This is a genomic window from Azospirillum sp. UENF 112521, from assembly GCF_058780665.1.
Window position 1 is genome coordinate 1 of sequence record NZ_JBSNCI010000007.1, and the last position, 56,654, is coordinate 56,654.

General features: G+C 68.1%; 51 protein-coding genes. 33 read left to right on the plus strand and 18 right to left on the minus strand.

Translation table 11 applies throughout. The features are described 5' to 3' along the window. Window positions 1-101: 101 nt before the first annotated feature. Window positions 102-851: an electron transfer flavoprotein subunit beta/FixA family protein gene (locus tag ACWPN8_RS28745; protein WP_492243222.1), complete on the plus strand. Its 750-nt coding sequence runs from the start codon at window positions 102-104 to the stop codon at window positions 849-851. Between the two features lie 16 nt (window positions 852-867). Beyond that, entirely contained in the window at window positions 868-1,818 is a 951-nt protein-coding gene (locus ACWPN8_RS28750; protein ID WP_492243223.1) for an electron transfer flavoprotein subunit alpha/FixB family protein, read from the plus strand. Window positions 1,819-1,894: 76 nt separating this feature from the next. On the opposite strand, the gene pcaF is transcribed toward ACWPN8_RS28750, so the two are convergent. Both pcaF and gcvA read right to left on the minus strand, forming a co-directional pair. Further along, a complete protein-coding gene (gene pcaF / locus ACWPN8_RS28755; protein ID WP_492243224.1) occupies window positions 1,895-3,100 on the minus strand; it encodes a 3-oxoadipyl-CoA thiolase in 1,206 nt (401 codons plus the stop codon). A 206-nt stretch (window positions 3,101-3,306) separates the two neighbouring features. Continuing rightward, window positions 3,307-4,194: a transcriptional regulator GcvA gene (gcvA, locus tag ACWPN8_RS28760; RefSeq protein WP_492243225.1), complete on the minus strand. Its 888-nt coding sequence runs from the start codon at window positions 4,192-4,194 to the stop codon at window positions 3,307-3,309. A gap of 109 nt (window positions 4,195-4,303) precedes the next feature. Between gcvA and ACWPN8_RS28765 the strand changes: the two genes are divergently transcribed. The 7 genes from ACWPN8_RS28765 (at window position 4,304) to ACWPN8_RS28795 (ending at window position 13,801) form a co-directional block, all read left to right on the plus strand. Beyond that, the gene (locus ACWPN8_RS28765) at window positions 4,304-5,467 is read left to right on the plus strand and encodes an acyl-CoA dehydrogenase family protein (protein ID WP_109448286.1); all 1,164 of its coding nucleotides are present in this window, start codon (window positions 4,304-4,306) and stop codon (window positions 5,465-5,467) included. Beyond that, window positions 5,464-7,626 carry an acetate--CoA ligase family protein gene (locus tag ACWPN8_RS28770; protein ID WP_492243226.1) on the plus strand — a complete coding sequence of 721 codons (2,163 nt, stop codon included), beginning with the start codon at window positions 5,464-5,466 and terminating at the stop codon, window positions 7,624-7,626. Before ACWPN8_RS28765 ends, ACWPN8_RS28770 begins: the two co-directional genes overlap by 4 nt. Next, window positions 7,623-8,006, plus strand: coding sequence for a hypothetical protein (locus tag ACWPN8_RS28775; protein ID WP_492243227.1), 384 nt, complete (start codon window positions 7,623-7,625; stop codon window positions 8,004-8,006). The genes ACWPN8_RS28770 and ACWPN8_RS28775 overlap by 4 nt, the downstream gene beginning before the upstream one ends. Then, entirely contained in the window at window positions 8,006-8,854 is an 849-nt protein-coding gene (locus tag ACWPN8_RS28780) for an alpha/beta fold hydrolase (protein WP_492243228.1), read from the plus strand. Before ACWPN8_RS28775 ends, ACWPN8_RS28780 begins: the two co-directional genes overlap by 1 nt. 119 nt (window positions 8,855-8,973) lie before the next feature. Next, entirely contained in the window at window positions 8,974-10,230 is a 1,257-nt protein-coding gene (locus ACWPN8_RS28785) for an ABC transporter substrate-binding protein (protein WP_109448278.1), read from the plus strand. Further along, window positions 10,227-12,347, plus strand: a complete 2,121-nt coding sequence (locus tag ACWPN8_RS28790) for a 3-hydroxyacyl-CoA dehydrogenase NAD-binding domain-containing protein (protein WP_492243229.1) — start codon at window positions 10,227-10,229, stop codon at window positions 12,345-12,347. Before ACWPN8_RS28785 ends, ACWPN8_RS28790 begins: the two co-directional genes overlap by 4 nt. Before the next feature lie 8 nt (window positions 12,348-12,355). Next, window positions 12,356-13,801, plus strand: coding sequence for an NAD-dependent succinate-semialdehyde dehydrogenase (locus ACWPN8_RS28795; protein ID WP_492243230.1), 1,446 nt, complete (start codon window positions 12,356-12,358; stop codon window positions 13,799-13,801). A gap of 31 nt (window positions 13,802-13,832) precedes the next feature. Here ACWPN8_RS28795 and ACWPN8_RS28800 read toward each other — a convergent pair whose 3' ends face one another. Next, a complete protein-coding gene (locus tag ACWPN8_RS28800) occupies window positions 13,833-15,371 on the minus strand; it encodes a class I adenylate-forming enzyme family protein (RefSeq protein WP_492243231.1) in 1,539 nt (512 codons plus the stop codon). Then, entirely contained in the window at window positions 15,368-16,534 is a 1,167-nt protein-coding gene (locus ACWPN8_RS28805) for an acyl-CoA dehydrogenase family protein (protein WP_492243232.1), read from the minus strand. The genes ACWPN8_RS28800 and ACWPN8_RS28805 overlap by 4 nt, the downstream gene beginning before the upstream one ends. Window positions 16,535-16,742: 208 nt before the next feature. Here ACWPN8_RS28805 and ACWPN8_RS28810 point away from each other — a divergent pair, with 208 nt between their 5' ends. The 5 genes from ACWPN8_RS28810 to ACWPN8_RS28830 all read left to right on the plus strand — a co-directional run bounded on the left by ACWPN8_RS28810 (window position 16,743) and on the right by ACWPN8_RS28830 (window position 21,780). After that, on the plus strand, window positions 16,743-17,585 hold the full coding sequence (locus tag ACWPN8_RS28810; protein ID WP_492243233.1) for a phytanoyl-CoA dioxygenase family protein: 843 nt from the start codon (window positions 16,743-16,745) through the stop codon (window positions 17,583-17,585). 5 nt (window positions 17,586-17,590) lie between these two features. Next, a complete protein-coding gene (locus ACWPN8_RS28815) occupies window positions 17,591-18,721 on the plus strand; it encodes an alcohol dehydrogenase catalytic domain-containing protein (RefSeq protein WP_492243234.1) in 1,131 nt (376 codons plus the stop codon). Further along, complete coding sequence (locus ACWPN8_RS28820; RefSeq protein WP_492243235.1) at window positions 18,714-19,517, plus strand: enoyl-CoA hydratase-related protein; 804 nt, start codon at window positions 18,714-18,716, stop codon at window positions 19,515-19,517. Before ACWPN8_RS28815 ends, ACWPN8_RS28820 begins: the two co-directional genes overlap by 8 nt. Before the next feature lie 132 nt (window positions 19,518-19,649). Then, on the plus strand, window positions 19,650-20,930 hold the full coding sequence (locus ACWPN8_RS28825) for an ABC transporter substrate-binding protein (RefSeq protein WP_492243236.1): 1,281 nt from the start codon (window positions 19,650-19,652) through the stop codon (window positions 20,928-20,930). Between the two features lie 133 nt (window positions 20,931-21,063). Continuing rightward, the gene (locus tag ACWPN8_RS28830) at window positions 21,064-21,780 is read left to right on the plus strand and encodes a GntR family transcriptional regulator (RefSeq protein ID WP_492243237.1); all 717 of its coding nucleotides are present in this window, start codon (window positions 21,064-21,066) and stop codon (window positions 21,778-21,780) included. Between the two features lie 46 nt (window positions 21,781-21,826). On the opposite strand, the gene ACWPN8_RS28835 is transcribed toward ACWPN8_RS28830, so the two are convergent. The 4 genes from ACWPN8_RS28835 to ACWPN8_RS28850 form a co-directional block, all read right to left on the minus strand. Then, window positions 21,827-22,762 (minus strand): metal ABC transporter substrate-binding protein, encoded by a 936-nt coding sequence (locus ACWPN8_RS28835; RefSeq protein ID WP_492243238.1) that lies wholly within the window; start codon window positions 22,760-22,762, stop codon window positions 21,827-21,829. A 31-nt stretch (window positions 22,763-22,793) separates the two neighbouring features. Beyond that, window positions 22,794-23,678, minus strand: a complete 885-nt coding sequence (locus tag ACWPN8_RS28840) for a metal ABC transporter permease (RefSeq protein WP_492243239.1) — start codon at window positions 23,676-23,678, stop codon at window positions 22,794-22,796. Next, a complete protein-coding gene (locus ACWPN8_RS28845) occupies window positions 23,675-24,445 on the minus strand; it encodes a metal ABC transporter ATP-binding protein (protein WP_492243240.1) in 771 nt (256 codons plus the stop codon). The genes ACWPN8_RS28840 and ACWPN8_RS28845 overlap by 4 nt, the downstream gene beginning before the upstream one ends. Before the next feature lie 125 nt (window positions 24,446-24,570). After that, the gene (locus ACWPN8_RS28850; protein ID WP_492243241.1) at window positions 24,571-25,248 is read right to left on the minus strand and encodes a DUF1826 domain-containing protein; all 678 of its coding nucleotides are present in this window, start codon (window positions 25,246-25,248) and stop codon (window positions 24,571-24,573) included. A gap of 450 nt (window positions 25,249-25,698) precedes the next feature. On the opposite strand from ACWPN8_RS28850, the gene ACWPN8_RS28855 reads away from it, so the two are divergent. The 4 genes from ACWPN8_RS28855 to ACWPN8_RS28870 all read left to right on the plus strand — a co-directional run bounded on the left by ACWPN8_RS28855 (window position 25,699) and on the right by ACWPN8_RS28870 (window position 27,725). Beyond that, window positions 25,699-26,130 carry a response regulator gene (locus ACWPN8_RS28855; RefSeq protein WP_492243242.1) on the plus strand — a complete coding sequence of 144 codons (432 nt, stop codon included), beginning with the start codon at window positions 25,699-25,701 and terminating at the stop codon, window positions 26,128-26,130. Window positions 26,131-26,135: 5 nt separating this feature from the next. Beyond that, entirely contained in the window at window positions 26,136-26,513 is a 378-nt protein-coding gene (locus ACWPN8_RS28860; protein ID WP_492243494.1) for a response regulator, read from the plus strand. Window positions 26,514-26,614: 101 nt separating this feature from the next. After that, window positions 26,615-27,148 carry a response regulator gene (locus ACWPN8_RS28865; RefSeq protein ID WP_492243243.1) on the plus strand — a complete coding sequence of 178 codons (534 nt, stop codon included), beginning with the start codon at window positions 26,615-26,617 and terminating at the stop codon, window positions 27,146-27,148. 67 nt (window positions 27,149-27,215) lie between these two features. Beyond that, the gene (locus tag ACWPN8_RS28870; RefSeq protein ID WP_492243244.1) at window positions 27,216-27,725 is read left to right on the plus strand and encodes a response regulator; all 510 of its coding nucleotides are present in this window, start codon (window positions 27,216-27,218) and stop codon (window positions 27,723-27,725) included. Window positions 27,726-27,779: 54 nt separating this feature from the next. Here ACWPN8_RS28870 and ACWPN8_RS28875 read toward each other — a convergent pair whose 3' ends face one another. Together ACWPN8_RS28875 and ACWPN8_RS28880 are read right to left on the minus strand one after the other, a co-directional pair. Beyond that, window positions 27,780-28,916, minus strand: a complete 1,137-nt coding sequence (locus tag ACWPN8_RS28875; protein ID WP_492243245.1) for a mandelate racemase/muconate lactonizing enzyme family protein — start codon at window positions 28,914-28,916, stop codon at window positions 27,780-27,782. After that, window positions 28,913-30,247, minus strand: coding sequence for an MFS transporter (locus ACWPN8_RS28880; RefSeq protein ID WP_492243246.1), 1,335 nt, complete (start codon window positions 30,245-30,247; stop codon window positions 28,913-28,915). The genes ACWPN8_RS28875 and ACWPN8_RS28880 overlap by 4 nt, the downstream gene beginning before the upstream one ends. 147 nt (window positions 30,248-30,394) lie before the next feature. On the opposite strand from ACWPN8_RS28880, the gene ACWPN8_RS28885 reads away from it, so the two are divergent. The 10 genes from ACWPN8_RS28885 to ACWPN8_RS28930 all read left to right on the plus strand — a co-directional run bounded on the left by ACWPN8_RS28885 (window position 30,395) and on the right by ACWPN8_RS28930 (window position 42,791). After that, on the plus strand, window positions 30,395-31,291 hold the full coding sequence (locus ACWPN8_RS28885) for a LysR family transcriptional regulator (RefSeq protein WP_492243247.1): 897 nt from the start codon (window positions 30,395-30,397) through the stop codon (window positions 31,289-31,291). Between the two features lie 621 nt (window positions 31,292-31,912). Then, window positions 31,913-32,677, plus strand: coding sequence for an enoyl-CoA hydratase/isomerase family protein (locus ACWPN8_RS28890; RefSeq protein WP_492243248.1), 765 nt, complete (start codon window positions 31,913-31,915; stop codon window positions 32,675-32,677). Continuing rightward, on the plus strand, window positions 32,670-33,440 hold the full coding sequence (locus ACWPN8_RS28895) for a creatininase family protein (RefSeq protein ID WP_492243249.1): 771 nt from the start codon (window positions 32,670-32,672) through the stop codon (window positions 33,438-33,440). Before ACWPN8_RS28890 ends, ACWPN8_RS28895 begins: the two co-directional genes overlap by 8 nt. Window positions 33,441-33,599: 159 nt before the next feature. After that, complete coding sequence (locus ACWPN8_RS28900) at window positions 33,600-34,739, plus strand: LLM class flavin-dependent oxidoreductase (RefSeq protein ID WP_109448821.1); 1,140 nt, start codon at window positions 33,600-33,602, stop codon at window positions 34,737-34,739. Between the two features lie 32 nt (window positions 34,740-34,771). Next, window positions 34,772-35,560 carry an enoyl-CoA hydratase/isomerase family protein gene (locus ACWPN8_RS28905; protein ID WP_492243250.1) on the plus strand — a complete coding sequence of 263 codons (789 nt, stop codon included), beginning with the start codon at window positions 34,772-34,774 and terminating at the stop codon, window positions 35,558-35,560. Between the two features lies 1 nt (window position 35,561). Continuing rightward, entirely contained in the window at window positions 35,562-37,487 is a 1,926-nt protein-coding gene (locus ACWPN8_RS28910) for an AMP-dependent synthetase/ligase (RefSeq protein ID WP_492243251.1), read from the plus strand. 21 nt (window positions 37,488-37,508) lie between these two features. Then, window positions 37,509-38,636, plus strand: a complete 1,128-nt coding sequence (gene ribB / locus ACWPN8_RS28915; protein ID WP_492243252.1) for a 3,4-dihydroxy-2-butanone-4-phosphate synthase — start codon at window positions 37,509-37,511, stop codon at window positions 38,634-38,636. 81 nt (window positions 38,637-38,717) lie between these two features. After that, complete coding sequence (locus ACWPN8_RS28920; RefSeq protein ID WP_492243253.1) at window positions 38,718-39,248, plus strand: flavin reductase family protein; 531 nt, start codon at window positions 38,718-38,720, stop codon at window positions 39,246-39,248. Between the two features lie 247 nt (window positions 39,249-39,495). After that, window positions 39,496-41,280, plus strand: coding sequence for a DUF1302 domain-containing protein (locus ACWPN8_RS28925; protein WP_492243254.1), 1,785 nt, complete (start codon window positions 39,496-39,498; stop codon window positions 41,278-41,280). 146 nt (window positions 41,281-41,426) lie between these two features. Next, entirely contained in the window at window positions 41,427-42,791 is a 1,365-nt protein-coding gene (locus ACWPN8_RS28930; RefSeq protein ID WP_492243255.1) for a spinster family MFS transporter, read from the plus strand. Between the two features lie 130 nt (window positions 42,792-42,921). Here the strand turns inward: ACWPN8_RS28930 and ACWPN8_RS28935 are convergent, their stop codons facing one another. Beyond that, entirely contained in the window at window positions 42,922-43,755 is an 834-nt protein-coding gene (locus tag ACWPN8_RS28935) for a helix-turn-helix domain-containing protein (protein WP_492243256.1), read from the minus strand. Window positions 43,756-44,039: 284 nt separating this feature from the next. Between ACWPN8_RS28935 and ACWPN8_RS28940 the strand changes: the two genes are divergently transcribed. Both ACWPN8_RS28940 and ACWPN8_RS28945 read left to right on the plus strand, forming a co-directional pair. After that, entirely contained in the window at window positions 44,040-44,540 is a 501-nt protein-coding gene (locus tag ACWPN8_RS28940) for an Lrp/AsnC family transcriptional regulator (protein ID WP_247873114.1), read from the plus strand. A gap of 108 nt (window positions 44,541-44,648) precedes the next feature. Continuing rightward, on the plus strand, window positions 44,649-45,773 hold the full coding sequence (locus tag ACWPN8_RS28945) for an ankyrin repeat domain-containing protein (RefSeq protein ID WP_492243257.1): 1,125 nt from the start codon (window positions 44,649-44,651) through the stop codon (window positions 45,771-45,773). A 9-nt stretch (window positions 45,774-45,782) separates the two neighbouring features. On the opposite strand, the gene ACWPN8_RS28950 is transcribed toward ACWPN8_RS28945, so the two are convergent. Then, a complete protein-coding gene (locus tag ACWPN8_RS28950) occupies window positions 45,783-46,127 on the minus strand; it encodes a cupin domain-containing protein (protein ID WP_492243258.1) in 345 nt (114 codons plus the stop codon). Window positions 46,128-46,361: 234 nt separating this feature from the next. Between ACWPN8_RS28950 and ACWPN8_RS28955 the strand changes: the two genes are divergently transcribed. Both ACWPN8_RS28955 and ACWPN8_RS28960 read left to right on the plus strand, forming a co-directional pair. After that, on the plus strand, window positions 46,362-46,841 hold the full coding sequence (locus ACWPN8_RS28955) for an Xre family toxin-antitoxin system antitoxin (protein WP_109448839.1): 480 nt from the start codon (window positions 46,362-46,364) through the stop codon (window positions 46,839-46,841). Further along, window positions 46,838-47,344 carry an RES family NAD+ phosphorylase gene (locus ACWPN8_RS28960; protein WP_492243259.1) on the plus strand — a complete coding sequence of 169 codons (507 nt, stop codon included), beginning with the start codon at window positions 46,838-46,840 and terminating at the stop codon, window positions 47,342-47,344. Before ACWPN8_RS28955 ends, ACWPN8_RS28960 begins: the two co-directional genes overlap by 4 nt. 11 nt (window positions 47,345-47,355) lie before the next feature. On the opposite strand, the gene ACWPN8_RS28965 is transcribed toward ACWPN8_RS28960, so the two are convergent. Genes ACWPN8_RS28965 through ACWPN8_RS28980 form a run of 4 tightly spaced genes read right to left on the minus strand, consistent with a single transcriptional unit; the run spans window position 47,356 to window position 53,118 of the window. Next, a complete protein-coding gene (locus ACWPN8_RS28965) occupies window positions 47,356-48,762 on the minus strand; it encodes an FAD/NAD(P)-dependent oxidoreductase (RefSeq protein WP_492243260.1) in 1,407 nt (468 codons plus the stop codon). Further along, entirely contained in the window at window positions 48,759-49,067 is a 309-nt protein-coding gene (locus tag ACWPN8_RS28970) for a (2Fe-2S)-binding protein (RefSeq protein WP_109448845.1), read from the minus strand. Before ACWPN8_RS28970 ends, ACWPN8_RS28965 begins: the two co-directional genes overlap by 4 nt. Beyond that, on the minus strand, window positions 49,064-51,052 hold the full coding sequence (locus ACWPN8_RS28975) for a hydantoinase B/oxoprolinase family protein (protein ID WP_492243261.1): 1,989 nt from the start codon (window positions 51,050-51,052) through the stop codon (window positions 49,064-49,066). Before ACWPN8_RS28975 ends, ACWPN8_RS28970 begins: the two co-directional genes overlap by 4 nt. 5 nt (window positions 51,053-51,057) lie before the next feature. After that, window positions 51,058-53,118 (minus strand): hydantoinase/oxoprolinase family protein, encoded by a 2,061-nt coding sequence (locus ACWPN8_RS28980; RefSeq protein ID WP_492243262.1) that lies wholly within the window; start codon window positions 53,116-53,118, stop codon window positions 51,058-51,060. A 248-nt stretch (window positions 53,119-53,366) separates the two neighbouring features. On the opposite strand from ACWPN8_RS28980, the gene ACWPN8_RS28985 reads away from it, so the two are divergent. After that, window positions 53,367-54,500, plus strand: coding sequence for an NAD(P)/FAD-dependent oxidoreductase (locus ACWPN8_RS28985; protein WP_492243263.1), 1,134 nt, complete (start codon window positions 53,367-53,369; stop codon window positions 54,498-54,500). Between the two features lie 22 nt (window positions 54,501-54,522). On the opposite strand, the gene ACWPN8_RS28990 is transcribed toward ACWPN8_RS28985, so the two are convergent. Next, complete coding sequence (locus ACWPN8_RS28990; protein ID WP_109452994.1) at window positions 54,523-55,512, minus strand: DMT family transporter; 990 nt, start codon at window positions 55,510-55,512, stop codon at window positions 54,523-54,525. 36 nt (window positions 55,513-55,548) lie between these two features. After that, window positions 55,549-56,472 (minus strand): GNAT family N-acetyltransferase, encoded by a 924-nt coding sequence (locus ACWPN8_RS28995; protein ID WP_492243264.1) that lies wholly within the window; start codon window positions 56,470-56,472, stop codon window positions 55,549-55,551. Between the last annotated feature and the right edge of the window lie 182 nt (window positions 56,473-56,654).

Sequence of the window (56,654 nt, forward strand, 5' to 3'; positions counted from 1 at the left end):
CTGCTGGCCCGCCTGCCCGGAACGGGGAATCGCTGATGTCCCTCCATCGGGAGATCGACCGCTTCCTCGCCGACATCAGAGCCGCATAAAGGATACGACCCATGAAAGTCCTCGTCCCCGTTAAGCGAGTGGTCGACTACAATGTGAAGATCCGCGTCAAGGCGGATGGCAGCGGCGTCGAGACCGCCAACGTGAAGATGAGCATGAACCCCTTCGACGAGATCGCCGTCGAAGAGGCGGTTCGTCTCAAGGAAGCCGGCAAGGCGACCGAGATCGTGGTGGTGTCCATCGGCCCGGCCCAGGCCCAGGAGACGCTGCGCACGGCGCTGGCCATGGGTGCCGACCGCGCCATCCTAGTGCAGACCGACGTGACGACCGAACCGCTGGCCGTCGCCAAGGTCCTCAAGGCGCTGGTCGGGAAGGAGGCCCCCGGCCTCGTCATCCTCGGCAAGCAGGCCATCGACGACGACTGCAACCAGACCGGCCAGATGCTGGCCGCCCTGCTCGGCTGGGGCCAGGGCACCTTCGCCTCCAAGATCGCCGCCGGTGACGGCACGGTCGCCGTGACCCGTGAGATCGACGGCGGGCTGGAGACGGTGGAGCTCAAGCTGCCGGCGGTGGTCACTGCCGACCTGCGACTGAACGAGCCGCGCTATGCCTCGCTGCCCAACATCATGAAGGCGAAGAAGAAGCCGCTGGAGACCGTCACGCCGGACAGCCTGGGCGTCGACGTCACGCCGCGCCTGAAGACGGTGAAGGTGACGGAGCCGCCGAAGCGTCAGGCCGGCATCAAGGTGCCGGACGTCGCCACGCTGGTCGACAAGCTCAAGACCGAAGCCCGCGTGATCTGAGGGGAATGAACTGACCATGGCCAACATTCTCGTCATCGCCGACCACGACGGCGCCTCGCTGAAGCCCGCCACGCTGAACGCCGTCACCGCTGCGTCCAAGATCGCCAGCGGAATTGGGGGCGATGTCCACATCCTGGTCGCCGGCAAGGGCGCGCAGGCCGCCGCCGATGCCGCCGCCAAGGTGGCCGGCGTCGCCAAGGTGCTGCTGGCCGACGATGCCGCCTACGAGCATCAGTTGCCGGAGGACGTCGCCCCGCTGGTGGTGTCCACCGTCAAGGCCGGCGGCTACGGCCATGTGCTGGCCGGCGCCACCTCGGTCGGCAAGAACCTCCTGCCGCGCGTCGCCGCACTGCTGGACGTCGCCGCCATCTCCGACATCACCGCCGTGGTCTCCGCCGATACGTTCGAGCGGCCGATCTACGCCGGCAACGCGATCGCCACCGTGCAGTCGGCCGATGCGGTCAAGGTGATCACCGTCCGCACCACCGCCTTCGAGACCGCAGCATCCGAAGGCGGTTCAGCCGCCGTCGAGCAGGTCGCGGGTGCCGGTGCCGCCGGGCTGTCGAGCTTCGTCTCGGCCGAGCTGACCAAGTCGGAGCGTCCGGAACTCACATCCGCCCGCGTGGTGGTGTCGGGCGGGCGCGGCATGCAGTCGGGCGAGAACTTCCCGCTGCTGGAGGCGCTGGCCGACAAGCTGGGCGCCGCCGTGGGTGCCAGCCGCGCCGCGGTGGACGCGGGGTTCGTGCCGAACGACTATCAGGTCGGGCAAACCGGCAAGATCGTGGCGCCGGAGCTGTACATCGCCGTCGGCATCTCGGGTGCGATCCAGCACCTCGCCGGCATGAAGGACAGCAAGGTCATCGTCGCGATCAACAAGGATGAGGAAGCGCCCATCTTCCAGGTCGCCGATTACGGCCTCGTCGCGGACCTGTTCAAGGCCGTGCCGGAGCTGCAGCAGGCGCTCTGACCGCGCAGCGACCGGGCAAAGCGAAAGGGCGGCCTCCATCGCGGGGCCGCCCTTTCGCTTGGTGAGACCTGCCCCCTTACACCCGTTCCAGCAGCAGCGCGATGCCCTGGCCGACGCCGATGCACATGGTGCACAGGGCGTATCGGCCGCCGCGCAGCTCCAGTTCGATCAGCGCGGTGGTGGCCAGCCGCGCACCGGACATCCCCAGCGGATGGCCGAGCGCGATGGCCCCGCCGTTGGGGTTGACCCGCGGATCGTCATCCGCCAGTCCAAGCTCCCGCAGACAGGCAAGGCCCTGTGCGGCGAAGGCTTCGTTCAACTCGATCACGTCGATGCGGTCGAGCGGCACGCCGGTGCGGTCGAGCAGGCGGCGAACCGCCGGGACCGGTCCGATCCCCATCACGCGCGGCTCGACGCCGGCCACCGCAGCACCGACGATGCGGGCGCGCGGCGTCAGGCCATGACGCCTGGCCGCCGCCTCTCCGGCGACGATCAGCGCCGCCGCGCCGTCGTTGATGCCGGACGCGTTGCCGGCGGTCACGGTGCCGCCGGTACGCACCACCGGCTTCAGCGCCGCAAGCTGGTCGAGCGTGGTGTCGGGCCGTGGATGCTCGTCGGCCGTCACCTCGGTGATCGCCCCCTTGCGGCCGGCGACCGGCACGGCGACGATCTCCCGGGCGAAGCGTCCGCTGCGCTGGGCGGCGCCGGCCCGCTGCTGCGAGCGCAGGGCGAAGGCATCCTGGTCCTCGCGGGCGATGCCATAGCGCTCCGCCACCGTCTCGGCGGTTTCCGGCATGGTGTCCACGCCGTGAGAGGCCTTCAGGCGGGGGTTGACGAAGCGCCAGCCCATCGTGGTGTCCTCCAGCCGCATCGAGCGGGAGAAGGCACCGTCGGCCTTGCCCATCACGAAGGGCGCGCGCGACATGCTCTCCGCCCCGCCGGCCAGCAACAGGTATTGTTCGCCCGCGCGCACGCCGCGCGCCGCCAGCGCGATGGCGTCGAGCCCCGATCCGCACAGGCGGTTCACCGTGGTGCCGGGAACCGTTTCGGGCAGACCGGCCAGCAGGACCGCCATGCGTGCGATGTTGCGGTTGTCCTCTCCCGCCTGGTTGGCGCAGCCCAGGATCACGTCGTCGATTGCCGACGGATCGAGGGACGGGTTGCGGTCGAGCAAGGCCCGCAGGGGAATGGCGGCGAGATCGTCGGCGCGCACCGGCGCCAGCGCGCCGGCGTAACGCCCGATGGGCGTGCGCACGGCGTCGCACAGGAATGCTTCGGTCATGGAGTGGGCCTTCCGCTACCCGCCGCCGATGGAGCGGGACGGGCAATTTGTTGGGCAGGAGGATGGTGGCCGGGCGCGGCAGCGATGGATGCGGCCGGCCGCGTCCCCGGCTATCGGAAGTCCGACTATCGGAAGTCCGTCGGATTGCGGCAACTGACATAAACTTGCCGGTGCATAACCTGCGGTAATGGATGCGGCGGCACGTTTCAGCAGGCCGCCACCTGCTCCAGCAGCCAGTTGCGCACCTTCGCGATGCGGGCACGGTCCTGGTGGTTGGGCGGCACCACGAAATAATAGCCGAGGTCGCGGCGCAGGGGCCGCTCGATCGGACAGACCAGGCTGCCGCTGCGCAGTTCGGTTTCCAGCATGGCGGGTTGGCCCATGGCGATGCCCAGCCCGTCCAGGGCGGCCTGATAGGTCAGCAGCGAACTGGGGAACATCAGCGGCTCCTGCGTCTCCGCCATGGTCACGCCGGTCGCCTCCAGCCAGTCCGGCCAGTCGCGCCGCCGGTAGTGGGAATGCAGCAGCGGGTAGCGCAGCAGATCGGCCGGCGCCTTCACCGGCGGGCCGCCGGCCAGCAGGGCGGGGCTGCACACCGGCAGGATTTCGTCGGCGAACAGGAAGACCGAGTCCATGCCCTGCCAGTCGCCGGTGCCAAGTTGGATCGCCGCGTCGACGTTGTCGCGGGCGAAGTCGACCGGCGCCACCGCCGTCCGGGTGCGCAGCCGCAGGTCGGGGTGGTTGGTCTGCAACTGCGGGAGGCGCCGCATCAGCCATTTCGCCATGAAGGTCGCATAGACCTGCAGCTTCAGGGGAGCGGCGGCACGGGCGGACACCAGTTCGGAGGTCGCCTCGGCGATGCAGCGGAAGGCCGGCGCGATCTGCGCCGCGTAGCGCTTGCCCTCGCTGGTCAGGGTCAGGCCGCGGGTCTCGCGGTGAAACAGCCGGACCCCCAGGTAATCCTCCAGCAGGGCAACCTGCCGGCTGACCGCCGGCTGGGTGACGCTCAACTCCTCCGCCGCCTTGGTGAAGCTGCCGTGCCGGGCCGCGCATTCAAAGACGTGGAGCGGATTGAGCGGGGGAACCTGGCGCAACTCACGGTCCATTACATAAGGTTATGTGTGCCCAACAACTAGGAATTTGCCGCTTGTCCGTCAATGAGATTGATTGTCCGTAACGCAAATCGATAGCCCCGTCGGAGCCATGGACTTTCAACTCAACCAGGAACAGCGCGCTTTCGCCGACAGCGTGCGCCGCTTTGCCCGTGCCGAGCTGGCCGCCGACGCGCTGAAGCGCGCCCATTCCCCGGCCTTTCCCTGGGACGTGGCCGCGAAACTGTCGGAGATGGGCCTGCTGGGCATCACCATCCGCGAGGAGGATGGCGGCGTCGGCGGCACGCTGATGGACGCGGTGATCGCCATCCAGGAGTTGGCGCTGGTCTGCCCCAAGAGCGCCGACGTCGTCCAGGCGGGCAATTTCGGGCCGATCCGCACCTTCGCCGAATATGCCAGCCCCGAGCAGAAGGAGCGCTGGCTGGGCGACCTGCTCGGCGGACGCAAGCTGCTGGCCCTGGGCATGAGCGAACCGGACGCCGGGTCGGCCGTCACCGACCTGAAGACCAGCGCCCGCGAGGATGGCGACCATTACGTCATCAACGGGTCGAAGGTCTTTTCCACCCACAGCCCGGAAGCGACGCTGTTCCTGATCTATGTCCGCTTCGCCCCTGGCGTCGGCGGCATCGGTTCGGTGCTGATCGAGCGTGGCACCCCCGGCTTCACCGTCGGCCAGCCCTCCGCCTTCATGAGCGGGGAGGAATGGTGCCAGCTCTATTTCGAGGACTGCCGCATTCCCAAGGCGAATGTCCTGCTGGGGCCGGGCGGCTTCAAGAAGCAGATCGCCGGCTTCAACGTGGAGCGCATCGGCAACGCCTCGCGGGCGCTGGCGCTCGGGCGCCATGCCTTCAACCTGGCCAAGGCGCATGCGGAGACGCGCATCCAGTTCGGCCGCCCCTTGTGCGAATTCCAGGGTCTGCAATGGAAATTCGCCGACATGGCGCTGAAGCTGGAAAGCGCGCAGCTGCTGCTCTACCGCGCCGCCACCAATGCCGACAACGGCCTGCCGTCGGCCTATGAGACCTCCATCGCCAAGCTGTCCTGCAACCTCGCCGGCTTCGAGGTCGCCAACGAGGCCCTGCAGATCATGGGCGGCACCGGCTACAGCCAGGAAGCGCTTGTCGAGTATTGCGTGAAGCGGACGCGCGGCTGGATGATCGCCGGCGGCTCCATCGAAATCCTCAAGAACCGCATCGCCGAAGAGCTGTTCGAGCGCCGCTTCGACCAGCGCCCGCCGCGGGAGAGCCGGTCGTGAGCGGCACCGCCCTCAAAGGCTGTACCGGCGCCGCCCTGGCCGAAGCCCTGCTGCGGCCGCGGTCGGTGGCGCTTGTCGGGGTGTCGGACGACATCGCCAAGACCGCCGCCCGTCCGCTGCGCTTCCTGCGCCGCGCCGGCTATGGCGGCGCGGTCTACAGCGTCAACCCGACCCGCGCCACCGTGCAGGGCGAGCCGGCCTTCGCATCGCTGTCGGCGCTGCCGGAACGGCCGGACCATGCCTTCATCCTGACCGGCACCGATGCGGCCATCGCCGCACTGGAGGAGTGCGGGCGGCTGGGCGTCCCGGTCGCGACCATCCTGGCCGGCGGTTTCTCCGAAGCGGGGGAGGCCGGCGTCGAGCGCGAAAAGCGGCTGGCCGAGATCGGCCGGTCCTATGGCGTGCGCGTGCTCGGCCCGTCCAGCATCGGCGTGGTCAATGTGCAGGAGCGGCTGGTGCTGACCGCCAACGCCGCCTTCGCCGAACCCGACCTGCCGGACGGCGGGGTGTTCGTCGCCTCGCACAGCGGAAGCCTGATCGGTGCGATGCTGTCGCGCGGCAAGGCGCGCGGCGTCGGTTTCGCCGGGCTGGTGTCGGTCGGCGGCGAAGTGGATTTGTCGGTCGGCGAAATCTGCGAGGCGACGCTCGACGACCCGAAGATCGGTGGCTATCTGCTGTTCCTGGAATCGATGCGCAACGCCGACGCGCTCCGCCGCTTCGCTTTGGCGGCGGCCGAGCGCGGCAAGCCGGTGGCGGCCTACAAGCTGGGCCGTTCGGCGGAGGCGGCGGAGCTGGCGGTCTCCCACACCGGCGCGTTGGCCGGGGAGGACGATGTCGCCGACACCTTCCTGCGCGATTGCGGGATCGCCCGGGTGGAGTCCTTCGACGGGCTGCTGGAGATCATGCCGCTGCTCAACCGGATGCCGGTGGCGACCGTGCGGCAGCCCGCCGTCGGCGTCGTCACCACCACCGGCGGCGGTGCGGCCATGGCCATCGACCAGCTGGCCGTCCGCGGCGTGCGGGTCGCCGCCCCCAGCCCGGACACCGTGCGCCGGCTCGCCGAGGTCGGGATCGTGGCAGGGGAGGGGCGCCTGGTCGATCTGACGCTGGCGGGCACCCGCTACGACGTGATGAAAGCGGCACTGGGGGTGATGCAGACCGCGCCGGAATTCGATCTGGTGCTGGCGACGGTCGGGTCCTCCGCCCGCTTCCAGCCCGATCTGGCGGTGGCGCCGGTGATCGACAGCGCGCGCGAGCATGACAAGCCGCTGGCCGCCTTCATCGTGCCGGAAGCACCGGAGGCGCTGCTGCGCCTGAGCGCCGCCGGGGTCCCCTGCTTCCGCGCACCGGAATCCGGCGCCGACGTGATCGCCGCCGCCTTCAACCGCCGGCTTCCCCGCCCCGAACTGGCGACCCCGCCACTGCCGGTTCCCCCGGATGCCGGGCGGACCATCGACGAGGCCGAGGCCTACCGCCTGTTCGCCCGCGTCGGCGTTCCCCATGCGCCGGTCGCGGTGCTGACGGTCGGCGAACCGGTGCCGGAGCTTCCCTTCGCCTATCCGGTGGTCGCCAAGGTCCTGCACCCGGACATCGCCCACAAGACCGATGTCGGCGGCGTGGCGCTGAACATCGCCGATGCCGGCGCGCTGTCGGCCGCCATGGCGGCGATCCGCGACCGGGTCGAAGCCGCGCGGCCGGGGGTGGGCGTGCGCCGGATCCTGGTCCAGCCGATGACCCGCGGCGTGGGCGAGGTGCTGGTCGGTCTGCGCCGCGACCCCCAGGTCGGGCCGGTGGTGATGCTGGCCGCCGGTGGCGTGCTGACCGAGATCTACCGCGACCGTGCCCTGCGGCTGGCCCCGGTGGACCGGGCCACCGCGCTGGAGATGATCGGCGAGGTGAAGGCGCTCCAGGCCCTGGCCGGCTATCGCGGCCGGGCGGCGGGCGACCTCGGCGCCGTCGCCGATGCGCTGGTCGCCGTCTCGCGCCTCGCCCTGCTCGACGACGTGACCGTGCTGGAGGCGGAGATCAACCCGCTGATGGTGATGGCAGACGGGCAGGGGGCGGTGGCGGTCGACGCGCTGGTCCGGCTTACAACGGCGGACACACCCGCCCAATCCCAAGAAGACGACACCGAAACCCGTTCCGGGAGGAACCGATGATGCCCAGGCCGGATGTGCTCTCGCTGCCGGAGCTTGTGAACGCCAATGAACGGCTCGTCCATCGCGGCCGTTTCCTGACCGCGGTGATGCGGCTGGACATCGGCGCCGAGGCCTATCTGATCTCCATCGACCGCGGGCGGATCGCCGAGGTCCGCAAGGGGCCGTTCGTCATGCCGTCCTGGACCTTCGGCCTGTCCTGCCGGGCCGATGCGCTGGCGCGCTTCTGGCAGCCGCTGCCCCCGCCGGGCTTCCACGACCTGTTCGCCCTGCTGCGGCGCGGCGACCTGACCCTGTCCGGCAACCTGCAACCCTTCATGGCCAACCTGCTCTACATCAAGGACGTGATGGCCAGCCTGCGCAGCCCGAAGGAAACCGCCTGATGCGTGCGACGATCGAATCCATCACCGGGCGTTACATGCGGCTGGACTATAAGGGCCGCGAACACCGGATCTATTTCGAGGAGGCGGGGCAGGGCATTCCGCTGGTCTGCCTGCATACCGCCGGGTCGGACGGCCGCCAGTTCCGCGGCATCCTGAACGACCCGCGCATCACCCGCGATTACCGGGTCATCGCCTTCGACCTGCCCTGGCACGGCAAATCCTCGCCGCCCGCCGGCTGGCAGGACGGCGACTACCAGCTGACCAGCGCCGACTACACCGACATCATCCTGACCGTGTGCCGGGCGCTGGAGCTGGACCGTCCGGTGGCGATGGGCTGTTCCATCGGCGGGCGCATCGCACTGCATCTGGCGATGGAGCATGCCGAGGAATTCCGCGCCATCGTCGGGCTGCAATCCTCGGCCCACGTCCATCCCTATTACGACACGACCTGGCTGCATCATCCGGACGTGCATGGCGGGGAGGTCTGCGCCGCCATCGCCGCCGGGCTGGTCGGGCCGAACGCGCCCGACGCCCACCGCTGGGAAACGGTGTGGCACTACATGCAGGGCGGTCCGGGCATCTTCAAGGGTGACCTCTATTTCTACAAGGTGGACGGCGACATCCGCCATCGGCTGAGCGAAATCGACACCAGCCGCTGCCCGCTCTATCTGCTGACCGGCGAATACGACTATTCCTGCTCTCCTGCCGACACGCTGGAGACCGCCGCCTGCATTCCCGGCGCCACCGTGTCGATCATGCCGGGGCTGGGCCATTTCCCGATGAGCGAGGATCCGGAAGGCTTCATCGCCCATCTGCTGCCGGTCCTGAGCGAGATCGCCCACCGCTGAGCCCGGCTCAGACGGCAGGCATTCCGACGGCAGCCATCCGATTGCCGGCGCTTCGACAACAACCGGCCGCCGCCCGCAACGAAGGCGGCGGCCGCCAATTCCCTGGGGAGGGACCAATCATGCGTGCCATCACTGTTCGGGTGCCCGGTCTGCGGGCGCTGACCGCCACGGCCGTCGCGGCGCTGACCATCGGTCTGGCCGGGGGCGGTCTGGCCGGCAGCGCGGCGGCCGAGATTTCCGGCAAGACGGTGAAGATCGGCGTTCTGACCGACATGTCCGGTCCCTATTCCGACAATGTCGGCGCCGGAGCCGTGCTGGCCGCCCAGATGGCGGCGGAGGATTTCGGCGGCAAGGTCAATGGCGCCGCAATCGAGATCGTTTCGGCCGACCACCAGAACAAGGCGGACGTGGGCTCCGGCATCGCACGGCGCTGGTATGACGTCGAGGGGGTCGACGCGATCACCGAGGTGGTGTCGTCCGCCGTGGCCCTGTCGGTGCAGGGGCTCTCGCGCGAGAAGAACCGCATGTTCCTGGCGACCGGCCCCGGCACGCCGGACCTGACCGGCAAGGCCTGCTCGCCCGTCGGCGTGCATTGGGCCTACGACAACTATGCCCTGCCGACCGTCGCCACCACCGCGCTGGTCAAGCGCGGCCTGAAGGACTGGTATTTCCTGACCGCGGACTACAGCTTCGGCCACGCCCTGGAAGGCGAGGCGACCCGTGTCGTCAAGGCCAACGGCGGCACCGTCGTCGGGGCGGTGCGGGCGCCGCTCAACACCGCGGACTTCTCCTCCTATCTGCTGCAGGCGCAGGCGTCGAACGCCAGCGTGATCGGGCTGGCGAACGCCGGGGCCGACATGATCAATGCGGTCAAGCAGGCGGGCGAGTTCGGCATCACCGCCGGCGGCAAGACGATGGCGGCGCTGCTGGTCAATTTGCCCGACATCCATGCGCTGGGGCTGGAAAGCGCACAGGGCCTGACCTTCGCCGAAAGCTTCTATTGGGACATGAACGACGAGACTCGGGCCTGGAGCAAGCGGTTCATGGACCGTTTCAACGGCCGGGCGCCCGGCGGACTTCAGGCGGCGGTCTATGGCGCCGTCACCCATTACCTGAAGGCGATCCAGGCCATCGACAGTGACGACGCCACCAAGGTGGCCGAACAGATGCGCAAGATGCCGATCGACGACTTCTACACCAAGAACGGCTCCATCCGTCCCGACGGGCGGGTGATCCGCGACATGTACCTGATGCAGGTGAAGAAGCCGTCGGAGTCCAAGGGTCCGTGGGACTATTACAAGGTTCTGGAGACGGTGCCCGGCGACAAGGCCTTCCGTCCGATGGACCAGGGCGGCTGCCCGCTGGTGGCGAAGTGACCGGCAGGCCGGCCGAAGTGCTCGGCGACCGGGCCGGCGGAACGGTCCGGCTGGAGCGCGACGGCGGGGTGGCGGTGATCGTCATCGACAACCCGCCGGTCAACGCCGGGTCCGCCGCCGTGCGGCGCGGGCTGCTCGACGCCGTCGCGACGGTCGCGGCCGATCCCGGTATCGAGGCGGCGGTGCTGATCGGCGCCGGCAGGACCTTCATCGCCGGTTCCGATCTGCGCGAGTTCGGCCAGCCGCTGGAGGAGCCGCAGCTTCCCGCCGTCATCGCCGCCATCGAGGCCTGCGCGAAGCCGGTGGTCGCCGCCCTGCATGGGGCGGCGCTGGGCGGCGGGTTCGAGCTGGCGCTGGGCTGCGACGCCCGCGTCGCGGCACCCGGCACGCGGGTGGGGCTGCCGGAGGTGACGCTGGGCATGATCCCCGGCGCCGGTGGCACCCAGCGCCTGCCGCGTCTGGTCGGCGTTTCCACCGCCATCGGCCTGATCTGCGAAGGCCGTCGGGTGGCCGCCGCCGACGCGCTGGCGCTCGGGCTGGTCGATGCGGTGGTGGAGGGGGCGGTGGTAGAGGCGCTCCGCACCGCTGCCGTCGCCCATGCGCGGGGGCTCGCCGGGGCCAAGAACCGGGTGGCCGACCGCACCGTCCCGGCCGAGCCGGCCGAGCGCATCGAGGCCGCAGCCAGTGCCGCCCTGCGCGCCGGCCGCGGGCGTCCTGCGGTGGTGGAGGCGATCCGGGCCGTCCGCGCCGCGGCCGAGCGTCCGCTGGCCGAGGCGCTGGCGGAGGAGCGTGCGGTTTTCCAACGGCTGCGCCTGGAGACAGACGCCTTCGCCCGCCGCCACCTGTTCTTCGCCGAGCGGGATTCGGCCCGCCTTCCCGGATTGGAGGGCGTGGCGGTGCGGCGGCTGGAGCGGATCGGCGTGATCGGCGGCGGCACCATGGGGGCCGGCATCGTCATCGCCGCGCTGGACGCCGGCCTGCCGGTGACGCTGCTGGAACGCGACGCGCAGGCGCTGGAGTCCGGGATGGCCCGGCTGCGCGACCACTACGCCCGCCGCGTCGATGGCGGCAAGATGAGCGCCGGGGAGGCGGGAAAGCGGCTCGCGGCGCTCGATCCGACCACCGACATGACGGCGCTCGCCACCGCCGATCTGGTGATCGAGGCGGTGTTCGAGGATCTCGCGGTCAAGCAGGATCTGTTCCGCCGGCTGGACGCCGTGCTGGCGCCGGGGACGGTGCTGGCATCGAACACGTCCTATCTGGACCTCGACGCCATCGCGGCGGCGACCGGACGGCCGCAGGATGTGGCGGGTCTGCATTTCTTCAGCCCGGCCAACGTCATGCGCCTGCTGGAGGTGGTCCGCGGGGCGAAGACCGCGCCCGACGTCCTGGCGACCGGCATCGCGCTGGCGAAGCGGCTAGGAAAACTGCCGGTGGTGGCGGGCAACGCCTTCGGCTTCATCGGCAACCGCATCTATGCCGCCTACCGCCGCCAATGCGAATTCCTGATCGAGGACGGGGCGCTTCCGGCGGATGTCGACGCCGCGCTGGAGCGGTTTGGTTTCGCCATGGGGCCGTTCGCGGTGGCCGACCTGTCCGGATTGGACATCGCCTGGCGGATGCGTCGGCAACAGGCGGCGATCCGCGATCCGGCGGCGCGCTATGTCGAGATTCCCGACCGGCTGTGCGAGGCCGGACGGTTCGGCCGCAAGACCGGCGCCGGCTATTACCGTTATCCGCCCGGCGCCAAGCGGGGCGAACCGGACCCGGAGGTGACCGCACTGATCGAAGCGGCGTCGGCCGCCAAGGGCATCGTCCGCGCCGCCGTTTCCGACGAGGAGATCGTCACCCGCGTGCTGCTGACCATGGTCAACGAGGCCGCCTGCCTGCTTTCGGAAGGGGTTGCCGCCCGCGCGTCGGACATCGACCTCGTGCTGGTCAACGGCTATGGCTTCCCGGCCTGGGAGGGCGGGCCGCTGTTCTGGGCCGGCCGCCAGGATCCGGCATGGCTGGAAGCCGGGCTGGCGCGGCTGGGAGACCTCAGCGGACCGGGTTTCCGGCTCTGCGATCCGGGCGTGCTGCGCGCCGCCTTGGGTCCATCGAACTTGGCTTTATAGAGGCGACGATGACGAACACCGCCTATCCTGACCTTCGCCTGTGGATCGGTGGGCGCTGGATCGAGGCCGGAGGCCGGACCAGCGAACCGGTGATCAACCCCGCGACCGGCGCGACGCTCGGCCTGCTGCCCCATGCCGGTGCCGACGACGTGGATGCGGCGGTCGCGGCGGCGGCCGATGGCTTCCGGCTCTGGCGGCGGACCAGCGCGGTCGAGCGGTCGGCGCTGTTGCGCCGCACCGCCGACGTGATGCGGGCGGACGCCGGCAGCCTCGCCGCCCTGATCGCGCTTGAACTGGGCAAGCCGCTTGGCGAGGCCGTGCGCGAGGTCGAGACGGCGGCTGGCATGTTCGACTGGGCCGCGGAGGAATGCCGCCGGTCCTATGGCCGCATCATCCCGCCCCGCACGCCGGGCCACCGGCTGATGGCGCTGCGCGAGCCCGTCGGGCCGGTGGCGGCCTTCAGCGGCTGGAACGCCCCGGCGATCACCCCGGCGCGCAAGATCGCGGGCGCGCTGGGGGCGGGCTGTTCCATCGTCATCAAGCCGTCGGAAGGAACGCCGGCCTCCGCCCTCTTCATCGCCCATGCGCTGGCCGAGGCCGGTCTGCCGGCCGGTGTCGCCAACATGCTGTTCGGCAACCCCGGTGCGGTGGCCGAGCGGCTGCTGGAGGCGGACGCCATCCGCATGGTGTCCTTCACAGGCTCGATCCCCGTCGGCAAGCATCTGGCCGCCCTGGCGATGCGGACGATGAAACGCGGCGTGTTCGAACTGGGCGGCCACGCCCCGGTTCTGGTCTTTCCCGACGTGGACGTCGACGCGGTGGCCCGCGGTGCGGCCGCCGCCAAGTTCCGCAGTTCCGGGCAGATCTGCACGTCGCCGACCCGCTTCTATGTTCATCACTCGATCCATGACCGCTTCGCCGCCGCTTTCGCCGACGCGGCAACGGCGATCCGTGTCGGCGATCCCTTCGACGGCGCGACGCAGATGGGGCCGGTGCAGAATGCCCGCCGGCTGGCGGCGGTCGAGGCGCTGGTGGAGGATGCCCGACGGAACGGCGCCACGGTGGCGGCTGGCGGGGGCCGCATCGACCGGCCCGGCTTCTTTTATCGGCCGACGGTGCTGACCGGTGTCACCGACGCCTGCCGGGCCGCCAGCGAAGAGCCGTTCGGACCGCTGGCGCTGGTCGCCTCCTTCCTCGATGCGGACGAGGCGGTGGCATTGGCGAACCGCCTGTCGCTCGGGCTGGCGTCCTACGTCTTCACACGGGATCTCGCGCTCGCCGACCGGCTCTCGGCGGAGATCGAATGCGGCAATGTCGTGGTGAATCATTGGGTGGTGTCGCACCCGGAAACGCCCTTCGGCGGCATCAAGGACAGCGGCATCGGGCTGGAAGGCGGCACCGAGGGGTTCCAGGCGTTTGAACAGGTGAAGTTCGTCAGCCAAGCCCCCCTCTGATCGGCCAGGCAACCCTGCATCGATCAACGGATCATGGGCGGGGGGGGTTCCTCATCGCTTTTGGGGGAGTGGCCAGGGTATCGGCCTTGTGCCTCCCCAAATCCACGATGTCACCGGGATGATCCTGCAGCAGATGACGCTGCACCTTCTGTGTGGCCGTCTTCGGGATTTCCGTCCGCATCTCGACGAAGCGCGGAATCATGAAGGCCGGGATGCGGCCGGTCAGGAAAGCCGGCAGGTCCCGGGGGTCGAATCCGGGTCGGGGAACGATCACCGCCTTGATCTCCTCGCCGAGGATGTCGTCGGCAACGCCGACGACGGCGCAGTCCTGAACGGCCGGATGCTTCAGCAGGGCTGTCTCGATCTCGACGGGGGCGATCATCTCCCCGGCGCGCCGGATCAGTTCCTTCATCCGGCCATCGAAATGCAGGAAGCCGTCGGCGTCGATCATGCCGCGGTCGCCGGTGTGCAGCCACAGGTTCCGCGTCGCCGCCACCGTCGCCTCGGGCTTCTTCCAGTAGCCGTCGAACATCAGGCCGGGGCGGCGGGGGCGGACGACGATCTCGCCCTTCGCGCCGGGAGGAAGCGGGGTGTCGTCGGCATCGACCACGCACAGTTCGGTGTCCGGCCGGGGGGCGCCGACGCTGCCGAACTTCGCGGCCCGGGCGGTGTTCATCGACACCCAGCCGCCGGTCTCGGTCATGCCGTACAGCTCGCGCACCGCAAGGCCCAGCCGCTCCTCGATCTCGCGCCAGACCCCGGGGGGTGCGCCACCGCCGACCGCCCAGCGCAGGGAGTGGTCGCGCTCCGGCCCGGTCAGCCGCTTGGCGAGGATGCTCAGCACCGTGCCGACATAGGTGAAGCCGGTGGCGCCGTACCGCCGCGCATCCTCCAGCAGCCGCGAGGCCGAAAAGCGCGGCAGCAGCGCCAGCGTCGCCCCGGCCCGCAGGCAGGACATCACGCCGTACATCTGCGGATTGGCGTGGAACAGCGGCAGGAACAGCAGGATCCGATCCTCGTCCGTCAGCTCCAGCGCCGCCGCCATATGCTCGCCCGCCAGCTCGTAGCAGGCGTTCGGAATGACGGCCCCCTTCGGCAGGCCGGTGGTACCGGAGGTGTAGAGGATGGCGTTGGCCGTGCCGCCGGGCAGGGCGAGGCGGCGGCGCGGCGCCCGTCCGGGGTCGGCGGCCGTCTCGAAGCGGTCGTCCATCGCCAGCAGCGCCGGGGCGGCGGCGGGCAGGGCGGGGAGGAACTCCTCCTCGGCAATCAGCAGGGAGGCTTCGCTCTGCTCCAGAAGATAGCGCAGCCCCTCGCCGACCAGGGCGGTGTTGAGCGGAACCGTGATGGCGCCCAGTTCGGACAGCGCGAACCATGCGACGAGGAAACCCGGCCGGTTGCCGACCATCATCGCCACGGTGCTGCCGGCCGTCACACCCTGCGCGGCCAGACGCTCGACGGCCTCGTCCACCAACGCCGCCATGGCGCCATAGGTGATGCTGCGGTCGCCGAACAGCAGGAAGGGACGGCCGGGCGTGGCGGCGGCGCGGGCATAGAGCGGATCGGCGATCACGACAGCGCCTCCCGCCTCAGGGCGACATGCTGTTGCAGCCGCTTGGCGATGGTGTTCTTGAGGATTTCCGACGATCCGCCGGCGATCTCGTAGGCCTTGGCGTCGCGCAGGTATCGCCCGAAGCGTGCCGATTCCATGACGCCATAGGCGCCGCAGATCTGCACGGCGCGGGCGGCGGTGTCGGTGGCGACCCGGCTGGCCAGCAGCTTGGCCTCGCTGCCGAAGCGGGCGATGTCGTCATGCGCGTCCAGCTTGCGCGCGGCTTCGTAGGTCAGCAGCCGGGCGGCGTCGATCTCCGCCAGCATGTCGGCGAAGTACCATTGGATTCCCTGGAAATCCAGGATCCTGCGGTCGAAGGCGCTGCGCCCGGCGGCGAAGTCCAGGGCGCCGTCGAAGGCCGCCCGTGCGATGCCGAGGCTGATGGCGGCGGCCATGGTCCGCGAATAGTCCAGCGTCGTCACCGCCTGGCGGACGCCCTTGCCCTCCACCCCGATCAGGTGATCGGCGGGCAGCGCCACCCGGTCCAGCACCAGATCGACATGTGGACCGTTGCGCAGGCCGAAGGTGGCGGCGTTCGGCCCTTCCTCCGTCGACACGCCATCCATGCCCTGGCGGACGAAGAAGGCCGACACGCCGACCGGCGTTTCCGCCAGGATCACATAGGCCTCCGCGGCCGAGCCGGAGGTGATGAAGGATTTGCGGCCGCTCAGAATCCAGCGGTCGCCGTCCCGCACCGCCTTGGTGTCGAGGCTGCGGATGTCGCTGCCGTGGTTGGCCTCGGTCAAGGCGTAGGAGGTGATCAGCCCGCGGCCGAACTCCGGCAGAACCGTGCTTTTCAGGCTGTCGGCACCGAACAGGCGGATGATGGTCTGCGCCTGCAGGATGGTGATCAGGCTGATGCCGACAGCGGCGCTGGCATAGGAGGCCTCCTCGAACAGCGCCGCGCAATGGGCGAAGCCGAGGCCGCGCCCGCCGAACTCCTCCGGCAGCGTCAGGCTGGTATAGCCCTGGCGGGCCAGCTCCTTGATCGCGGCGACCGGATAGACGTCCTCCCGGTCGATGGCGTCGGCGTCAGGCTCCACATGGTCGGCGACCGCGCGCCTCAGGGGAGCGAGAAATTCCGGTTCGACCGGGTCGGTCCACAACCCTATCGGCATTTGCATCGGCCGCATCCTCCCTTTGGATCCTGTCGCAATCGGCACCGGGCGCCGGCTTGACGCAGCCGGATGATCCGCTCTGTCCCCGGGTCGATTTGTTCGAGAGGCGGATCGTTGACGTTTTCCATTGAATTCGTTCGCATACGATAATAACCTACCGATATATCGGCTGTACATCAATCATATCTTCAAAACGGAACCGAGGGAGGATGCCATGAGACTGACCGACGCGCAGATGGCCGAGTATGAGGAGCGCGGCTATCTGGTGTTTCCCGGCCTCGTGTCGCACGAGGAGGTGGAAATCCTCCGCCGCGATCTGCATCGCGTGACGGGGGTCGAAGCCGAAGGCGTCATCCGTGAGAAAAGCGGTGCGGTCCGGTCGGTCTTCCGTGTGCATGACGAGACCGGTCCGACCGCATCGCCGCCGTTCCAGGCGCTGGCCACCCTGCCGCGGGTGATCGACCCGGCGCGTCAGGTGCTGGGCGACGAACCGGTTTACGTCTATCACACGAAGTGCAACCTGAAGGACGCCATCGACGGCGCCATCTGGCAATGGCACCAGGATTACGGCTACTGGAAGACCGACGGCGTCGACCGGCCGGACATGACGACCTCGCTGCTGATGCTGGACGAGGCGACCGAGATCGGCGGCTGCCTCTACTTCATTCCCGGCAGCCACAAGCTGGGCCGGCTCGATCCGGAAATGGACGAGACCACGACATCCTACAAGCTGTGGACGGTGCCCAAGGATCAGGTCATCGAGATCATGACGCGGTTCGGCGATCCGGTGCCGATCACCGGCAAGCCGGGCACCGTGGTCCTGTTCCATCCGAACATCGTTCACGGCTCCGGCCACAACATGTCGCGCCATGCGCGCTGGCACATCTACACCGTCTACAATCAGGTTTCGAACAGGCCGCATGGCATCGAGAATCCCCGGCCGGAATGGGTGGTGGCGCGGCGCTGCGAACCTCTGGAGACCGGCGGCGACGACGGCATCCTGCGCCTGGCCGATGCCGAGACCGATGCCGAGACCCGGCGGCCGGCGGCGGAGTAGGGGGGATGGCGGGATCGACCTTCCAGGCGGCGGTGCTTCGCGAGACGGGAGCACCGCTGTCCATCGAGCCGCTCACCCTGGCGCCGCTTGAGCCCGGCGACGTGCTGATCCGCATGCATGCGGCCGGCCTGTGCCACACCGACCGCGAGGCGATGACCGGCGCCTTCGCCGTGCCGCCGCCGGTCGTGCTCGGCCATGAGGGCGCCGGCGTGGTCGAGGCGGTCGGGTCGGCGGTTCAGCGGGTGAAGCCGGGCCAGCATGTGGTCTGTACCATCTATGCAGCCTGCGGCCAGTGCTATTACTGCCGCCACGACCAGCCGATGCTGTGCGACATGGTGGTTCCCAACCATCGTGCTGCGACCCTGTCGGCGGGACGCAGGCGGCTGCGCGACGCCTCCGGGGCGGAGGTCGGCCATTTTCTCAGCGTGTCGTCCTTCGCCGAATATGCGGTGGTTCCGGAGGCCGCGGCCATTCCGGTGCCGGACGAGATGCCCTTCGACCGCGCCTGCCTGCTGGGCTGCAGCGTCATCACCGGCGTCGGAGCGGCGCTGCGCGTCGCCCGCGTGGGCTTGGGCGACAGCGTGATCGTGATCGGCTGCGGACCGGTCGGGTTGAATGTGGTGCAGGGCGCAAGGCTGGCCGGAGCCGGGGCGATCATCGCCGTCGACCGGCGCGCCGACAAGCTGGAGCGCGCCAGTGCCTTCGGCGCCACCCACACCATGCTCGGCGGCGAGGATCTGCGTGGCGAGGAGTTGGCGGCCCGGGTGCGGGCGATCACCGGCGGCCGCGGAGCCGACCACGCTTTTGAAGCGGCCGGCGTCATCGGCTCGCTCCAGGAGTCGGTGGACTGCACCCGGCCGGGCGGCAGCGTCACCATCCTGGGCAAGACCGATCCCAACCGGCTGGTCGAACTGCGTTTCGGCTCGATCAGCGGCGAGCGGCGCATCCTGCGGTCCAGCCTGGGCGGAGCGAAGGCGGCCGACGATTTCCCGGCCTATGCGCAGGCCTATCTCGACGGCCGGCTGCGCCTGGACGAGCTGATCGACCGGCGCCTGCCGCTGGCCGCCATCAACAATGCTTTCGAGGATGTGGAGCGCGGCGACGTCATCCGCGCCGTGGTGGTGATGCATGAGTGACGACACTGTCGAGAATGCCGGCACCGCCCGGCTGGAGCGCCGGGGCGCCGTCGCCATCCTGACGCTGGACGCGCCGAAGACCCGCAACGCCGTCACCGATCCGCCGGTGCTGAACCCGCTTGTCGCGGCGCTGGAGGAGGTGCGGGACGACCGCTCGGTGCGGGTGCTGGTGGTGACCGGCGCCGGCAAGGCCTTCAGCGCCGGCGGCAACATCCACGACATCCGCGACCGGCGCGGCATGTTCGGCGGTCCGGCCGATCAGGTGCGCAACGCCTACCGCGCCGGGGTGCAGCGCATCCCCCGCGCCATGGCCGATCTCGAAATCCCGGTGATCGCGGCGGTGAACGGCCCTGCCTATGGCGCAGGCTGCGATCTGGTTTTCATGTGCGACCTGCGCATCGCCGGGGAGTCGGCGCGGATCAGTTCCAATTTCGTGAAGCTGGGGTTGATTTCCGGCGATGGCGGGCTGTGGTTCCTCACGCGCGTTGCCGGTCCGGCGGTGGCCGCCGAGATGGCTTTCACCGGACGGGCGGTCGGCGGCGCGGAAGCGGCGGCCCTGGGCCTGGTGTCCCGCGTGGTGCCGGACGCCGAGCTGATGCCGACGGCGCTCGCCCTGGCGGAGGAGATCGCCGCCAACCCGCCGGAAGCGGTGCGCATGACCAAGCGCATGCTGCAGCAGGCGGGCCGGGTCGATCTGTCCACCATGCTCGACATGGCGGCGGCATTGCAGGGCATCTGCCACGCGGGAGAGGAATCCCGCCTCGCCATCGCGGCGGCGATGAAACCTGCCTCCTGATCCGCCGAGCTTCCAGCAGTCGAGTTTCCAACCGTCGAGTTTACAGCCGCTGCAAGGTCCGGCGCCGAACGACCGGCCCGTCATGACGGCTCCAGCCAACCAGACAATCATCTGAACAGGGAGGGACGACCCATGATGAAACTCATGTCGCACGGGGTGCTGGCCGCCACGGCCGCAGGCATCGCGCTGGCATTCGGCACGCTGTCCTGGTCGGCCGCAGCCCAGACGGCCACCGCCCAATCCGCGCCTGCCAGGGCGACCGGCCCGATCCGCATCGGCGTGCTGACCGACCTGTCCGGTTCGCTTGCCGACCTCAGCGGCGGCGGCAGTGTCGAGGCGGTGAAAATGGCGGTGGAGGATTTCGGCGCCTCCGTGCTCGGCCGTCCGGTGGAGGTGCTGTCCGCCGACCACCAGAACAAGGCCGACATCGGCGTGCAGATCGCCGCCGACTGGTACGACAACAAGAATGTCGAGGTGGTGATCGACCTGCCCAACTCGGCGGTGATGCTGGCGATCCAGGAGCTGACCAGGCGCAAGAACAAGATCGTCTTCGGCACCGCCGGCGGCTCGTCGGACTTCACCGGCAAGAACTGCTCGCCCAACGGCGTCCACTGGGTCTACGACACCTATGCGCTGGCCGCCGGCACCGGGCGGACCATGGTGAAGCAGGGCGGCGACAGCTGGTACTTCATCACGCTGGATTATTCCTTCGGCCTGTCGCTGGAGCGCGACACCGCCGCCTTCGTCACCGGCGCCGGCGGCAAGGTACTGGGGTCGGCCCGCCATCCGCTGAACAGCGCCGACTTCTCCTCCTATCTTCTGCAGGCGCAGGCGAGCGGGGCCAAGGTCATCGGGCTTGCCAATGCGGGCGGCGACCTGATCAACACCGTCAAGCAGGCGGCGGAGTTCGGCATAACGAAGCAGGGCCAGAAGCTGGCCGGGCTTCTGATGTTCCTGTCGGACATCCATGCGCTCGGTCTGGAGACGGCGCAGGGGCTGGTGTTGACCGAATCCTTCTATTGGGATCAGAACGAGGAGACCCGGGCCTTTTCCAAGCGGTTCTTCGAGCGGACCGGCCGCATGCCAACCATGGTGCAGGCCGGCGATTACGGCGCGATCACGCATTACCTGAAGGCGGTGAAGGCGGCCGGCACCATCGATGCGCCGACCGTCATGAAGACGATGCGCGACACGCCGATCAACGACTTCATGACCAGGAACGGCCGCATTCGCGAGGATGGCCGGGTGCTGCGCGACATGTACCTGTTCGAGGTGAAGACCCCGGCAGAATCCAAGGGGAAATGGGACTATTACAAGCAGCTCGGCGTCATCGCCGCCGCCGATGCCGCCCGCCCGCTGGCCGAGAGCGACTGCCCGCTGGTCCGCAAATCCGCCGATGCCGGCAAGCCGTAACCGGCGGATCGGTTTCGGGCGCCTCCGCCCGCTTGCGTCTCCGGTCCCGGCGCGCTAAAGCCAGGATGGGAAACGCGGACGGGCGTGGGATCGGGCCGGGCTCGAACCGGTGCCAGGAGACGGGGGCGACAGGGTGACAGAGCCGGCCAGTCAGCAGATGGGACAGCAGGCGGGAGCCCAGATCGAAACCGGATCGATGGCCGATCAGGCCTATGCCGCCATCGAGGAGCTGATCGTGTCGGGCACGCTGCCGCCGCGCAGCTTCGTGTCGGAGAAGCAGATCAGCGCGCAGCTCGGCATCGGCCGCACCCCGGTGCGCGAGGCGCTGAAGCGGCTGGAGATGGACGGTCTGGTGACCATCGTCCCGTCACGCGGGATCATGGTCACCGAAGTGGACGTGAAGCTTCAGCTCTACGTACTGGACGTGCGGCGTGAGCTGGAACGCCTGATCGCCCGGCGCGCCGCCCGTTACGCGCTTGCCCCCGAACGGGAGCGGTGCCGCGCCATCGCCGGCGAGATGCTGGAGGCGGCCCGCAACGGCGACGGCATGCGTTTCATGCATCTCGACCAGGAGGTGAACCAGCTGCTGGACCAGAGCGCCCGCAACCCGGTGGCGACCCAGACCATCCGGCCGCTGCGGTCGCTGTCCCGCCGCTTCTGGTTCCAGAACTACCATGCCCATATCGGCAGCCTGGAGGATGGGGCCAAGACCCATGCCGACCTGATGCTGGCGATCCACCGCGGCGACGCGGAGGAAGCGGCCGCGGCCTCGGACCGGCTGATGGCCTATGTCGAGGCCTATGCGCGCGAGACCCTGCGTTATCCGTTCGACGGTCCGGCACCTCAATAAGGCGGGGCGGGACGAGGGCAATGCTCGCCCCGTCCCGCCCATGCCGTCAGGAAGCAGGCGCCAGCGCCCTGGCGAACTGGGCCAGATTGTGGCGCATCATGTCGACGTAGGTCGCCGCCGGGCCGTCCGCCGCCGACAGCGCATCGGAATAGACCCGCCCGCCGATGCGCGCACCGGTCTCCCGCGTGATCTGCTCCAGCAGGCGCGGATCGGCGATGGTCTCGACGAAGACCGCCTTGATCTTCTCCGTCTTGATCTGGCGGATCAGCTTGGCGATGTCGCCGGCCGCCGCCTCGGATTCGGTCGACATGCCGACGGGGGCGAGGAAGGTGACGCCGTATGCCTTGCCGTAATAGCCGAAGGCGTCGTGCGAGGTGACGATCTTGCGGTCCTTGCGCGGGATCGGCTTCAGCGCGGCCTTGATCTCCGACTCCACCGCGTCGAGCTTCGCTTTGAACGCGGCGTGGTTGGCGCGCAGGGTGGCGGCCTTGTCGGGAGCGGCGGCGACAAGGCCCTTGAGGATGTTGTCGGCATAGATCCTGGCGTTGGCGACCGACTGCCAGGCGTGCGGGTCGTGGGCGCCGTGATCGTGGCCGTGATCATGGGCTTGGCCCTCATGGCCGGCCTCGTCATGCTCCTCCTCGCCGGCGATGGGCTTGACGCCGGTGCTGGTGACGGTGACCGAACCCTTGTAGCCGGACGCCTTGACCAGCCTGTCGATCCAGCCCTCCATGCCCAGGCCGTTGACGACGACAAGCTTGGCGGCGCCGAGTGCACGCGCATCGGCGGGGGTCGGTTCATAGACATGGGCGTCGCCGTCGGGGCCGACCAGCGTCGTCACCGCGACCTCGTCGCCGCCGATCTGGCGGACCATGTCGCCGAGAATGGTGAAGGTGGCGACCACCTTCACCGGTTCGGCCAGGGCGGGAAGCGCGAAAAGCGCCATCGCCATCGCCAGGGAAGCGGCGAATGAACGGTTCATCGGGAATTCTCCTTGGAAGGAAGCACGGAAATCACGCCTCCAGATGCCGGCCGGGAAACCAGCGCGTCCGCAGGCTGCCGACCGGCCCCAGCGCCAGCGACAGCAGATAGCCCGCACCGGCGACCAGGACGATGGACGGCCCGGACGGCAGATTGAGGTGGAAGGACAGCAGCAGCCCGCCGATGCCGGACGCGAAGGCGAGCGCCATGGCGGTCAGCGCCAGCGTGGCGATGCCCTCGGCCCAGAAGCGCGCCGAGGCGGCCGGCAGCATCATCAGCCCCACCGCCATCAGCGTGCCCAGCGCCTGGAAGCCGCCGACGAGGTTGAGGACCACCAGCACCAGGAAGACGAGATGGCACAGCGCGCCCAGCCGCCCTCCCGTGCCGCCGACCGCGCGCAGGAATCCGGGATCGAAGCATTCCACGACGAGCGGGCGGTAGAGCAGGGCCAGCGTCAGCAGCGTGACGGTGGCGATGCCGGCGACCAGCAGCAGACCGGCATCGTCCACCGCCAGGATGGTGCCGAACAGCACATGCATCAGGTCGACGTTGCTGCCGCGCAGCGAGACGATCAGCACCCCGCCGGCCAGCGAGATCAGGTAGAAGGCGGCGAAGCTGGCATCCTCGCGCAAGGCGGTCACCCGCGACACCAGCCCGGCGAGCAGCGCCACCGCCAGCCCGGCGAGAAAGCCGCCGATGCTCATCGCCCACAAGGACAGGCCGGCGGCGAGAAAGCCGATGGCGGCGCCGGGCAGCACGGCATGGGACATGGCGTCGCCCATCAGGCTCATCCGCCGCAGCACCAGCAGAACCCCCACCGGGCCGCATCCGAGCGACAGCGCCAGACAGGCGGCGAGCGCCCGCCGCATGAAGCCGAACTCCAGAAAGGGGGCGGCGGCGAAGTCATAGAGGGTCATGGTGCGGACCTCCGGCAAAGCGCGGCCTTGTCGTCCCAGGATTCCGCCATCGCACGGGCGCGGACGAGGTTGGCGGGAGCCAGCGCGTCGGCGGTTCGGCCCCAGGCGATCGGCTCGCGCGCCAGCAGAAGCGTGTCGGGGAAATGGCTGCGGACCTGCTCCAGGTCGTGCAGCACGGCGACCACGGTGCGCCGTTCGCCATGCCAGCGCCGCACGACCTCGAGCAGATAGGCGGTCGTCCTGGCGTCGATGGCGGTGAAGGGCTCGTCGAGCAGGATCAGGCGGGCGTCCTGCAGCAGCAGGCGGGCGAACAACACGCGCTGGAACTGGCCGGCCGACAGCGCGGCGATGGGGCGGCGCTCGAAGCCGGACAGGCCGACAGCGGCCAGCGCCTCCCCGGCCTGCCGCGTGAGGGCAGGCCCGATGGAGCGGAACAGACCGACCCGCCGCCAATGTCCGAGCAGGACGGTGTCGAGCACATCGATGGGAAAATCGCGTTCGATCTCGGCCTGCTGCGGCAGATAGGCGATGTCGGCGGCGGTCAGTCCGTGCAGCGTCACCCGGCCGTCGAGGGGGCGCAGCGCGCCGACGATCGCCTTGAGCAGGGTGCTCTTGCCGGCACCGTTCGGGCCGACCACGGCGGTGAGCGAACCCTCCCGGAAGCCGCCGGACAGGTGGTGGACCGCCGGATGCCGCCGGTATCCCAGAGTGAGGTCGGTCAGGCGGATGAGCGGATCTGCCAGTGCGTCAGCGAGGGTTGGTGCCATGTCAGATCATCCAATCCAATGGCCAATCCAGCGCCCAGGCGACCGTCAGCCACAGAAGGGCGCACAGAAGAGCGGCTGCGGCGATCCGGCTCGGCGCGGAGGCGGCCAACGGCGAGCGCGAGCGGTCAGTGATCATCATGGTCCAGGCAGAGCAGCAGACGGCACGCACCGGACGGGTCGGCCGGCGGCGAGCGATGGACGAGGCCGCGCCCGCGGTTGCCGGGCCATGCCTCCCCCTTCAGCAGGGCGACATGGCCGGCACGGAGCATCCGGATGCGGCGCGGGTCGGACAGCACGGCATCGTTGTCGCCACGACCCAGCGCCGGGCGGGTGACCGCCCCATCGGGCAGCCACTGCGTGCCGGCACCCCGGTAGGTGCAGAGCAGGCGGAGGCCGACATGATCGACATGGAAAAACCGGCAGCCGTCACCGGACATGCTGTCCAGGCGAAGCCGGATCGCGTCGCATCCGAGGATGCCCGCATACACCGTCACCAGTTGGACGATGTCGTCGAACAGCGGCCCCGCATTCCAGCGTGACGGCAGGGCGGCGGCCAGATCGCCGGTCACCTCATCCGGTGTCGTCGCGAGTTGGAAGGACGGCCAGTCCCGTTCCGCGAGCTTGGCGCATTGTGTGGAGATCCCGGCCGGCAACCGGCGGCGCCAGACAGCGAGGTTCACGTCGGAGCGCCGGATGGCCGATAAGGCGTTGGCCGTACTGCACCGGGCGGGCTGGCCATGTCCCTTCTGACTGGCGGACGGCCGGGTGGCGATGGGGGCCAGGGAATTGGGAAGGCTTTGCATGCGGCCTCGGCGGAAAACAGCGACAGATCAGTAATGTTATATCATTACATATATTGCAAGCGCGCTCTTGCCCCGCTTGGCCCTTTAAAGCCTGACCGTGCGGAACGCCGGAGGTCGGAAGGCCATGCAGAAGACAGGTTCAGCCGGACCGGCGGACGGTCGGGCAGGGCACCGGGCGTCGCAGACGCCCAATCCAGGGCCGTCTCCCCCCTTCGGAAAGCCTGGGGTTTGAAAGTTATGATTTTGTAGAAAATATATATTTATTCCCAATGATCACTGGATTTTGTTTTGCAGCGGAGCGGTTGTGGCGACGGCTATCCAACTATCCAGCCGACTATGCAAAAGGCATCAATTGACAGCGATGTACTTTTTACCGGCTATATGAAAACCGTTGGCGCCAAGTAAAAAACAACCGGCGCTAATAAGAACTGTTCTCAACGAAGCCTCTCCATGATCTTTGAAAGCGTCGAAAGTGCCCACAATTTTTGTAAGAGAACCCGCGTTTTGAACGCCCTCCCATTGTCCGGACTCACCGTCCTCATCATTGAGGATGAGCCTTTGATTGCGCTGAGTCTGGAAGATGTCCTGACCGACAACGGTGCAGTCTGCGTTGGCCCCATCGGATCGATCGGCAGTGCGCTGAAAACGATTGCAACGCGGCGCGCCGACATCGCTCTGGTCGACATCAACCTGCGTGGCGAGCGGATCGATCCGGTGGCCGACCGCTTGTCTGCCATGGGAATCCCCTTCCTCTTCACCACCGGCTACGGCGAAGAAGCCCGTCCCAAGGCGCATCGTCATCGTCCGGTGATCGCCAAGCCCTACAGCGATGCCGAGGTCATCGACGCTCTGCTGCAACATCGTCCGCAGGCGGGTGGGTGATCCTGATGAGCGCTATGCCCCATGTCCTGATCGCCGAGGACGAAAATCTGGTCGCCCTGGCCATGGCCTTCGTCCTGGAGTCCGAGGGATACCGGGTCACGGTCGCCTGCAACGGTGCGGAAGCGGTCGAGGCCGACGTCGACGATCCGGCCGACATCCTGATCACCGATATGCGCATGCCGGTGATGGATGGCGCGGCTCTGATCCGAGCCATCCGGGCGCGGCGTCCGGACCTGCCGATCATCGTGGTGAGTGGGTTCAGCGAGCATCTTCCACGGCCGGAACCGGGGCGGCTGGTGGTCATGCGCAAACCCTACGACGTGGCCACGATGGCGCCGACGATTGCCACGCTGTTGTCCGGTGAAGCCGGATCCGCTGGCTGATGCCGGATCCGTGGCCGCACGCAGCGGACCGTCTGCCGCCGGCAGTTCACCCTTTCGGCGTAGGCATCGCATCCAACCGGCCTGTTCTCCGGATATTATGTATGCGTCAATTGACCGTTCTGGCCGCCGGGTCTGTTATGGGGGACCGGCGATACGCTGGGGAACCGGGCACAGAGCGGGCGATCCGAACCATGAGTCACACTTTATTTCGCTCGGCTCGCGGAAATATGGCAAGTCCAGCCGAAATGGCGGGACGGGAAGCGGCTCGGGCCGACCGGTCCTTTGCCGGCCTCACGGTCCTGATCGTCGAGGATGAGATCCTGATCGCGATGGACCTGGAGGACCTGCTCACCGACCATGGTGCGACCTGCCTCGATCCGGTCGGCTCAATCGGAAAGGCATTGACGACGATTGCGGGACACCATGTCGACATGGCGATTCTGGACGTCAACCTGCGCGGCGAGCTGATCGATCCGGTGGCGGACCGTCTGGCGGCGGCTGGCACGCCCTTTCTCTTCACCACCAGCTACGGTGTGGACGCGATTCCCCCGGCACACCGCCACCGTCCAATGATCGCCAAGCCCTATGGCGAGTCGGCGATCATTCGGGCCTTTGCCGAGCATTGCCCGACCTGACACGCCGCTTCGACGGTCGCCGCCGACCGGACAGGTCTTCGTGCTACATCCTAGAACCGGAAATCCAATGACGAACCGCACGCCTATCCTGCTGGTGGAGGGCAATCCCAGAAACCGCGACCTGTTTCTGGAGGCCTGCCGGGAGGCGGGGCTTGGCCAAGCCCCGGTGGTGGTCCGGGATGGGGAGGAGGCGCTCCGGCTGCTGTCTCCGCCGCTGGCGTCGGCCGCACCGCTGCATCCCGCCGTCGTCGTATTTGCCCTGCCGGCGTCTGGCGGGATAGAGGAACTGCACCGGTTCAAGGCGGCGGCCCCGGACACCCGGCCGATTCCGGTGGTGGTGCTCTCGGCTGCGCGGAACCGGGAGGATGTCGGTCCGTGCTACGCGGCCGGGGCCAATGCCTATATCGCGAAGCCGGAGGCGTTTTCCGATCTGGTGCAAACCGTGCGGGCGATCAACCGGTTCTGGTGCGGATTGAACCGGCTCCCGTCCCGTCAGAAGCTTGCCTCCGTCCCGGTGCGGCGCTCTGGCGTCAACGGAGCGGGCAACCGTCCGGCTGCCACCATGAGCGGTCCGTGACTGGATAGTGACGGGACCATGCCGGCGTGGTCGCCGGCCTCTGCACCCGGTGGGCTACCGTGCCGTCACGTCCTGCCGTGCGACGACGAAAGGTGACAGCATGTCGGCATTCAGATCGATGCCGAAACCGGGCCCGTCCGGCACCGTGACGGTCCCGTCGTTGTTGACGGCGGGACGGCCGCAGAGATCCAGCAGGGGGTTGGGGCCGGCATCGAATTCGAGGAACGGATAGCCTCCGGCCGCGGCGCCGCTGCGCAGCGCGGGCAGGGTCGCGGTCAAATGCAAGGCCGCCTGGAAGTTGACGATGCCGCCCCAGACATGGGGAACGACCGGCCGGTCGTACAGCTCCGCCAAAGCCGCCACCCGTCCGACGCCGGTCAGCCCGCCGCAGACGGCGATGTCCGGTTGCAGCACATCCATGCAGCCGGCCTCCAGGAAGGGGCGGAAGGCACGGGCTTCCGTGAAGGTCTCCCCGCCGGCCAATGCTGGCGTCATCAGGCCGGACAGCATGCGGTATCCTTGCAGGTCGCCCGGAACCGTCGGCTCCTCCACCCAGAGCAGGCCGGCCTCCCGCATGTTCGATACGGCGGCCAAGGCCGCCCGCGGCGCGTAGGACTGGTTGAAATCCAGCATCAGCGTGCCGTCCGGCCCCATCATCTGCCGGACGGTATTGACGATGGCCGCATCGTCCGCCGGGGCGAAGCCGCTGCGCAGCTTGATCGCCTTGAAGCCCGCCCGGAGATAGCCCTCCACCTCGCGCTCGAACTCGCGGTAGGGATGACCGCCGGGCTTGAAGAAGGGGCCGCTGGCATAGGCGGCGACCCGGTGGCGCAGGGCGCCGCCCAGCAGCGTGCTGACCGGGATGCCGCGCTGGCGCGCCGCAAGATCGTGCAGCGCCATGTCGATGGCGGCGACGGCCCCCATCGCTCCGCCGGCGGCCTCGCGCATCTCCTGCCAGAGCCGGCCGATCTGCTGGGGATCCTGCCCGAGCAGGCGGGGGACCAGACGCGAGGCGATGGTGGTGCGGTCGGCGGCAGGGGTGTGCCAGGCCTCGCCCCAGCCGGATCGGCCGTCGCGGTCGACGATCTCGACGAACAGGGTCTCGCGTCGGTCGAAAGACACCAGCGCGTTGCCGATGACCTCGGGCAGCGGGGCGACCAGATGATGAAGGCGGACTGCGGCGATGCTCATGCCTTGCTTTCCTGTGCGTTGTCCTGGGCGGACCGCGATGCGGGCACCACGACGCCGCGCATCAGGTCGCGCATCAGATGGCCGAGCAGCAGGATCGCGCAGGCCGTCAGCGCCATGGCGCCGGCGAGGACCAGCTGCGCGCCGGCGAAGCCGCCGGTGGCGTCCCGCACCCAGCCGATGATGGTGGGGCCGAAGAAGCCGCCGGTGCTGCCGACCGAGTTGATCAGCGCGATGCCGGCCGCGGCGGCGGTGCCGGTCAGGAGGGTGGTCGGGAAGATCCAGATGTTGGGCGAGGCGCCGCCGATGCCGGCCGCCCCGATGGTCAACCCGGCCAGCCCGATCAGCGGATCGCTGCTGAGGGCTGCGAGGGCGAAGCCGGCGGCGCTGACCAGGAACGGCCCGGCCGCATGCCAGACCCGCTCGCCGGTGCGGTCGGCATGGCGGCCGACCAGCAGCATGGCCAGCGCCATGAAGGCGGAGGGGATGGCGGCGACGAAGCCGGTCTGCACGGTGCTGAGGCCGAAGGCCTTGACGAACTGCGGCATCCAGATGGCGATGCCCGTGGTGCCCATGACGAGCCCGACTGCGATCAGGCACATCAGCAGGACGCGGGGATCGCGGACGGCGCGGCCGACGGTGAAGCGTTCCGTCCTCTCCTGAGCCGCGCGCTCGGCCTCCAGCCGGGCGGACAGCCAGCGGCGCTCGTCCTCGGCCAGGAAGCCGGCCTTCTCCGGCGAGGACGGCAGGAAGAGGGCGACGACCACCCCCATGACGATGGCGGGCATGGCCTCCAGGATGAACATCCACTGCCAGCCGGCCAGACCGTTCCAGCCGTTCAGATGCTCGATGATCAGGCCGGAGACCGGCGCGCCGATGACCGACGACAGCGGCACGGCGATGTTGAAGGTTCCGAACATGCGGGCGCGGTATTCCCGCGGGAACCACAGGGTCATGTAGAAGATCATGCCCGGAAAGAAGCCGGCTTCGGCGGCGCCCAGCAGGATGCGCACCAGATAGAAGCTGCCGGGGCTCCAGACCAGCGCGGTCGCCGCCGAGAGCAGCCCCCAGGTGATCAGGATGCGGGCGATCCACAGCCGCGCGCCGTAGCGCACCAGCAGCAGGTTGCTGGGAACCTCGCACAGCACATAGCCGAGGAAGAAGATGCCGGCACCGAAGCCGAAGGCCGATGCCGAGAAGCCCAGATCCTGGTTCATGGTCAACGCGGCGAAGCCGATGTTCACCCGGTCGAGAAAGGCCGCGAAATAGCAGACCATCAAAATCGGCAGGATTCGCCATCCCACCTTGGCGATGACGTCGGATCGCTCATTCATCCTGGTTTCCTCCGGATTGCGCGGACTTCGCCACGCTTTGCGCCACGTTTTGCTTTGATGGCCAACAGTGTCCGTTCATTGACATTGATAATCAAATAGGATGTTCTTAACATCTGATATTGGGAAAACTGATATTAGAAACCGGCCATGCGGATCACCGTCGCACAGTTGGAGGCCTTTTTCTGGACAGCACAGCTGGGCTCGGCGCAGCGGGCGGCGGAGCACCTCAACCTGGCGCAGCCCACCCTGTCGCTGCGCCTGAAGGATTTGCGGGATGCGCTCGGAAGCGACGTGTTTGAACGGACGGGCCGCGGCCTGCGGCTGACGCCGGAAGGGCGCCTGCTGCTGCCGCGGGTCTCCGCGATCATGACGGAGCTGCGGGCCATCGGCGGACAGGACGAATCCCGCACCGTCGCCGGCCGCGTCCGGGTTGGGCTGGCCGAGGGTTTCGCCGTCACCTGCCTCTCGCCGCTGCTGGCCGGGCTTCAGGAGGATCATCCGGCGCTGCAGCCGGATTGGGTGGTGTCCACCAGCACCACGCTGGAGAGCGCCCTGCTGCGCGATGCGCTGGACGTGGCGGTCCTGCTCAACCCGATCGGCGACGAACAGCTCCACCTCCAGCCGCTCGGCGCCCAGCCGACGAGCTGGGTCGTTCCGAAATCCTGGGGGCAGGCCGGTCCGCTGACGCCGCGGGACCTGTGGGCGCAGCCTGTCTTCTCCAACCCTCCGCCGTCGGCCATGCACCGGCAGATCAGCGGCTGGTTCGCGACGGCTGGCCTTTTTCCCAGCCGTCTCAGCACCTGCACCAGCGTCGCGGTGATCGCGGAACTGGTGGCCGGCGGGGTCGGCGCCGGGCTGCTTCCCATCCCGATGGCGCAGCGGTTCCTGGCGCTGGGCCAGGTCGAGCTGGTGGCGTCCGATCCCAAGGTGGAGAACGGACGGCTGTTCATCTGCTATCGGACCGGCGTCAACGATCCCAAGGTGGCGGCGGTCGCGCGGTCCATCGCCCAGGTGATGCGGCGGATCGATTACGTCGACCTCTGACCGGCGACGGCTCCGCGCGACGATCTCGCCGCCAGACAAGCATGCCGTCCACCATCGACGCCCCGACCGCGGCGGCGGGCGCTGCTTGCGTGGCATTGGAAAGGCGTCCGACCGGCATGCACTGGCCTGAGTCCGTCGGGCTTATGCGACGCCGCATAACGCAAGAAGCCGATGTGCGTCGGCTGCCGACCGCGGGCTGACACTTCTATGCTGCGAGGGACTGACAGTTTCACATTGCGCTTACACGCGCGCGGAATCAAGATAAGGCACATAACCGTTATTATGGAAATTTAAATTGGTTTTATCTCAATGAGCATGACTCCCACGGAAATCAACAAGCTCCGCCTGACCGCCGGCCGGCACGCCAAGCCCGCCCGATGAAAGGCCCGACTAACCCTCTTTACGAGTACGGCTCCGTGATCGCGCCACCAATCCGGCATTCGGGGAATGGCCGTCGGTCTTCGGCAACGCCAAGGAGCTCGGCATCTTCGGCCGCCAAACATCCGGGCAACGCAAGAACATCCTTTCACGGACGTGTCCGCGGGGAGACTTCGGAAGAACCCTTCGAGGGGCCCGCGCTAACCTCGGCCGGCACTCCTGCACGATCTGAAAGGATGCAAGATGCTGAGGATGGACCGTTTATCCACGACGCTGGTCCGGCTGACCATGGACAGGCCGCCCGCCAACGCGCTCTCCTTCGACCTGATCCAGGCGCTGGCGGACGATCTCGACCGCTTCGGGGCGGAGGCCGACGCGCCGGCCGTGATCCTGACCGGGGCCGGCGAGCGCTTCTTCAGTGCCGGCGGCGACATTCGCGAAATCGTCGCCAGGGCGGACGCCGCAATTCCAAGGATGCGTGCCTTCCACCGGCTGCTCGTCGCGCTCGAAGGCTACCGTTGCCCGCTGCTGTGCGCGGTCAACGGCTATGCGGTGGGCGGGGCGTTGGAACTGGTTCTGTTCGCGGACCATGTCGTGGCGAGCGAGGGGGCCAAATTCGGCTTTCCCGAAATCAACCATGGGCTGCTTCCCGCCGCGAAGGGCATGCGGCAGGCGATGGACCGTCTCGGGCGCCGGACTGCCGAGCGTCTCCTCTATTCCGGGGATCTCGTTTCGGCGCAGGAGGCGAAGGCGATGGGCCTTGTCGATGAAATCGTCGGTTTCAGCCAATTGCAGGACCGGACCCGTGCCGTCGCCGAGACGCTTAGGCGCAAGGACATGCATCTGTTCTCGGCGATCAAACGGACCTTCGCCGATGCGCCGCGGATGACCGACGGGGAGCTTGAAGCGCGCACGCTCGGCGACATGCAGGATTACCTGAACCGCGGCGAGACGGCCGCGGCGCGTGACCGTTTCCTCCAGCGCAAAACGGGGCAGCAGCATGGCTGACGGCGATCATCTCCGGCTTGAGTTCATGACCTCGCCCGAGGTTGCTCTCGCCATTGCGGGCGGCACCCGGACCATCGTCATCCCCTGCGGGGCGGTGGAGCAGCATGGACCGCACTTGCCCCTCAGCGTCGATGCCGACCATGCGGAGCATCTCGGCATCCTGGTGGCGAAGGGCGTTGGGCGCGCACTGGTGGCGCCGACCATCAGGGTCGGCTGTTCGTCCCACCATCTGGCATTTCCCGGCACGATCTCGTTGCAGGACAGCACATTGGAAATGATCTGCCGGGATTACTGCACCAGCCTGGCGCGGCATGGGTTCGAGCGCATTCTCATCTTCTCCGCCCATGTCGGCAATTCCCCGCCCTTGGCCAGGATGCTGCCGCGCTTGCGGTCGGCCGTGCCCGCCTCCTGCCGCGTCTTTGCCTTCACCGATGCGAAGGCGTGGCTGGAGTGCTGGCGCGATGCGGTGAGCGAGGCGGGCGGCGAGCCGATCAGGGTCGGCGGCCATGCCGATATCGCCGAAACCTCGCTGATGCTCGACATCCACCCCGGACGGGTGCGCATGGAGCGCTATGAGGCCGGAAGGCTGGGGCTGCTTTCGCAAGGCGATCTGGAGCTGATGTGGCGCGACGGGCTTGCGGCCGTCAGCGCCAACGGCATTCTTGGCGACCCCTCCGGCTCCTCGGCGGCCATCGGCAGCCATTGCATCGAGCGCATCGCCTCGCTTCTCGTCGATGCTTTTTCCCAGGACGATCCGGCCTGACGGCGCGCTACCCTGCGATCCGACCGATCATTCCTACACAAAATAATGTTCTGAGCGCGCAGTCAGCGTAACCGATCTTCGGCAGGTTCTGCCGCCGGCTTCATGACAAGCTTTCAATCACCGAAGAGGCATCACAAACAAACCCGAGAGGGCATCCAAATGGCAGTCAAGTTCGGCTTCTGGTCCGAGCAGGAAACTCTGGTCGGACAAAGCTATTCGCGCCGGCTTCATGAGCTTGTCGAAGAGGCGGTGTTTGCCGAAAAGATGGGTTTCGACATCGTCAGCCTGTCCGAACAGCATGTCGCCTTGGGCGGGATCTCCAGCTCGGCCCCCGAAGTCGTGTATGGCTACCTCGCGGCGGTCACGTCCCGCATCCGGTTGAGGCCGGCGGTTTCGCTGATGCCCAAGAAGATCAACCACGCGCTGCGCACGGCGGAACGTGCCGCCGTCACCGACATCCTGTCCAACGGCCGCATGGAGCTGTATTGCGGCCGCGCCAACACCACCATCGCCATGCGCGCCTTCAATGTGGAGCCCGCGGAAACGCTCGAGCAGATGGAAGAAGGGATCGCGCTGATCCGCGAAGCCTTCAGCAAGGACATCTTCACCTTCGAGGGCAAGCATTACCAGGTTCCGCCGCGCATGCTGGTGCCGAAACCATTGCAGAAGCCCTACCCGCTCATGGGCATCGCGGCGACCAGCGAGCGCAGCCATGTCTGGGCGGCCCGCCAGGGGCTCGCCGTCCTCAGCCACACGCTCTACCAGGGCTGGGACGCCCAGGCGAAGATGGTCGAGGCCTACCGGTCGAACTGGCAGCGGGATCCGAACGGCCCGCTCGACCGTCCGCGTCTCGGCATGCCGGTGTTCCTCGGGATCGCCGAAACCGATCGGGCGGCGAAGGACATCTATGCCGAGCCGCTGATGCAGTACGCCCGCATCTCGACCGATGCCTATCCGCGGCTGGCGAAGATCGCCGACGACTACGCCTACATGGGGGAAGGGCTGGAGGCGCTCCAGCGCGCGGCCACCGACTGGGATTATCTCCTGAACGACTCCGCCAGCCTGGTCTGCGGCAGCCCGGATACGGTCATCCGCCAGTTGGAACGCTTCATCGAAACCGGGGCCGAGGAAATCCTGTTCCACATCGACTCTGTTTCGCACGCCGAGATCATGAAGGCCATCGAACTGGTCGGACGCCACGTCATCCCGCATTTCAACGACCGCAACAATGTGGTGCGTCCGACCGACGAGATCCTCGACCAGATCCGCAGGATGCGGACGGTGAGCGCTTCGGCCTGATCCCCTCTCGACCGATCTGAAGAGAGCCTCCCATGACCGACAAGACCTATAGGGGCCTGCTCGTCGAGAAGCGCGCGAGCGGCGTGGCCATCGTCACCCTGAACCGGCCGGAAATCCTCAACGCCATCGACTGGCCGATGCATGCCGCGCTGGAAGAGCTGTTCGTGGACCTCGACAACGACCGGGCGGTCAAGGCCGTCGTCCTGACCGGTGCCGGTCGCGGCTTCTGCTCCGGCGGCGATCAGAATGCGCTCGACGACGATCTCGGGCCGATTTCGCCGACCCGTTCCGGGCGTCATCTCATCCGCAACATGCTCGAACTGGAATGCCCGCTCATCGCCGCGGTCAACGGCGTTGCCGTCGGGCTGGGTGCCACGCTCGCCCTGTTCTGCGACGTCGTCTTCGCCGAGCCCGCGGCCCGCTTCGCCGACACCCATGTGACGGCCGGCGTCGTCGCCGGCGACGGCGGTGCTGTGATCTGGCCGCTGCTTCTGGGGCCGGTGCGGGCCAAGCATTACCTGATGACCGGGGACTTCATTTCGGCGGAGGACGCGGCGGCGGCCGGCATGATCAACAGGGTCGTGCCGGAAGGAACCGTGGTCGAGCATGCGGTCCGCTATGCCGAGATGCTGGCATCCGGTCCCCGCGACGCCATCGTCTGGACCAAATACGCCGTCAACACGCTGATCAAGGAGCAGGTGCACCTGAATCTCGACACCGCCGGCGCGCTCGAGATGCTCACCTTCCACAGCCCGGAGCGCAAGGAGGCCGTCGCCGCCTTCCGCGAGAAGCGCAAGCGCTTTGCAGAAGGCGGACATTGAGATGGGCGGGCCGCATTCCGTTTTCCTGCCCGTCCTGCCCCCCATTGCCCCGTCCACGATTGCCTCATCCGCCATCGACCCTCCGCTGACCGCGCATGAGGACGGGACGCTGCCGGCGCTGCTGCGCGACCGCCGGGACGGCAGGGGCGAGGCCGTGGCGTTCTTCCAGAAGCGTGCCGGCACGTGGCACGCCACGACCTGGGGTGAATATTCCAGGGACGTTGCGGCACTTTCGCGTGCCCTTCTCGATCATGGTCTGGAGAAGGGGGACCATGTCGCCATCATGGGCGACATCTCGCAGGACTGGGTGGTCGCCTACATGGCGACGGTCTGCGCCGGCGGCGTGGCGGTCGGGATCTATTTCACCTCTTCGACCGAGGAGGTGGAATATTTCCTGGAGGATTCGGGAAGCAAATTCGCCTTCGTCGCCGGAGAGAAGGAACTCGCCGTCCTTCTCCGCAGCCGGCAGGCGGAGAGCTTGAAGAAGATCGTGGTCTTCGATCCGGCGGTTCAGTCGTCGAAAAACGTCGTCTCGCTGCCGCGCTTTTCCGCCTCGTCGTCCTCCGATTGTGCGTCGCTGCTCGACGAGCAGGCCGGCAAGGCGCGGGCGGAAGACAATGCCAGCATCGTCTACACCTCCGGCACGACCGGCAATCCCAAGGGCGCGATTCTCACCCACCGGTCGCTGATCGAGGGGCTGATGACCACCCGAGGCTTTTGCCCGGCGCTTTTCCGCGAACCCCAGCGGGTGGTCGTCCATCTTCCCCTCTCCCATGTCGTCGGGCTCGGGCAGGGCATCGTTCTGCCTCTCATCAGCGAGGTCACGCCCTATTTCGGCGAGACCGGAGCGGATTTCGCGACGACGATCCGCGACGTGAGGCCGACCTATTGGATGGCGCCGCCGCGCTTCTATCAGCGCTATGCCGCCGAACTGGTCAGCAGGATCAATGCGTCGGCCACGGTCGGCAGGAAATCCTACCGCTTCGCGATGTCCATCGCCCAGAAGGCGCTGGCTGACCGGCAGGCGGACGAACCGGACGATCCCTTTCTCCAGGCGCTTTTCGCGACCTGCCGCGACCGGGTCTTCCTGCCGCTCCTGGCCGAGATCGGGCTCGATCAGCTGAGATACCCCTACACCGCCTCCGCGCCGATGCCGCCGGACGTCGTGAAGCTGTGGCAGACCTGGGGGGTGAACCTCAAGGAGGTCTATGGGCAGACCGAACTGGTCGGTGCGAACACCGGGCAGATGCGGGACTGGTCGAAGCCCGGCACCATCGGCGTTCCGATTGCCGATCCGCGCTGGAAGACGAGGATCGCCGGCGACGGCGAAATGCTGGTGACGGGACCCGGCCTGTTCACGGGCTACCTGAACAAGCCCGACGACACGCTGGAGGCTCTGCGCGACGGATGGCTCCACACCGGCGATATCGTCGAGGTCCGGCCCGATGGCCAGCTGGCGATCATCGACCGGAAAAAGGAGATCATCAACACCTCCGGCGGCAAGTCGATCAGTCCGGCGCAGATCGAGAACGAGCTGCGGCGAAGCCCCTACATCTCGGAGGCCGCGGTCTGCGGCGACGGGCGGAAATACCTCGTGGCGCTGATCGAGGTCGACCGCATCGCGATGACCGACTGGGTGAAGGGGCGGAATGAAACGATCGCCGACTACGCGGATTTCTGTTCGTCGGAAGCGGTCATCCACCTGATCGAAGGGGAAGTCGCCAAGGCGAACCAGAGGCTGGCGCCCGTCGAGCAGATAAAGTCGTTCCGCATCCTTCCCGAAGAGCTGTCGGCGGAAAACGGCGTCATGACGGCGACCCGGAAAAAGCGGCGCAAGGTGCTGAACGAGCGGTACGCGGCGCTGATCGATTCGCTCTACGACGACTCCGAGGATTCGCTGATCCGTCAGGCGCTGTCCAACCTGTGATGCGGTGATCGGAGGAAGATCATGACGATGCTGCCCTGCCCCCCACGCCATCCATTCCTGTCCTCGACGGCGGAGATCATCGAAGAGGCCCGCAACGGCCGAATGTTCATCCTCGTCGATGACGAGGATCGGGAGAACGAGGGCGATCTGGTGATCCCGGCGCAGATGGCGACGCCCGAGGCGATCAACTTCATGGCGTCGCATGGCAGGGGCCTGATCTGTCTGGCGCTCGGCAAGGAGCGGGTCGACCAGCTCGGCCTCAGATTGATGAGCGCGGAGAACGGCACCCGCCACCGGACGGCCTTCACCGTTTCCATCGAGGCGCGCGAGGGGGTGTCCACCGGCATCTCCGCGGCGGACCGCGCGCGGACGGTGGCGGTGGCCATCGACGCGGCCAGGGGGCCGGACCATATCGTCTCGCCGGGCCACATATTTCCCCTGGTTGCACGGCCCGGCGGCGTGCTGGTCCGTGCCGGACATACCGAGGCGGCGGTGGACGTGGCGCGCCTTGCCGGCCTCAACCCGTCGGGCGTGATCTGCGAGATCATGAAGGAAGACGGGACGATGGCCCGCCTCGACGATCTCGTTGCCTTCGCCCAGCGGCATGCGCTCAAGATCGGCACGATCCGCGACCTGATCGCCTTCCGCCGCCGCCACGATCACGAGGTCGAGCGTGTCGTCACCACGAAGTTCGACAGCCGATGGGGCGGCGAGTGGAGCGCCATCACCTTCCGCATCAAGGCAATCGAGACGGAAGCGATTGCGCTGGTGAAAGGCGTGATCGACGACAGGCCGACCCTGGTGCGCATGCACGCGCTGGACATCCTGTCGGACGTGCTCGGCCAGACCGGCGACCGCGGCGACATCGTCGCCCGCTCCATGCAGGAGATCGCCGCCGAAGGCAGGGGCGTGATCGTGCTGTTCAACCGCGATGTGCCGCTCTCGCAGCTTCTCCGGGTGAAGGCGGGGGAGCCGTACGTCGACAAGGCGGAACTGCGCAATTATGGCGTCGGCGCCCAGGTCCTCGCGGATCTCGGCATTCACGACATGATCCTGCTGTCCAACTCGCAGCATGTCCCGGTGGCGCTCCGGGGTTATGGGCTGAACATCGTGGAGCACCGGATGCTGCCGATGCCCCCTGCCCCGTAGCGCAGCGTCCACACAATTGCCGGACGGCCGATCCCGCTGTACCGGCAGCATGTCCTTCAACTGCCTTGCGTGAGGTTCGCCATGTCAGGACAAGATTTTTCCGTTGCGGAACATGTGGAGACGGCAGTTTTCAAAAATGCATTGCGGGCCATTGTGGGATCGGTGTCGATCGTGGCGTCGGGCCGGGGTGACGACAGACGCGGCCTGACCGTCACCGCCGCGGTTTCCCTGTGCGTCGATCCGCCGATGGTTCTCGCCTGCATCAACCGCAGTGCCGAGGCCCACGACGTCATTCTCCGGACCGGCGCCTTTTCCTGGAACGTCCTGTCCGCCGATCAGATCCAGTTGGCGGAACGCTTCGCGGCGCTGGACGGCAGCAAGGGCGCCTCCCGCTTCTCCCCCGCCGACTGGGGCGAGGGGGTTACCGGGGTTCCGGTCCTTCTGCAATCCGTTTGCAGCTTCGATTGCAGACTGAAGGACAGCGTGGAAATCGCCACCCATACCATCATGATCGGTGCTGTTGTCGGCCAGACCCACAATCAGAACAAGGCTCCGCTGATTTACTCTTCGGGCAGGTTCGGCCGAATCGAACATTTTGAATCCAGCAAATAGGACGGATTTTCGGCGTTTCCAACATCACATTCTTTATTTTGTCCGGTGACGAATTCTGTCTTCCGCAAGGGGAGAGGGATATTCGAAGGGGAGCCTTGCCGCTCCACCCTCGGATGCGATTGCCCTGCATCGGGGGCAATGCCGAGTTCTTTCAAGGAAAAATGGAAGACCGAACCCTGGCCCGTCCGAAGAGATCGGGGACGGACTTCCTTGTCTCAACTCCAATAAATCTTCGCAGGGAGCAAAGATGGGGGACATAACTCTGCCGGCACCCCGTGCCGCGTGGTGGACAGGCCTCGGCATCCGCCGGAACGCGGCGATCCTCGCCGCCTTGTCGATCTCCTGGCCGGCCCATGCCTGGGAATTCAAGGAAGGAGACTGGTCGGGGGGCATCCGGGCCGTGGTCACCGTCGGAACGGCCATCCGCGCCAGTCCCATCGACCCGTCGCTGGTTCCCGCCGGTGACGGCGCACGGCTCCGGCTTGACCATGCGGCGCCGGGCGGCGTCAATTCCGACGACGGGAACCTGAACTATCGCAGGGGAGACCCGGTTTCCACCGTCGCCAAGGGGCTGGTCGAGTTCGAGGCCAACAACGCCGACGGCTGGGGCGTCTTCACCCGCGTGAAGGGCTGGTACGATCACACGCTTGCCGAGGGGCATGTATCGCTGGGCAACCTGCCGAACGATTATGCCGGCGGTCCCTTGTCCGACCGCGGCTTTTCGCAGGGCGCCAAGTTCCGCGGCATCTCGCTTGCCGATGCCTACGTCAAGGGGCAGTTCTCCGCCGTCGGGCTCCCGGTCTCCGTCAAGGCGGGCCAGCAGACCGTCGACTGGGGACCGGCCTTCACAATTCCCGGCGGCCTCCGCGACATCAACCCGCGCGACTTCGCGGCCTTGTCCCGGCCGGGCTTGCAGCCGCAGGAGGGAGCGAAACCGTTCCTGGCGCTGTCGGGCAAAATCGACCTCTCGTCAGCCGCAAGCCTCGAAATCTTCTATCAGCTGCTCTCGGCGACATCGACGCAGCCCGGTTGCGGAACATTCGCCGCCACCGCCGATTACGCTTCGCCGGGGTGCGACAGGGTCATGGTGTCCAATGCCCTGTCTTCCGCCGACGGGCTGGCGACCGGGCGGTTCCTGAAGCGTGGCAGCGACGGGACGGCGGGCGATGCCGGCCAGTTCGGTATCGGCGGCTCCTATCTGGTGCCGGACATCGGCACCAGGTTTTCGCTCCACTTCACCAACATCCACGCGCGGACCGGCTATGTCGAGGCCGACCGGACCGGCCGGAGCGGCGCCATCTTCCTGCCGGGAGATCCGGACGGTTTGAATCCTGCCTATCGCTTCCAGTACCCCAAGAACATCAGAATGCTGTCCGGCAGCTTCGCCACCAGCGTTCCGTCGATGAAACTGCGGGTCGCGGGCGAACTCGACCATAAATTCAATCAGCCGCTCGCCTTCAACGCCCCCGATCTTTTGCAGGCGGCCGTGAGCGAAACCGGGGTGCTGGCGCGGGATTTCGCCCTGGTGCCCCGGGGCGGGGCGTTCGCCGGTTACGAGCGCTTTCACGTCACCCAGGGGCAGTTCGCCGCGTCGGGCGACATCGGCAGCGTGATCGGCGGCACCCTGACCCTCGGCGGCGAGGTCGGCGCCAAATATGTCCACGATTTGCCGGACCCCAACTTCCGCCGCTATGGCCGGTCCGACATCTTTGGAACCGGCCCCAACAACGGCGTCTGCACGGCCGGCGCCGATCCCAAGGCCTGCACCACCAAGGGCTTCGTGACGCCGTTCTCGTGGGGCTATCGTCTTCAGGCAAGCCTGAGCTATCGGGACATTCTGCCGGGGGTGACCCTCAAGCCGTCCGTCGCCTTCGCCCACGATGTCAACGGGACGTCCTATGACGGCGCGTTCAATCAGGGGCGCCAGAATCCTCCGGCTCGCCCTCGATGGCACGGTCAAGGACAGCTATCTCTTCAACCTGACCTGCCAGACGACCCTCGCCGGCCCCTACGACCCGCGCGCCGACCGTGACGTTTTTCTCATCAGCACGGGCGTCAAACTCTGATCGCATGCCGAGCCGTCTGCCGGCCGCATCCAGTCCCCCATGCCTCCCGACACCGCGTTCCGACCGAAACCGACCCGGCCCCCCTGTGCCCGGTCTTGTTGGAGACTGCCGTATGACCGACGACGCAACGACCACGGTGTCGGTGCCGCAGCCGAAACCGCAGCCGATGGGCATGTCGATCCACTATCGGCGCTATGCCCTGACCATGCTGTTCCTCGTCTACATGCTGAACTTCGTCGACCGTCAGATCGTCAACATCCTGGCGGAACCGATAAAGCGCGAACTCGGTCTCATGGACTGGCAGCTGGGATCCCTGACCGGACTGTCCTTCGCCATCTTCTACGCGACGCTGGCGCTTCCGATCGCGCGCTGGGCGGAGCGTGCGAACCGGGTCAGGATCGTCGCGCTGTCGGCGATCACCTGGAGCCTGTTCACGGCGGTCTGCGGCGTGGCCCAGAATTTCACCCAGCTGTTCCTCGCCAGGGTCGGCGTCGGTGTCGGAGAGGCGGGCTGCACGCCGGCATCCCAGTCGCTGATCAGCGATTACACGACACGGGAGAAGCGGGCCTCGGCGCTGGCCTTCTTTTCCATGGGCATTCCGGCCGGTTCGCTGGTCGGCATGGTGGTCGGCGGCCTGATCGCGGACAGCCTCGGCTGGCGCGCCTCCTTCGCGCTGGTCGGGGTGCCCGGCATCGCCCTCGGGCTGTTGGCCTATTTCACGCTGCCCGAGCCGCGGACATCCTCCGTTGCGGCCAGCGGGGCGCAAAGCACGCCCACACTGAGGGAGGCGCTGACCGAACTCGGCGGGAAGCGGACCTATATCTGGCTCACGGTCGCGATGATGGCCATGAGCTTCGGGATTTACAGCAATCTTGCCTTTCAAAGCTCCCACTTCCTGCGCAATCACGCCGAAGGATTGGGCATCCTGGCGGCAAGGCTGCACGATCTCACCGGGATTCAATTGGGCCCAACCGGCTTTCTCGGTACGGTGCTGGGCCTGATCGTCGGCATCTGCGGAGCCGCCGGCACCTGGCTGGGCGGCCGGGCGACGGATCGCGCGGTGGCGCGCGGCAGCCTGAACGCCTATGCGACCATTCCGGCCGCCGCGGCCCTGTGCCTGCCCTTCTCGCTTTTCGCGGCTTATCTCACCTCGAACACCGCGGCGGCACTTTGCCTGATGGGTTTGCCGATGCTGCTGCAATCCGTTTACTACGGCCCCATCTTCGCGGCGGTGCAGAGCCTGGTGCGTCCGCGCACCCGGGCGACGGCCACCGCCATCTTCCTGTTCTTCGCCAATCTGATCGGGCTTGGCCTTGGACCGCTGTCGGTCGGTTTGATCAGCGATTTTCTCGCGCGGTCGATGGGGTCCGGCGACGGCATCCGCTGGGCGCTGATCAGCACGTCGCTCGTCTATGTGCTGGCGGCGATGGCCTTCATGGCGGCGCGGAAGAGCATCAGGCAGGACATCGTCAGCTGACAGGGTAGGCAACGGTAGCCACCCGGGGGGCCGCGATGCCGGTCCCCGAACATGCCGACGGCCCTCGATCCTGCTTGCCGGGATCGAGGGCCGTCGGCATGAGAGCCGGCATGGGAAGGGCGACGCGGCGTCAGTTCGTCGTGCCTTCGGCCCGATCCTGCAAATACCGGCGCGGAGGTTGCCCCATGTGTTTCCTGAACATGGCGGTGAACGCGCTCGGGGAATCGTATCCCAGCTCCTGGGAGATCGCCTGCACGGTGGCGCCCATCGACATCCGTTGGACGGCGATCACGATGTGGAGTTGCTGTCGCCAGCGGCCGAACGACATTCCCGTCTGTTTCTGGATGAGCCGGGCCAGCGTGCGCTCGCTCATGGCGACTGTTGCCGCCCAGTCCCGGATGGTCCTGCGATCGTCCGGCGCCTCCAGCAATTGGGCGGCGATGCGCTGGATCCTGGGATGGTTGGAAACCGGGAAGTGGAGCGGCTCCGCCTTCATCTGTGCAAGCTCGTCCAGGATGACCTGGACCAGACGGCTCGTCGGACCCTCCAAGGGATAGAGCGGCGGCAGGTTGGCCAGGTGAAAGATCATCTCGCGCAGCATCGGGCTGATCGAAAATGTCGCGCAGGACTCCGGCAGGGGTGAAATCCCCGGATTGATGAAGACGCAGTATGACCGGCCCTTGTCCGACATGGAAATGCTGTGGGGAATCTCTCCCGGAATCCAGACCGCACCGTTGGATGGGACGATCCGAAGCCCGTCGAGCGTCCGGCACATGACCGAGCCTTCCGCCGCCACCACCAGCTGGCCTTTCCGGTGCCGGTGGATCGGCAGCTCGTCGTCATCCACATTGCGCCGGACAAGGAAGGAGACCAGCGGCCGGGCAAACTCGTCGGGATCCTCAGCGGTGAAGCTGATGCGCAGGCCGGTGGGATCCCACGCCATCGGGAGAGCATCGCCGGCCACCGGGGCTTCCGGCCATTTCGCACCAATCCGCGCACTCTTCGGCAATGTTGCGGCCTCCGTGCTATCCGAAGCGGACCTCGGTCCGAGTTTGACAGTTTCGCGACATAAAATGGCAATCCCGTAGATTCTGCCATTGGTTGGGCTCGGATACACTCTGCCGCATGCACAGTCGAATGGCGGAAGGGAATGCGCGCTGCTCTCAAATAGGTTTGTTCCGCGGAATTTCCTGCCGTTCTTCGCTTCGGTTCCAGGACAGGCCGTCAAGACCACAACAGGGAGTCATCATGATGAACACGTTGACGCTCGACCGAACGGACATCAAGATCCTCAGCGAGCTGCAAAAGGACGCAAACCTGACGAACGTCGAGCTTGCCGGCAGGATCAATCTCTCCCCCTCGCCCTGCCTCACACGGGTGAAGAAGCTGGAGCAGACCGGCATCATCGACCGGCGGGTCACCCTTCTGAATCCAAAGGTGATGGGACTGGAAATCAACGCCTATATCCAGGTCAAGCTCGACAAGCAGCCGCAATCGGCGCTGGAAAATTTCCGGGATGCCGTCGAGCGGATTCCCGAGGTGATGGAATGCAACTGGATGACCGGCGACTGCGATTTTCTTCTGCGCGTGATCGTCCGGGATGTCGAAGAGCTGGAACATCTGATCGCCAGCAAACTGTCGAAAATAGAGTTCGTTTCCACCATCAGGTCCAATCTGGTTCTGAAGCAGATCACCTATAAAACCGAGCTGCCGATCAGCACATCGCATGCCATAGTCATTCGATTCTGACATAATCCGCCTTGGAAGTGTTGCATCGAGGCGGTGGCTTATGCCGGTCGCCGGCAGGGCCGATGCGTCGGCATCCTGCCGGCCTCCTTCAGATCCGAGAGAGTTGCTGTGGCGAAGGCGAAACCAAAGACGCTGCCGAAGGATTTCAAGAGCCTGCTCAGGACGGGCGACGTCGAGGCGCTGAAGGCGGTTTTCGACGGCTGCGACGTGAATGCCCGCGGCGGCGTGTTCAAGCGGACCGCCCTCGCCTTCAACGAATGCCCCGACGCGCTCGCCCGCTGGCTCGTCGAGCACGGCGCGGATGTCTCCGCGCCCGACAGCTACGGCGACACCCCGCTTCATGCGCGCTCCGGCCACTGGCAAGGCCGGATCGGAATTCTGCTGGATCTCGGCGCCGACGTGCACAGCGGCGAGGCTACGCGCGGCACGCCGCTCCACAAGGCGGCCGCGGTCGGCAATCTGCGGGCGGTCGAACTGCTGCTGGCCCATGGCGCGCGTGTCGACGCGCTCGACGGGAGCGGCCTGACGCCGTTGGCCTACGCGTTGCGGCGCTGCGCCAACAGCGACATCAGGCGGGTGGAAGCCGCCGCCCAACTGCTGGTGGCCGCCGAGCGCCGGACGGCAACGGCCAAGCCGAAATCCCTGCTCGGCCGTCTCCTCGGCAAGGGCCATGACGAAGGAACCGTGGCGAAGCCGGAGATCGCGGCCCTGGTGGAGCGCATCGGCACGCAGTTCGAGTTCCATCGCGCCGGATACAATCCGGACGACGTGGAGGCGACCAGTGCCGCGCTGGACCGGCTCTATGCGCTGTTCGGCGTGACGCCCGTTCCGCGCCGCGTGATGCATGACGGCAGATCGCCTGTCGTCGCCACGGCGGCCCGCTGGGAAGACCGATACCGGGAACTTTGGGACCTGCTGGTGCCATCGGCCGGTCCTGCGGACACCGTGCAGGGCGAGGTCATCCGCATCGCCGGCAGGATCAACGACGAACTCGAACGCAACGGCGGCGTCAACTGGGATGCGGAGTATCGCAAGATGGCCGATGCCTTCCTACACCACATCCGCTCCGCCACCCCCCTGCCCGAATCCGCGCTGTCGGAGGCCAACCGGACGATCGCCGAGGCGAAGGCCGGGGTCGGCGACGACAGCGTCCGGCTTCGTGCGCTCGCCGTCGACTGGGTGGCATTGAACCCGGCGCCATTGCCGCTGCCAGCGCCGGCCTACCGGCGCTGAGAGCGCGGCTCAGCCGTCGAGGTCGGTTCGGTCGCCCCGTGTCGTCGGGGACGACACGACGAGAAAATGCACGTCCGCGCCGCTGTCGTTCCGGGCCTGATGGCGGTTTCCCGGCGGAATCTCGATCCCGGACATCGCTGTGATCAGATGGCGGGTTCCTTCCAGCTCCATCGTCAGTTCGCCGGAGAGCACGTAGAAGAACTGGCGCGCCTTGCCATGGACATGCCTGCGCTCCGCCGTTCCGGCCGGCATCCGCTCCTCAATGACCATCATGTCCGGGGAGGGGGAAAGCACCCATCCGTCGCAGCGGTCCCCCCAGTTGTAATGCTCCGCGTTCTCAACGCTGCGCTTCACGGTCGCCTCCGGCCAACATCGGTTTTCCCCACTCTTCCGCTCATCCATGAGCGTCGGGCAGACCAAAACGGCAGCCGCCGCGACGCCCCGTCCAGGAACTTGGATCACAACACCTCCATGCTGGGAAGTCCATTTGCGGAACCGGACCGCGAGGTTCCGCCGCCGAAAGGGGCCGCCGCTTGAATCCCTTCACGTCACGTGTCACATTTGGGACGACACGTGACGGAGGACGCGATGCCCACGGCCGGATCCCACATGGGACGGGGGGAGACAGGACCCTATCAGCGGGTCACCGATCTGCTGGGCGGTCCGCGGGTGTTCAAGCGCCCGGTGGTGACGCAGCTGGATGCCCACAACGCCATCAAGACCGGCCTGCCGGGCGGCGCGCTCTACCATCTCGTGACCCACCTGCGCGTCCTCAAGCCGGCGAGCATCGAGTCCGCCGTGGGGATGAGCGTGCGCACCTACCAGCGCCGCAAGGGCGCGCCGGACAAGCCGCTCAGCCCCGAGCAGGGTGGCCGGACCTGGAAGCTGGCCGAGATCCTGGCCCAGGCCTCCGAGGTCTTCGGCTCGCAGGAGGAGGCCGAGCAGTGGCTGGAACGTCCGGCCATCGGGCTGGACGACAACCGTCCGCTGGACCTGCTGGACACCCCCGCCGGGGTCGAGATGGTCGAGGATTACCTGGGGCGGATGGCTTCCGGGGTCTACACGTGACACCCTTGCCGGCGGCGCTGGGCGGCACCGAGCTGGTCGCGTGGCGTCTCGACCCGGAGCCCTTCCGCACGAGCTGGGACAGCGGCGAAGGGGCCTACCGCTTCGGCGGGCGCTGGAACAGCAAGGGGGTCCGCGCCGTCTACTGCTCTCTCGACCCGGCAACCGCTATCCTGGAGGTCGCGGTGCACAAGGGCTTCAAGGCGTTGGACACGGTGCCCCATGTGCTGACGGCGCTGACCGTCACGGACCCCGCCGCCGTCCATGTGGTCACCCCGGCCGACCTGCCCAACCCGAACTGGCTCCGTCCCGGCATCCCCAGCGTCGGCCAGCAGCAGTTCGGCGATGCCCTGCTGACTGGGCACAAATTCGTCCTGATCCCGAGTGCTGTGTCCCCGCACAGCTGGAACCTTCTGTTCGCCGCATCTCCGGCGGCGGGAGCGTACGGGATGCGCTCGCAGGAACGGTTTGCCCTGGACACGCGGCTGCACCCACCGCCGCCCTGATCACCTGCCGCTCACTCCTCCTCCAGCAACGCGCGGACGGGCGCCGGCCGGACGGGGGCTTGCGCACGCAGGCGCCCCACCTCTCCGGCATGCGCAAGCCCGCCGGAAGCGGCGATCAGGTCGGCCGCGGCCAGCTGGCAATAGCGGCCCTGGCAGCGCCCCATCCCGGCACGGCCCAGCGACTTCACCCGGTTGGCCTCCGCCCCGCCATAGGCCGCCGTCCCGCGCACCGAACCGGCGGTGATCCCCTCGCAGCGGCACAGCACGGTGTCGTCGGGGATTGCCCGCACCCGATCCGCCGGCCAGGGGAAGGCACGGGCGATGCCGCGGGCGAAGCGCTCCAGCCGGTCGAGGCGCTTCAGGTCGGCCGCAATGGCCGGCTTCGGGTCGGACAGCCCCAGATCGGACAGGCAAGCCGCCGCGGCAAGACGGCCGGCGACCTCCGCACCGTCGGCCCCCAGCAGGCGCAGGCCGTCGCCGGCCAGATAGACGCCCTCCCCTGCCCGGCCCATGCGGTCGGTGCTGGGCAGCCACTGTGCCCAGGTCGGATCGTAGGCGAACCGGCAGCCGGCAAGATCGGCAAGCTGGGTTTCCGCCTTCAGATGCCAGCCCAGCCCGGCAGCATCACAGGCCGTCCGCCGGGACCGTCCGCCGGCATCCATCCAGCGGACCGCCGTCACCCCGCCGTCCGTTACCCCGCTATCCGTCGCCTCGATCCCCTCCAGAACGACGCCGGCATGGTAGAGCCGCCCAAGCCGCGCCCGCATCGTCAGCCCTTGCAGGGCGAAGGACGGGCGGACGGCGAGGTCGGGGACGGCGGCGATCTGGCCGCGCAGGCCGGCGGTGTCGAGGACCGCGGCGACCTCTGCCCCCGCCTTCAGCAATTGGGTCGCCAGCAGCGTCAGCAGCGGCCCCGACCCGGCCAGCACGATCCGCCGCCCCATCGCCACGCCCTGGGCCTTCAGCGCGATCTGCATCGCGCCCAGACTGTAGACGCCGGGAGCCTGCCAGCCCGGCACCGGAGCCAGACGGTCGGTCGCCCCGGTCGCCAGGATCAGCCGGTCGTAGCCGATCCGGCGGCTTCCGCCGTCACCGACCGCGTGCAGCACACCGCCGGCAAGCGCAACGACGGAATGGCGCGGCAGATGGACGATGCGGCCCGCCGCCGCCAGCCCGTCGAAGGCGGCGTGCAGCGCCACCGCCTTGCCGGCCTGCGAGCCATAGAGCAGCCCGGGCGGGCGGGTGAATCCGTCGGGCGGACGGCGGTAGATCTGCCCGCCGGCCTTTGCCCCCTCATCGATCACGGTCGGGCGCAGACCGGCCTCCGCCAGCGTTTCCGCCGCCCGAATCCCGGCCGGCCCGGCCCCCACGATCACGACGCGCGGCTGGTTCGGTTCCGTCATAGCCAACCCGGTCATGGCCAATCCTCCCGCGTCCGGGTCAGCAGCCGCATGCCCTCGGCCAGCGGCGTTGAGCAGGCGCGGATGCGGGCACCCTGCTCCTGCCAGATCCAGCAATCCTGGCAAGCCCCCATCAGGCAGAAGCCAGCGCGCCGCTCCGGCCCGAACTCCGCCTGCCGCAGCGCCGGGGCGTTGGTGAGGATCGCCGTCAGCACCGTATCGCCGGCAAGCGCCACACGCTCCACGCCATCCAGCAGGAAGCGGACCGGGGCGCGTCCCGTCTCGGCCAGCCTGACCAGCCGGCCCCCCGCCGTCCCGCTCATTCCGCCGCCTCGCGGACCAGTGCCTTCGAGGGAGGCATTTCGGGGAAGCGGGCGTAGACCTCGGCCAGCGCGGCTTCAACCCCGCCGGCACCATCACGGCCGGCCATGCGGCTGAAGATTTCCGTCTTGGCGAAGAAGCGCCAGTGGATCGGCAGGCCGGCGAGGGTGCGCGTCAGGAACTCGTAGGCGTCCGGCGTCCATTGCCGCTCGTAGCCCTCGCGCTCCGGTCCGAAATGGAAATGCCCGGCGGGTGCCGGCCGGTCCGCCCGCAGCTGGTCGGTGGCTTGCGGGTCGAGCACGCCGTCGCGGATGACGACGCCATACTCCCGCTCCGCCGCCTCCACCGAGACATAGCCGCGCGCCACGTCCTGGGCCACCCGCCAGGATTCGCGCGTGAACGGGTCGCCCCGGCCGCCGCCGCCGGCCGAACGGATATCCAGCACGTCGCCCGGCTGCAGCACCGCCGTGTCGATGTTGCCCAGCCGCTTTTCGCCCGGCCTGCCGGGATTGACCACCATGTCCGACAGCCCGGCCGCCCGGCCGCCCAGCACGCCCCAGGGGCGGAAGAAGCCGCGGTCGCGGTTGCGCGCGGTGATCCGGGTGTCGGGGGAGAAGACGCGGAAGGCCATGTGGGTGGCGAGACCGCCGCGCCAGCGCCCGGCCCCACCGCTGTCGGCTGCCAGCCCGTAGCGGACGAACTCCACCGGGGTTTCCATCTCGGTGATCTCGATGGGCGTGTTCTTCAGATAGGCGGCGTCGGCGCCCGACCCGTTGGTGCCGTCGCGGTGCGGCATGCCGCCGCCGCCGCCGACCACCGGGTTCACCGCAGCGATGATGCGGTTGCCGGTCCGCTCGTCGGTGGTCATCACGTTGACGATGCAGTTGTTGCCGGCCGGGGCCGCCGGAAGCCGCTCCGGCACCGCCTGAGAAAAGGCACCGAAGATGACGGAGCGCAGCCGCGCACAGGTCAGCGACCGCATCCCCACCGCCGCCGGGAAGGACGGGTTCAGCACCGTCCCTTCCGGGGTGATGCAGGTGAAGGGCCGGGTCAGACCGGTGTTCAGCAGGATTTTCGGATCGAGGGTGTAGAGGACGTAATAGACGCCGACCAGCAGGATGGTGTGGCGGGGATCGCCGCCCGACGGCACGTTGAGCGAGGACGCCAGCTGCGGGTCCGAACCGGTGAAGTCCAGCACCGCCTCGTCACCCCGGATCGTCAGGGTCAGCTTCAGGCGGCAGGGGTTGGCGTTGACCGAATCCTCGTCGGCATAGTCGGCGAACTCCCACCGCCCGTCGGGCATCGCCCGCAGGATGTCTCGCGCCTGCGCCTCGGCATGGTCGAGCAGGGCGTCGACGCCGTCGAGGAAGGCGGTCTTGCCGAACTTCTCCACCATGGCGAGGATCTTGCGCTCCCCGGTGTTGAGCGCGCCGACCAGCGCCTTGATGTCGCCGATGTTCAGGTCGGGCTTGCGGACGTTGGTGATCATGATCCGCAGGATCTGCTCGTCGAACACCCCGTCGCGGACCAGCTTCATCGGCGGAAAGCGGATGCCCTCCTGGTGGATTTCGGTCAGCGCCCGCGACAGCGAGGCCGGGACGGCGCCGCCCATGTCGGTGTTGTGGATGTGCCCGCCGGTCCAGGCAATGATCTCCCCGTCATAGAAAACCGGCTTCCACAGATGGGTGTCGGGGGCGTGGGTGGCGACGAAGCCGGAATAGGGGTCGTTGGTGAAAGCGACGTCGCCGGGCCGGTAGTCATCGATCATGGCGATGGCGCGGCCATAGGTCAGGCCGGGATACCAGGTCGCCCCCAGCTCCATCGGCACGCCGAAGGTCTCGCCCCGGCGGTTCAGCAGCATGACGGTGAAATCCTCCGTCTCCTTGACGAAGGCGGAGTGGGCGGTGCGCTGGAGCGTGTGGGCCATGTTCTCGGCCGCCGACCGCGCGTGGTTCGCCAGCACCTGAAGCTTCATCTTGTCGAACACGGCGGTCACTCCGCAAAGGTCAGGTGGAGGTTGAGATGCGCATCGACGCGGGCCGCGGTCCCGGCCGGGATGGCGAAGGTGGTGTCCTCCTGTGCGACGATGGCCGGTCCCTCGAACCGGGCGCCGGCCTGCAAGTCCGCGCGCCTGTACAGCCCGACCGGAGTCATGACGCCGCCGGTGAAGACCGGCACGCTGCGCTCCGCCGAGGCAGGATGCGGTTCCTCCGGCGCGGTCGGGAACTGCAGGGCCGGGCCGTTGCCGATGGCGGACAGGCGCAGGTTGACGATCTCGATCCGCCCATCGGGGTCGTGGAAATCGTAAAGCCGGGCATGCGCCGCGTGGAAGGCGTCGGCGATTGCGCCCGGATTGCTGCCGTCCAGCCATTCGGGATTCAGCGCCGTCTCGATCTCGTAGCTCTGGCCGGCATAGCGCATGTCGGCGACGATCCTCAGCTCGGCGGCACCCGAATGGCCTTGCGCCGCCAGCCAGTCGCGCCCTTCCCTGCCCATCGCGGCGAAGGCTTCGCGCAGCGCCGGCATCAGGCCGGGAGAAAGGTCGGCGAACAGGGTGCGGACGAAATCGCCGCGCAGGTCGGCGACCAGACCGCCCAGCGCCGACACCACGCCCGGCCAGCGCGGAGCCACGACGCGCGGCATCCCCAGCTCGCGCGCCAGGAACACGCCCAGCATCGGACCGCCGCCGCCGAAGGGCATCAGCGCAAAGTCCCGCACATCGACGCCGGCCCGTGCCGCCATCTTCTCGACCTCCGCGAACATCTCCGACACCGCGACGTCGAGGATCGCCTGGGCGGTCGCCTCCACCGAGCGGAACAGCTCGTCGGCCAGCCGCTTGACGGCGGCACGGGCGAGGCCGGCATCCATCCGCAGCTGCCCGTAGGCCATCTGGCTGTGGCCGAGCCAGCCGCACACCACCATCGCGTCGGTCACCGTCGCCCACTCGCCGCCACGGCCATAGCAGGCCGGACCCGGCGTCGAACCGGCGGAGTCCGGCCCGACGCGCAGCACGCCCTGCCCGTCGACGCTGGCAATCGACCCGCCGCCGATGCCGATGGAGCTGACCGACACCGACGGGATGTGCAGCGGGAACTCGCCGATCATCTCGCCGACGCCGAACTGGGCCTGACCGTCGACGATCAGGGCGAAATCGGCCGAGGTGCCGCCGATGTCGAGCGTCAGGATGCGCGGCTCCCCCGCCTGCCGGGCCAGCCACGCCGCCCCGTTCACCCCGGAGGCGGCACCGGACAGCAGCATGTGGACGCAGGCCCGCTTGCCCTCCGCCGCGTTCATCACGCCGCCGTTGGACTTGGTCAGCAGCGGGCGGGCCGGCACCCCGCGCCCGGCCAGACGCCCTTCCAGCGCCGAGAGGTAGCCGGAAATCCGGGGATGGACATAGGCGTTCAGGATCGCGGTCGTCGTCCGCTCATATTCGCGGATCACCGGCCAGACCTCGGCGGAGGTGAAGACGAACAGCTCCGGAGCCAGCCGGGCGACCTCCTGCTTCACCGCGGTTTCGTGGGCATCGTCGCGCCAGGAATGCAGGAAGGAGACGACCACGCCCATCGCTCCCTTGGCCTTGACGGCGGCGACGGCATCGGCGACGGCCGCCATGTCGGGGGCCTGCCGTTCCGTCCCGTCTGAGCGCAGCCGGGCGGGAATGCCGAAGACCATGTCGCGGGCGACCAGCTGGTCGGGGCGAGAACAGAACAGCGAATAGGTGTCCGGCATGCGCAGCCGGGCGAGTTCGATCACATCCTCGAACCCCGCATTGGTCAGCAGCGCCAGCGGCGCGCCCTTGCGCTGGATCACCGTGTTCATGCCCACCGTCGTGCCATGCACGAAGCGGGTGACGGCGCGCGGGTCCAGCCCCTCGCGCTCGGCCAGCAGGGTCAGGCCCGTCATCAGCTCCGCGCCGGGATCGTCCGGCGTCGTCAGCACCTTCAGCGAGGCCACCCGCCCCGACCGGGTCTCCAGCGCGCAGAAATCGATGAATGTCCCGCCGATGTCGACGCCGACCTTCCAGTCGGCCTCACCCATGCCACCGTCCATCTCCGCTCCTCCCGACAAGTCAGTCTGTGTCCGATCCGGGGGAAAAGCTGACATGGCGGGCCTGGGGCGATCCAAGACCCATTGAATGCACACACATAAGGCGGGCTTATGCATTGCGCTCCACAAGCCGGCACTCCCATAGCCCGGCCTTATGGGATCCTGCCGAACCGGTCTTTGACCCGCCCGGCCATGCCCGGCAGCCTGACCGGTGGGGCGGAGCCATGTCCGCCCGCATGCGGGAGAGGTCGATGAGGGTTATCGTGCTGGGCGGCGGATTGATCGGATCGGCCGCCGCCTTTTTCCTGGCCCGGCGCGGCCTGTCCGTCACGCTGCTGGAGCGCAACCGCGTCGGCACCGGCGCCACGGTGGCGTCCTTCGGCAACATCCGCCGCACCGGGCGCTATCTGCCGCAACTGCCGCTCGCCCACCGCTCGCGCGCGCTGTGGGGGGAGGCGGAGCGGCTGCTGGGGCGGGATGTCGAGTTCCGCGCCACCGGCCATCTGCGGCTGGTGTTCGACGAGGACGGGTTGGCCGACATGCGCCGCTACATCGCCGACGCGCGGCCCTGGGGGCTGGAGTTGGACGAGCTGTCGCCGCCGGAGATCCGCCGCCGCTTCCCCGGCCTGGGGCCGGGCGCCATCGCCGCGTCCTTCTCGCCGCAGGACGGCAGCGGCAACCCCCGCCTGATCGCCCCCGCCTTCGCCGACGCCGCCCGCCGTCTGGGGGCGGAGATCGTCGAGGAGTGCGGGCCGGTGGACGTCTCCGCCACCGCGTCGGGCTTCGAAGCCGCGACGCATCGGGGCCGCTTCACCGCGGAGTGCCTGCTGAACGCCGCCGGGGCCTGGGGCGCGACCATCGCCGCCCGCTTCGGCGAAAGCGTGCCGATGGCGGCCTATGGGCCGCAGATGGGCGTGACCGAACCGCTGCCGCACCGGATCCTGCCGGTGGTCGGCATGTGGTCGCGCGCCGGCGGGGACGGTTATCTTCGTCAGGTGGAACGCGGCAACATCGTCTTCGGCGGTGGGGCCGAGCGGGTGCCGGTGGCGCTCGATCCCGGCCATGCCAGGGCCGATCCGGCACGGCTGCCCGGACAGTTGCGTGCCCTGGTCCGGCTGCTGCCGGCGCTGGCCGACGTCACGGTGATCCGCACCTGGTCGGGCTGCGAGGGCTACGTCGCCGACAGGCTGCCGGTCATGGGGGCATCGGCGACGACGCCCGGACTGTTCCACGCCTTCGGCTTCAGCGGCCACGGCTTCCAGCTCGGCCCCGGCGTCGGCGACGTGATGGCGGAGATCATCGCCACCGGGCACAGCGAAACGCCGCTGCACGACTTCCGCATCGGCCGTTTCCAATCCGCTGCCGTTCAGGTGGCACAAGCCTGACAGGGCCGCACCCGCCCGCTTCTCAGCGGGCGGGGTCCAGAGCGGCGGACCGGGCATGGAACCGGCCAGCCAGGGGGATCACCAGGGCCGAGGCGGCGATGACGAAGGCGCCGGCAAGGCTGACCGGCGACGGCAGCACGCCGAAGATCGCCGCATCGAGGATCAGCGCCCACAGCATGGCGGTGTAGTCGAAGGGCGCCTGGGTCGACACCGACGCGCGGGCCATCGCTTCCGTCATGGTGATGTGCGCCAGCCCGCCGGAGATGCCCGCCCCGATCAGGCAGGCCAGGGACAGCCCGCTGGGGGTGACCCAGCCGAACGGCCAGCTCGCCAGACCGCCGAGCGCGCACAGGAGGGCGAAGTAGAAGGCGATGGTCCCCGGCGCCTCGGTCGCGGTCAGCGTCTTGATCTGGACCCGGCCCGCCGCGGTGGCGAATGCCATCGCCAGCCCGGCCGCAACCCCGATGAGGGTGCCGTGGTCCGGCGTCGGCCCTTCAAAGGCCGGCACCAGCATCAGCACCACGCCGGCGAAGCCGACCAGCGCTGCGCCGATGGCCACGGCACCCGGCCGTTCACGCAGGAACAGCATGGCGGCCGGCACTGCGAGCAGCGGAGCCAGGAAGCCCAGCGCGGTCGCCAGCGCCAGCGGCAGATAGGCCAGCGAGACGAAGGAGAGCACCATCGCCATGCCGCCATAGAAATTGCGCTTCAGGTGCCCGACCGGCTGCCGCGTCCGAAGGGCCGACGGAAACTGCCGGCGCCACATCAGATAGGCGATGATCGGTGGGATCGCGAAGGCGCTGCGGAAGAAAACGATCTGCCCGACCGGCGCCTCGGCCGACGCCAGCCGGACGAACAGCGACATCACGACGAACAGCCCGGCCGACACCAGCCGGAGCATGATCCCGGCGCCGTTGCCGGACGAGGATGAAACGGGAAAAGGGTCGGGGACCGGTTCGGGCACGGAGTCGGAGTGAGAGCCGGCGGAGGGGTCCGGCGTCTGTCCCGGCATGATCGGCGCATCCTTGTTCATGAAGCGGGTGGCGGCTCAACCCAGGGCCTGGGTGGCGAGCGCATAGGTGACGGGACGGTCCGGCGCCCGCGTCGACGGATCGGTCAGCGGCGCGCCCAGCGACATGGTCAGCACCGTGTCGTGAATCCGCAAACCCGACCGGGCGACGAACAGCGGGAAGGGCCCTTCGTCCAGATGGGTGTCCAAGCGCAGGAAACGGCCGTCATGTTCGTCCACATGGGGCTGGACCACGGCAATCGCATCCTCGTCCGTCCCGGCGACCGCCGGACCGACGACATGCCCGCGGCCGAAGGGGCGGCAGAGGGCGAAAGCCACCAGGGCGCCGTCGCGCTCCAGGCCATAGCCGACCGACTGTTCGAACAGCCGCGCCATCAGCCCGGCCCGCGAGAGTCCGAAGGCACGTTCGTCCAGCGCCGTCACCGCCGCGAGATCCGCCGCCTCCAGCCGCCGCACCGCCTGCGCGGAAGCGGGCATCGGCGCGGCACGGTCGCTCCTGCGCGCCTCTCCCTGGCACTGGAACACGGTCCGGTGGCCGATGAAGCCGAGCGAGCGGTAGAGCGCCAGCGCCGCACGGGTGGCGTTGAGCCGGTAGGTCCGTCCCGCCGACGCCGACAGCACCCGCTTCATCAACCAGTCGCCGACACCCAGCGCTTGCAGCCGGGGCGAGGTCATGACCATGCCGATGGTCGCGAAATCGTCGCCGTGGGGAAACCACATCGCCGATGCCAGGACACGGTCGATCTCGTCGAGAGCGACGAAGCCGTGCCCGACCTCGCGTACGAACTGCCAGTCCTCCGCGCGATGCGGCCAGCCGACCGAGATCGACAGCGCGTGCAGGCGCTCAAGGTCGATGTCGGCGATGTCGGCCACCCGCATGTCGAAGGCGTCGACGGTCAGGGAGCCCGGTAACGCCCCGTCCTCTATGCCGCTCTCGCTCAACGCTTGCTCCTCCCCGAATTTTTCATAACGTCAGGCAGTGCTCCCTTGGGTCAACCGGCACGCCTGTACCATCCAGCGCTCCCCGAGATTACCGGAGCAGCCGCCGCACAATTCACCGCAAAGCACCGGGTCGGCACAACAATCAACCAAATCGCCCATGCATTCGGCACGGAATGGAGCGG

What these genes read in the sequence shown, in the direction of transcription:
- ACWPN8_RS28780 (WP_492243228.1), top strand. Translation starts at nt 8,006, where the DNA reads ATGCGTGCGACGATCGAATCCATCACCGGGCGTTACATGCGGCTGGAC.
- ACWPN8_RS28750 (WP_492243223.1), top strand. Translation starts at nt 868, where the DNA reads ATGGCCAACATTCTCGTCATCGCCGACCACGACGGCGCCTCGCTGAAG.
- ACWPN8_RS28765 (WP_109448286.1), top strand. Translation starts at nt 4,304, where the DNA reads ATGGACTTTCAACTCAACCAGGAACAGCGCGCTTTCGCCGACAGCGTG.
- ACWPN8_RS28965 (WP_492243260.1), bottom strand. Translation starts at nt 48,762, where the DNA reads ATGACCGGGTTGGCTATGACGGAACCGAACCAGCCGCGCGTCGTGATC.
- ACWPN8_RS28875 (WP_492243245.1), bottom strand. Translation starts at nt 28,916, where the DNA reads ATGAGCATCGCCGCAGTCCGCCTTCATCATCTGGTCGCCCCGCTGCCC.
- ACWPN8_RS28880 (WP_492243246.1), bottom strand. Translation starts at nt 30,247, where the DNA reads ATGAATGAGCGATCCGACGTCATCGCCAAGGTGGGATGGCGAATCCTG.
- ACWPN8_RS28870 (WP_492243244.1), top strand. Translation starts at nt 27,216, where the DNA reads ATGACGAACCGCACGCCTATCCTGCTGGTGGAGGGCAATCCCAGAAAC.
- ACWPN8_RS28820 (WP_492243235.1), top strand. Translation starts at nt 18,714, where the DNA reads ATGAGTGACGACACTGTCGAGAATGCCGGCACCGCCCGGCTGGAGCGC.
- ACWPN8_RS28910 (WP_492243251.1), top strand. Translation starts at nt 35,562, where the DNA reads ATGGGCGGGCCGCATTCCGTTTTCCTGCCCGTCCTGCCCCCCATTGCC.
- ribB (WP_492243252.1), top strand. Translation starts at nt 37,509, where the DNA reads ATGACGATGCTGCCCTGCCCCCCACGCCATCCATTCCTGTCCTCGACG.
- ACWPN8_RS28985 (WP_492243263.1), top strand. Translation starts at nt 53,367, where the DNA reads ATGAGGGTTATCGTGCTGGGCGGCGGATTGATCGGATCGGCCGCCGCC.
- pcaF (WP_492243224.1), bottom strand. Translation starts at nt 3,100, where the DNA reads ATGACCGAAGCATTCCTGTGCGACGCCGTGCGCACGCCCATCGGGCGT.
- ACWPN8_RS28805 (WP_492243232.1), bottom strand. Translation starts at nt 16,534, where the DNA reads ATGCAAATGCCGATAGGGTTGTGGACCGACCCGGTCGAACCGGAATTT.
- ACWPN8_RS28900 (WP_109448821.1), top strand. Translation starts at nt 33,600, where the DNA reads ATGGCAGTCAAGTTCGGCTTCTGGTCCGAGCAGGAAACTCTGGTCGGA.
- ACWPN8_RS28890 (WP_492243248.1), top strand. Translation starts at nt 31,913, where the DNA reads ATGCTGAGGATGGACCGTTTATCCACGACGCTGGTCCGGCTGACCATG.
- ACWPN8_RS28855 (WP_492243242.1), top strand. Translation starts at nt 25,699, where the DNA reads ATGATCTTTGAAAGCGTCGAAAGTGCCCACAATTTTTGTAAGAGAACC.
- ACWPN8_RS28885 (WP_492243247.1), top strand. Translation starts at nt 30,395, where the DNA reads ATGCGGATCACCGTCGCACAGTTGGAGGCCTTTTTCTGGACAGCACAG.
- ACWPN8_RS28925 (WP_492243254.1), top strand. Translation starts at nt 39,496, where the DNA reads ATGGGGGACATAACTCTGCCGGCACCCCGTGCCGCGTGGTGGACAGGC.
- ACWPN8_RS28840 (WP_492243239.1), bottom strand. Translation starts at nt 23,678, where the DNA reads ATGACCCTCTATGACTTCGCCGCCGCCCCCTTTCTGGAGTTCGGCTTC.
- ACWPN8_RS28895 (WP_492243249.1), top strand. Translation starts at nt 32,670, where the DNA reads ATGGCTGACGGCGATCATCTCCGGCTTGAGTTCATGACCTCGCCCGAG.
- ACWPN8_RS28785 (WP_109448278.1), top strand. Translation starts at nt 8,974, where the DNA reads ATGCGTGCCATCACTGTTCGGGTGCCCGGTCTGCGGGCGCTGACCGCC.
- ACWPN8_RS28920 (WP_492243253.1), top strand. Translation starts at nt 38,718, where the DNA reads ATGTCAGGACAAGATTTTTCCGTTGCGGAACATGTGGAGACGGCAGTT.
- ACWPN8_RS28825 (WP_492243236.1), top strand. Translation starts at nt 19,650, where the DNA reads ATGATGAAACTCATGTCGCACGGGGTGCTGGCCGCCACGGCCGCAGGC.
- ACWPN8_RS28850 (WP_492243241.1), bottom strand. Translation starts at nt 25,248, where the DNA reads ATGCAAAGCCTTCCCAATTCCCTGGCCCCCATCGCCACCCGGCCGTCC.
- ACWPN8_RS28865 (WP_492243243.1), top strand. Translation starts at nt 26,615, where the DNA reads ATGCGTCAATTGACCGTTCTGGCCGCCGGGTCTGTTATGGGGGACCGG.
- ACWPN8_RS28980 (WP_492243262.1), bottom strand. Translation starts at nt 53,118, where the DNA reads ATGGACGGTGGCATGGGTGAGGCCGACTGGAAGGTCGGCGTCGACATC.
- ACWPN8_RS28775 (WP_492243227.1), top strand. Translation starts at nt 7,623, where the DNA reads ATGATGCCCAGGCCGGATGTGCTCTCGCTGCCGGAGCTTGTGAACGCC.
- ACWPN8_RS28745 (WP_492243222.1), top strand. Translation starts at nt 102, where the DNA reads ATGAAAGTCCTCGTCCCCGTTAAGCGAGTGGTCGACTACAATGTGAAG.
- ACWPN8_RS28795 (WP_492243230.1), top strand. Translation starts at nt 12,356, where the DNA reads ATGACGAACACCGCCTATCCTGACCTTCGCCTGTGGATCGGTGGGCGC.
- ACWPN8_RS28930 (WP_492243255.1), top strand. Translation starts at nt 41,427, where the DNA reads ATGACCGACGACGCAACGACCACGGTGTCGGTGCCGCAGCCGAAACCG.
- ACWPN8_RS28970 (WP_109448845.1), bottom strand. Translation starts at nt 49,067, where the DNA reads ATGAGCGGGACGGCGGGGGGCCGGCTGGTCAGGCTGGCCGAGACGGGA.
- ACWPN8_RS28955 (WP_109448839.1), top strand. Translation starts at nt 46,362, where the DNA reads ATGCCCACGGCCGGATCCCACATGGGACGGGGGGAGACAGGACCCTAT.
- ACWPN8_RS28905 (WP_492243250.1), top strand. Translation starts at nt 34,772, where the DNA reads ATGACCGACAAGACCTATAGGGGCCTGCTCGTCGAGAAGCGCGCGAGC.
- ACWPN8_RS28845 (WP_492243240.1), bottom strand. Translation starts at nt 24,445, where the DNA reads ATGGCACCAACCCTCGCTGACGCACTGGCAGATCCGCTCATCCGCCTG.
- ACWPN8_RS28815 (WP_492243234.1), top strand. Translation starts at nt 17,591, where the DNA reads ATGGCGGGATCGACCTTCCAGGCGGCGGTGCTTCGCGAGACGGGAGCA.
- ACWPN8_RS28940 (WP_247873114.1), top strand. Translation starts at nt 44,040, where the DNA reads ATGATGAACACGTTGACGCTCGACCGAACGGACATCAAGATCCTCAGC.
- ACWPN8_RS28810 (WP_492243233.1), top strand. Translation starts at nt 16,743, where the DNA reads ATGAGACTGACCGACGCGCAGATGGCCGAGTATGAGGAGCGCGGCTAT.
- ACWPN8_RS28835 (WP_492243238.1), bottom strand. Translation starts at nt 22,762, where the DNA reads ATGAACCGTTCATTCGCCGCTTCCCTGGCGATGGCGATGGCGCTTTTC.
- ACWPN8_RS28860 (WP_492243494.1), top strand. Translation starts at nt 26,136, where the DNA reads ATGAGCGCTATGCCCCATGTCCTGATCGCCGAGGACGAAAATCTGGTC.
- ACWPN8_RS28990 (WP_109452994.1), bottom strand. Translation starts at nt 55,512, where the DNA reads ATGCCGGGACAGACGCCGGACCCCTCCGCCGGCTCTCACTCCGACTCC.